This window comes from Adhaeribacter sp. (assembly GCF_057359045.1).
Window position 1 is genome coordinate 57,672 of record NZ_JBMQUD010000124.1, and the last position, 57,671, is coordinate 115,342.

Sequence of the window (57,671 nt, forward strand, 5' to 3'; positions counted from 1 at the left end):
TGTTTTATTACGCTGTTTTATAGCGACGCTCTTTAATCCGGGAAGCTTTACCAGAAAGACCTCTCAGGTAGAACAAACGCGCGCGTCTTACTTTACCACGACGTACCAGTTCAATTTTTTCGATGTTAGGAGAAAGCAGCGGGAAAATACGCTCTAAACCAATTTGGTTAGATACTTTACGCACGGTGAAAGTTTCGCCGGCGGTATTTACGTTTTTACGCTGAATTACAACGCCTTGAAACTGCTGAATTCTTTCTTTGTTACCTTCACGGATTTTAACGTGAATGTTTACCGTGTCGCCTGCCGCAAAATCAGGAATGCCGGCCCGCTGCTCACGATATTCGTTGTTTAATACATCTAAAATATTGCTCATGGCTATTGTAATTATGGCTATAGTATCTTCTTCAAAATTCGGAGTGCAAAGATATAAACTTTTTTTGTAGAAAAATAGTAGCAGTTAAATATTTTTTGTGTAGGGTATGGGTTTATGGCCGCTAGCTAGTTAAAGAAAGTTGTTTTGGCTCAGTTGTTTATCGCTAGTAACCTTTAAATGGGCGGCTCTGCCTTAAGTAACCTAGGCCAAAGTGCGGTTTAGAAAGGTTATTTAAGCAAATCTGGGCGGCGCTGGCGGGTGCGCTCTATGGCTTGTTCAAACCGCCATTGCTCTACTTTGGGCGTATCGCCGGAAAGTAATATTTCGGGTACTTTTAGGCCTTCATAATCGGCGGGCCGGGTATAAACCGGCGGGGCCAGCAAGCCGTCCTGGAAAGAATCGGTTAAAGCCGATGATTCGTCGTTGAGGACCCCAGGCAAAATCCGGATAATGGCATCGGTTAAAACAGCCGCACCCAACTCACCGCCAGATAAAACGTAATCGCCAATACTAATTTCGTGGGTAACAAATTTCTGACGGACCCGTTCGTCGACGCCTTTGTAGTGGCCGCACAAAATTATTACATTTTGAAATAAGGATAGGCGGTTTACCAAAGGCTGGCGCAGCGTTTCGCCATCGGGGGTCATGTATATAACGGCATCGTAAGTGCGCTGGGCTTGCAAAGCCGCAATGCACTTGGCAATGGGTTCTATCATCATCACCATGCCGGCCCCGCCGCCAAAAGCATAATCATCTATCTGGCCATATTTGTTTATAGCAAACTGACGCAGGTCGTGTACTTCTATTTCTACTAAACCTTTTTGCTGGGCGCGTTTAAGAATAGAATGGCTAAAAGGGCTGGTTAATAAATCGGGCTGGCAACTAATAATATCAAACCGCATCTTCTCCGTCTTCTTCGCCCCGCTCACCTTCGTCTTCCGGACCGGTAGGATGGGTGTAAATATCTACTAAACCTTCGGGTAGGTTTACATATAATTTTTTTTCGGCTTTATCGGCCCGTAAAATTAATTCGTCCTGCACCGGAATAAGTACTTCCACGTTTTGGTAATCCATGGCCATTAAATCCTGGTAAGGCATTTCGTAGATTTCCCGGATGGTACCCAGTTGGCCCAGTTGCTCATCTATTACGGTAAAACCAATTACTTCATGAAAATAAAACTGGTCTTCGTCGAGTTCGGGCAGTTGGTCGAGGGGCAGGTAAAGCGCAATATTCTTTAGCTTTTCGGCTTCCGAAATAGAATTTACGTCTTCGAATTTAATAATAATGCGGCCGTTGGGTTGGAGATCCAAGGCCTGAATAAAAAAAGGAACCAGTTTCCCGTTTAACTGCAGGAAAACTGATTCCAATTCTTCGTAATCTTCGGGGTAGTCAACATCAAAAAATGCGACTACCTGACCTTTTACGCCATGCGTCCGGACGATGTAACCTAAATGATAACAGGCGTCAATGTTCATGGCTTAAAAAGGTAAATTAAGCTTGAGCTTCTTCGGCTGGAGCAGCAGCTTCGGCATCGGCAGCACCTTCTTCGGCTGGCGCGGCAGCTTTAGCGGCTTCGTCGGCGCGTTTACGTAAGGCTTCGGCCCGGGCTTCGTTTACTTTTTGCTCAGCAGCAAAAGCCGCTTTAGCTGCATCAGAACGTTTTTGGCTCAGGGTATCGCGTTTGCCTTGGATTTTAGCTTCTTTGGCTTCTTTCCAATCGTTAAATTTAGTATCGGCTTGCTCTTGGGTTAAAGCACCTTTGGCTACGCCAATCTGCAAATGTTTTTTGTACAAAATGCCTCTGTAAGACAACATGGCTTTTACCGTGTCGGTAGGTTGGGCACCGTTCATAACCCACTCAAAAGCCTTGTTCTCATCAAAATTGATGGTAGCAGGGTTGGTGTTAGGGTTATAAATTCCTAATTTTTGAATAAAGCGGCCATCCCGTGGCGCTCTGGCATCAGCTACTACAATATCATACATAGCAGCTTTTTTGCGGCCCCGGCGGGCCAGTCTGATTTTAACAGGCATAATAAATAACGTTTTGTTAAGTGACGGAACCCGTCCGTCTTTTTTAAGGCTGCAAAATTAAGTAATTATTTTTGTATTAGGAAATTGAAGGTTTAAAATAATTAGATTAAGAATTTATTTTAGGGAGTAGTAAAAGGTATTGTTTAGACTTGGCATTCTAAAATATTTAAATACCGGTTTTTACGCTTCGGGTAAGTTTCTTTACAAAATCAGTGATAATTTTATAACGGTTGTAGTAAATAATATTATAAGCCACAGGCTCTGAACCAAAACTGCCATAAAACCGAGCTAAGCTAGGTACGGCACTACCTTCAAAATCTAGTATTTTATGAGTGCCGGCATAGGCTTTAATAATATAATCTAATAAAAAGCTGGCGGCATTATTTTTCCTGCCTTGTTCATTAGAACTAACCAATTGATAAATAATTCGGTTTTTATAAAAGTAAAATAGTGCTCCGCCGCAAATTTCATTTTCTGATAAGACATAATAAAGTTTACCCATTCCTCTAGTTGTTACAGCCGAAAATAAGGCTTGTATAGTAAGATACTCATCTTCAGAGAACTTGCCTTTAAATTTATGCGCAGTATTTTCTTTGAATAATATTAACAAAGGTTGAATATTATCAGATTCTACTATTTTTAAGTGATTTTGAGCAGCATTCCGGATATTGCGTTTTTGATTCTGGCTGTAGTTTTTAATTAAATCTGAATAAGGGCGGTTCAGGTTCAGGTAATAAGTATAAGCTTTCAGGTAAAATTGCTCTTCAGTAAAGAAAAAAGAATTTGCTACACTAAAAGCATAACTGGCAATGTAGGCAGCATTATCTTTCGCCTTTAGAATAATTGAGTGGAAATAAGTAGGTGTAACGTTTTCTTTTATTGAAATAATTCCTAATTGCTGTGTATGCCGGTTTTGCACTACATATTTCAATCCCCATTTCCGCTTTACTGGTAAAGGCATAACGGTTATATATTTCGTTGCTTCATCATCTATAACGGCATCCCATTCCTGATATACAATATCCAAATACCATGATAATAGATAAAGCGTTCCTTCTTTTGATTGATTGATACAAGCATCCCACTTAGTTTTATCTATGTTTTTATAAGAAATAAACCGAATCATGTGCCAGTAAAAGATTTAATATCTAGTAAAGTAATTATCAACTATAAATAACTATATAAAAGAAAATCATGATAGGTTTATGGAACAGACAATAAGCGTAGTTGTACAGAATCTTGAGCAATATGGCGCTGAGAAGTTAATATTTGCGCATAGGTTAGCCCAGTAAACTCGGCATGATCCAGAAATATGATTGGAGCCAATACAGTAGGTTCGGGCCAAGTTTTTATAACTGTTAGTTGCTCCAGCTTTTCAAACTTTTTAATATTGGCTACTCTATAATAACCATCGAGCAAAATATATTCATAACCTTCTTTTTTTAATTGTTTAAGCTCCTCTTCAGAAAATATTGGTGTTACCTCTATGCCTTGTGCTTGGGCAAAAGGAATTAAATTACGACCTACTGTTGTAGCTATTTTTTTTACTTTGTTTCGTTTTAAAAAAGCAGCTACTTCATCATAGGAGGTATCCGAATAAGCATAAATCTCCTGCTGAAGTTTCCAAACTTGATAACTAATAGATATAACCAAAATTAAATAAAGCCATCGGGTAGTTACAAGACGATGAAGCACCAGGTAAAAGATAAAGTAAATAGGTCCGAAAATAAAAGTTAGTCCACGTGGCGCTTTTAATAGTAAATGCATTCCTAAAAAGAATAAGTATACTACCAAAAATAGGAACTGGTATGCATTTAGACCTGTCTGAGAACTCTTAAGAAAGAGCTTGTCCTTGAAAAGAAAAGGGAACAAAATGAGTGCCGGAACTAAAAGAGGTAATTCAAAATCCAGAAAATACCTGAAATAGTAAAGAAAATCAAAATTAAACCGGCCAGTTCGTAGTGCCGGATTGGGTTTTGTCGGATTATTAATGCTCAGCACCGCTGCCGGTAAGCGGTAAAAAGGCTGATTTATAAATACAGCTACTATGCCAAATATTACGTAAGGAAGTGCCAGAATTATTCCTATGGTTATTAAAGTTCTGAAGTTGAGCAGCCCGTCTCTTTGAAATATTTCCAGCACTAGAGCTACTGGTAACACTAATAATAATTTATAGTTTATGGTTAATCCAAGGGCTAAATAGCCAGCGGCTTGCAACAAAGCTTTTCTATTCTTATGGATTAGGCGGATGTAATAGCGCTCAATCATCAGCATGGATAAGAATAAACTGATAGATTCGGTTGAAAAATTGCGTCCAGCGCTTACGGTAAATACAGATAAGCCAAAAATCAGTCCGGTTAAACAAGCCTCGGGCAGCGGTGCTGCAAAGTTTTTGTGAAAGAAGCGGATTAGTAAAAGAACTGCACCAATACTAAAAAAGGTATTTAAAAAAATAAACAGATAAGTACCTTTAAATAGAACGGCAAATATGCCAAAAAACAGAAAGAAGCCGGGGCTGGCATGATGGAAGAGGTTTTGGAAATTTCCGCCACCAATTTCTTGTACTATTTGCCAGTTTCGTACTGAATCATAATCAGTTAACCCAATGTTGAATAAGAGATGCTGGCGGGCTACCAGACAAATAATTGCAGTTAACAAATAGATAATCCAACTGTATTTTGGCTTTTGCAACATGTACGTTTTACTAAATTCAGGTAGATTAAGTACAACAGAATTTTACTAATTCACGGATACTAATCTTTAGCTGTTCTAAATCCATCGGCTAAATTTTTACCGCGCATTTCTAACCCCGGATGCGGATCTGAACTGGTGCAAGGTAAAGGTTCATTCCAACAGCGGTTATCGGCATAGGCTACTTTTGTTTTTATTTTGCCTATTTGCCTGATTTGGATTAAGGGTTTTCGGTACTTAATAGGCCAAACAAGCGCTAAGGAGCCGCGGTTAATTTGCTTGTAAATGCCATTTAATCCATACAAACCTAGTAAAATTGCCAAGCAAAACACTAGTTTGGGTCGCCATAAATTTGAATTTAGTAAAACCAAGCCAATTAATAATGTAGGAACCAGGAAAGCATAACCAAACCGGACTGCCGGGGCCGAACAAAACCAGGCAACAGTTGCCAAAAAAGTGCTTAGCCAAATTATACTTATGGTCTGGCTGGTTTTATGGCGAATTTTATTAAAAGCTTGTACCAAAAAAAAGGGCAGTAATATTCCTAAAAGGATTAAAAATATCTTATCTATGCCGTTTTGATTTACCCACCAAACCGGAAACCAGACTTTAATAGGTTTATCAATATAGTCTACATACAAGGCGGTAGGCACGCGGGCAAATGTAGAGATTCCTACTTGGTAATCCAGCACAGTTGCTTGTGGTATTTCCCAATCTAAGTTAAATACATCCAAGCCGGGTAAAGGATATAGCAGGTGGCCCGATAAAATAACATTTCTGAGTAGGAAAGGGGCTAATACAATTATCCCTTGGAGAAAAATAAGTTTTACCATTTTAGAAGTAATACTTTTCTTAAATAGTAGGAACCAGGCAAGCCCAAGGGTACTGCCCAATAAAGAAGAAAGCTTAAAACTGATTAATACTGGCAACAGGAAAAACACAAACGCAGTTTGCCAATTTAGGTCTTCTGTTTTATTAGCCGTTAATAAAAGACCAAATAAAATAAAGAAGAAGAACATAATTACCGGATCCGGGGTGGGAGAAGATATCCAATCCCGGAAAAATACAAGGCCCAGCAACAAGGAGACAAAATAATAAAGAGAAAAGGCTGGTTTAATTGGTAGCCATTTAAAACCTTCACGCAAAGCATAAGTGCTGTAAACGAAAAAAATAAAGCTGCTCCAGGCTTGGTGAAATTGGGGCAACCTTAAAAAAGGAAAACTAAAAAAGCTCATTAGTACATGCGCGTGCGAATTTAAACCTAACGGGAAATACAAATTACCTAAGCCCGGTACAATTGGATATTGCTGAAACCATTGGATAGTTTGGGCGTGGTAGAGTCCGGTATCAGGATTGATGGCTAATTGCGGCGCGTGAATTAAAATCAGAAGAAATAAAATAAATAGAATAACAAAGTAAGGTGTAACAAACTGCATAGCTACTTCCTGGTTGCGCCATATCGGGAGTATATTTTTTTTCTCAGACCATAATATTCCTAAACCACCCGCAAGTATTATCCCATGCACAGTGAGAGAAATGGGTAACCACAAATGGACTATGCTAATCAGAACCGATAAAACACCAGCACCAGCCACTAAAATTATTTCTATGGGTATAGAGGTTTTCTGATTTATACACCCTGTTCTAGCTAAAATGCCTAACCATAATAAGCCATACGGAAAAGATACTATGACTATATACAGCCAGATAATAAATATGGAAAGCATAAGTAAAGGTAATTGAAAAAGAGAGGAGTCGGAAGATGCTATTATTATAAAACAAAAAAGTCTCCCGGTTTCCGGAAGACTTTTTATGTTTTAAGCTCTTACTTTTTTCAACCGGATAATTCTTAATTTATCCAGGGTCCAGATAATGGGATAAGTGGGATCTACTTCCCACCATTTTACCCCAAAATTAACCCGGTTAGGGAGTTTATGGTGGTTATTTTGGAATAGCTCGCCACCCGTTAAAAAATCAAAAAATAAGGAATTACGCGACTTGTCGTGATTGTCGAAATTTTGGTAACCGTATTTATGGCCACTCCAGTTTACAATAGCACCGTGGATAGGTCCCATTAAAAAGTGAATCGGCAGCAACAGGTACATCCACCAGTGGGTAGCAAAGGCAATGTAAAACAACACGTAGGCGGTACCCCATAAAACGCGCGACATCCAGGTATCGCCAAAGTTTTCAATGGCCGTCCACAGCGGGTAATTGCCTTCAAAACGAGCTTCCGGCTCTACCCGGCGGTTTAATACATCGTTATAAATATCTTTTGTTTTCCACATCATGGTAAACGCATTATTCGAGAAATGCGGAGAATGGGGATCGCGCTCAGTGTCGCTGAATGCATGGTGCATGCGGTGCAATACGGCATACGCCCGCGGCGATAAAAACGAGGAACCCTGGGCCACATACGTCAGGAAGAAAAAGAAACGCTCCCAGAATTTGTTCATGGTAAACATTTTATGGGCGGCATAACGGTGCAGGTAAAATGTTTGCACAAATAAGGACAGATACCAGTGGGCAACAAAGAATATGAGAATTGGCATTAGGCGAAATTATTAATAGAAATGATATAGAAAATATTCGGGTTTGGCAACAAGGTTTAATCTAAAACAGCATTTTAACTATTTAGTTCACAAAATTACTACTTGCAAAGTTATGTAAAATATACAAGCTTTAAAAAAATCCGAAAAGTGATCAATATCATCTTTTAGTGTGCTATAATGCAGCAACAATTTTGCCGAAGGGCTGCCAGTGCGCGGCAGGGGGTAAAGCCGCTTTTATCGTAAGTTGCGTTTTCTGGATAGGATGTTCAAATACCAATTGGTAAGCATGTAACGCAATGCTCTTATCGGGTAAAGGAGCCGCCGCACCATATTTTAAGTCACCGGTAAGGGGGCAGCCCTCAGCGGCCAGTTGTACCCTTATCTGGTGGGGCCGGCCGGTAATCGGATTTACCTGCAATAAATAATATTCCTGTTCGTGGGAGAGTAAGGTGTAGCTTAACTCGGAGCGTAAGCCGCTTTTGTTTTCGCGGGCAAAGGCTTTGGTTACATTCCGGGTTTCGTCTTTTACCAACCAGTGCACCAGCCGGTTGGTGGGGCGGGGTGGGCGCCTGGCCGTTAGCGCCAAATAAGTCTTCTGAATTTTGTCGTTCCGGAAAAGCTCATTTAAGCGGCTTAGGGCTTTAGAGGTTTTTGCCAGTAAAACCAGGCCGCTTACCGGGCGGTCTAGCCGGTGGGCTACTCCCATGAATACATTGCCTGGTTTAGCGTATTTTACTTTTAAATATTCTTTGGCCAGTTCCGATAAAGGTTTGTCGCCGGTTTCATCGCCCTGTACCAATATACCTGCCGGCTTATTAATGGCCAGCAGGTGGTTATCTTCGTAAATAATATGCTGTTCCTGAAGGGTAAAGCTGTTTTTCATTTTTGTTGGCAGTTAGCAACTAGCTGTTAGCGATTAGCTTTGGGTTACTGCCGGAGCCGGAGTTAATACTTAGCAACTAACAATTAATAAGCTTCTTCGGTGCTGGGGAAATCTTTGTTTTTAACGTCTTTTACATAACTGCTAACGGCGTTGGTCATTATTTCGTGCAGGTCGGCGTAGCGGCGGAGAAAGCGGGGTTTAAATTCTTTTGTAATGCCCAGTAAATCGTGGGTTACCAGTACCTGCCCATCTACAAAGGGGCCGGCACCAATGCCAATAATGGGTATTTGCAACGAGGCGGCTACGCGCTGGGCCAGGGTAGAGGGAATTTTTTCCAGCACAATGGAAAAACAACCTAATTCCTGCAGGAGCATGGCATCATCAACAAGTTTGTTGGCTTCCTGCTCTTCTTTGGCCCGCACGGTATATGTACCAAATTTATAAATAGATTGCGGCGTAAGTCCCAAATGGCCCATTACCGGGACGCCGGCACTTAAAATCCGGATTACCGATTCTTTTATTTCTGCACCCCCTTCTAATTTAACCCCATGCGCACCCGATTCTTTCATAATCCGGATGGCCGAACGTAATGCTTCGGAGGAATTGCCCTGGTAAGAACCAAAAGGTAAATCTACAACTACAAAGGCCCGCCGTACGGCTCGTACCACCGATGAGGCATGGTAAATCATTTGATCCAGAGTAATGGGTAAAGTGGTTTCGTGGCCCGCCATTACGTTCGATGCCGAATCGCCCACCAACAATACATCCACGCCGGCGTCGTCCAGTATAGAAGCCATGGAGTAATCGTAAGCCGTAAGCATCGATATTTTCTCGCCGCGCTCTTTCATGGCTTGCAGCTGGTGGGTAGTAATAATTTTGATGTCCCGCTTTTGTACAGACATGCGTTTTAAATTTTGAATTATAAATTAGGAATTATACTAATCCGTACTAGATTAACCAAACAAGGTTTTAGCCCAGGCACTGGAATCATATATAATAAACATAAAATAAAAAGCCGTTACTTTTCTGGCTTTAACCAGTTAAATAACGGCGTAATATTAAGGCTTAATTTCTAATTTTTAATTCATAATTTCTAATTAATAATGGCCTACCGGTTATACCAGCTGCGGTTTCGGGTAAGTTTGAGGTCGCGCAGAATGGCCGAGCGCGCATTAATGTTAATGTTATACGATTGGTACTGCCCAAAAGGAATCCAGCCAATACTCATTTCCCAGCAGTGCAGGTCGCGGTGAATGTTTACACTGGTGTAAGTTAAAGACTTATTTTCAAAATCATAACCCGAGTTATAGGTTACTTTCCATTTATCGGTCAGGCTTAAAGAACCATCAAACCCCAACGATTGGGTGGTCCGGGATTCGCCGTTACCCTGCGAGAAATAACTGGCTGTATAGTTTATCCGGAAAGTCCAGGGAATGGTAAAATCTACATATTGTTCCTGTAACCGGGCATCTGTTTCGAGCGAAGGCCGGTTGGTACTGGGTGCGGCCTTGGCATCTTGCTTTTTTTTCATCGATTCCGGGTTCAGGTCAATATCCATGTTCAGGTTAGCGGTAGTAATCCGGGCAAACTGGAAGCTGTTCTGACTCATTAAAAGCCGGTCGATGCGGCGGCCGGCGGCATTTACCTGGTACGGATCTAAATTGGCGCTGGTAAAAATATTCAGGCGTTTAAATAAAACGGTTCGGAACTGCGCGTTTATGGGTTGTACGTGGAAAGAGTCGGCTGCAAAATTATACCCACTGGTTAAGCTAAAGTTATCGATTAAACTAATTTTTTCGGCGGTGTCGGCGGTATCGCTCTTGGCCTTTATTTTAGCTTCTACGTTGTTCTGGATACTGAAAAACAGGGCGCTTTGCTTGCCGGAACTGGGCGTGCCAAATAAAAAGCCATTATACCTGGATAAATATTGGTAAGGCACCATACCGGTCGTGCTGTTTACAATATTACTCAATTGTACCCGCTCGTCGTAAGTATTGGAAAGGTCGGGGGTGTAGTTATACGAAATAGAGGGGGTAATCTGGTGCCGGATGGCCTGCAGTTTTTTGTTTTCGCCAAAATTGGCAGTTCCGTAAATACGGGTAGTTAAACTAGCCCCACCACCATACGTGCCGGCCCAGCTAAATTTATTAATGGTATCGATCCGGACGGCATTGGCGCTTTCTACAAACGTATAGCGCAACTCTTTAAAGTAAGAAGTGGCGTTGTAATAAATGCTGGGCGATAAACTGAAATGTTTAAGTACCCGGATACTATTCATGGAAATAGGGAAGGAATGCTGGAAACCTAACTGTTTATTCCGCCAAATGAGCGGTATGGTATTCATGTTTAAACTTAATGCCGTATCCTGGCGCTCGCCGCCAATCAGGTTTACGCCCGGTAAAGTGTTGCTTTGTACCTGGGTAGAAATTTGGTTACGGGCCGTTAAAGAATACCCAATGGCAATATCTTTTAAAAAGTTACCCCCGGTATTCCGGTCGCGGCTAAGAAGCCGGAAAGGGTATTGGCGGTTTACGGCCAAAGTAGCTTCCGGTAAAGTAAAGTTCATTACTTTGGTGGTAACATTTTGGTTTTGCAGCAAAGAAGCCGTAAAAGTTACCGGCGAGTTGGGGTTGGCAAACTGGTACTGAACAGAAGAACTAAAAGAGGCTGATAACCGGTTGGCATCGGTGTAGGCGTTTTGGTTTTGCCGGTTGTAAAAACTGCTACCCGCCTGCACACTCGCCGAGAATTTACCGCCCGGGCGTGCAGCCGGCGAATGCGACCACCGGATAAAAAAGCTTCGTGGCTCCAGCCGCTGAAAACGTCCGGGACCAACTACCGGGTTGGCCGGTTCGTCGTTGTCGGGGTAGCGGGTAGCGCTGTAATCAAGGCCAAAATTACCCTGGTAAGCGTAGCGTTTGTTGTAGGTTGCCTGCACGTGCGCCGCCCAACTGCCGTAGGAGTAAATATCACCGAGTAAACTAACTCCAATATATTCGTTTAGGGCCAGGTAATAGCCGCCATTGCGTAAATAAAAACCTTGTTCGCGGGCTTCGCCAAAAGTAGGAATAATCACTCCCGAGTTGCCCGTGCTACGCAATTTGGTTGGGGTAGGAAAGTAGCCAAACAAAAAGCCAACGGGCGTAGGAATATCGGCAAATACCAGGTTAAAAGGGCCGGAGAATATTTTTTTGCCCGGTATAGCCTTTATTTTAGTAGCATTAATATAAAAGTGCGGGTGCGGCAAATCGCAGGTAGTATAACGGGCATGGGCACCAAATAAAGCTTCGTCGGCGGTACGTTTTACGGTTTCGGCATGTAAAAATCCTTCGCCCTGCCGCGTAACCACCCCGCTTATTTTACCTTTTCTGGTTTTAAAATTATAATCCATGTGGTGGGCCGTATACATTTCGGCGCCTTGCTTAAAAACCGGCGTACCTACGTCTTTGCCCGTAGAGTCTACGGTACCAGCCGCCGATAAAATACTCGTTTGGTAGTTAATAACCGTAGTAGCTGCTTTCAACGACAAATCACCATAGTCAATATTCGCATCGCCGTACATGTTTACCACGCGCTCGTTCACGTGAAATACAATAGAATCTTTGGCTGTATATTTGATAGTGGTGGTAATATCGCCTTTAATTGAATCTTGTTTTACCTTTAGGGTATCGGTGGGTACCGGTTGGTTCAAAGAATTTGTGGGAACAATCTGGGCGATTGCTCCAAGGCTGCAAAATAGTACCAACTGCCCTACGAGCAGCATCCTCAAAATGTATGGAGATCTTTTCAGGATTAAAGTTATTTTTATATATTTTTGCAAAGTTAATACGATTACATCTTAACAAACGAATGTTGTGAAAAATATTGTTTGCGTTTTATTTACAAGTATTTTTTTTGTGTTGAGTGGGTTTAATAAAGTAAATCGGGCCGATGGAAAAGTGCGTACAGTGGTGATAGATGCCGGGCACGGCGGCAAGGATATTGGCTGTAATGGCCGGTCGGCGCGCGAAGCTGATATTGCCTTGAAAGTTGCTTTAGAATTAGGCAAAGAAATAGAAACCAACCTGCCCGATGTAAAGGTAATTTATACCCGCAAAACCAATACGTTTGTTGAGTTAATTGACCGGGCCGGTATTGCAAATAAAAACAACGCCGACCTGTTTATTTCAATCCATTGCAACGCCGGGCCACCGGCCGCTTACGGAACTGAAACCTACACCATGGGTTTACACAAAACCGAGGGCAACCTGCAAGTAGCTAACCGCGAAAACTCTGTTATTTTAAAAGAAGAAAATTACCAGAAAAAATACGACGGCTTTGATCCGCGTTCGCCGGAGAGCCATATCTTAATGTCGTTGTACCAAAGCGCTTACATGGATAATAGTTTACGTTTTGCCCAGAAAGTGCAGCATAATTTTAAAACCAAAGTGGGCCGCGTAAGCCGTGGGGTAAAGCAAGCCGGGTTTTTGGTTCTCTGGAAATCGGCCATGCCCAGTGCCTTAATTGAAGTAGGATTTTTAACCAATCCCGAAGAAGAAAAATATCTCAACGATAAGTTGGGCCAAACGTATATTGCTTCAGGAATATATAAAGCTTTCAAGGACTACAAACAAGAACTGGAAGCGATGAATTAATTTTAACCGCGATTTTACGTGAAAATTTCTAAAGAAGTAAAAGTAGCCCTGCTTGGTGTAGTGGCAATTACTGCCTTGTTTTTTGGTTATCGTTTCCTGAAAGGAACTGATTTTTTCTCTTCCAGTAAAAAATACTATGTTATTTACCCCAATGTAGATGGTTTAACTGTTTCTAGCCCGGTAGTTGTAAACGGCATCCGGGTGGGCGTAGTACAGGACATGAAACTACAGGTAGATAACAATAACCAAATTAAAGTAGGCATTTCTGTGCAGGAAGGCGTGCAGGTTGGCGATTCTACCATTGCCAGTTTAACCAGCAGCGACTTACTCGGGGGTAAAGCCATTACTTTATTTGTGCGGCCCAATACGGTGCGGTACAACGGCGGCGAAACCCTGATTCCTTTTGTAGAGCGGAGCATTACCACCATGTTATCAGAAAAGGCCATGCCGGTACTGGGCCAGGTAGATTCTACGCTGGTGCGTTTTAACGCTTTGTTAAACGCCGATGCCAAGCGCAATATTCAGTCTATTATTGCCAATACCAACGCTACTACCGAGGCGTTCCGTACTTTAATGGTGGCCAATCAGCGCAACATAAACGCCATTACCAGCAATATGAGTGCCTTAACCAGTTCGTTGCGCGAAACCGAAAGAAAGTTTAATGCATTGGCTTCTAACCTTAACCAAATAACCGATACCCTAAAGAATGCGCCGGTAAATGATATGGTCCGGAACATGAACCAAACGGTAGGCGAGGCCCAAGCTACACTGGCTAAATTAAACCAAACTTTAAACCAAACCGACGGCACCGTAGGCCGGCTCATGAACGACGATTCGCTTTACGCCAACATGAATGCCTCTACGGCCAGTTTAGATGCCTTGCTTAAAGATTTAAAAGAGAACCCGAAGCGTTATGTGCATTTTTCTTTGCTGAGTATTGGCGGGGGCGGTAAAAATAAAAAAGCTGAAACCGCGAAGGTTAGTACCAAAACAAATAATGTGCTGGGCCAAACCGTAAACAACGCCGATAGTGCCGCCAATAAACGTTAATACACCAGCTTTCCGGTTTTAATATTATAAATTTATACTTTTATAAAATTATCTGATAAGTAAAGAATCCGCCCGTTGCGGATTTTTTGCTTTGTTGGCCAACCTGTTCTGCTATGGATAATGCCTTCCTGAAAAATAGAGAAAACCTTACACATTTGTGCACCGAGCTAAATAACAAGTTGCACCAGGTGTATGCGGGCGGCGGCGAAAAACGGCAGCAAGCCCAGCGCGAAAAAGGCAAACTCACGGCCCGGGAAAGAATTAAATATTTGCTCGATGCCGATGCCCCGCTGGTGGAAATAGGCGCCCTGGCCGGCGATGGCATGTACCCGGAACACGGGGGCTGCCCGTCGGGCGGCGTAGTAGTGGTTTTGGGCTATGTTAAAGGCCGCCAATGCGTAGTAGTAGCCAACGATGCCACCGTAAAAGCCGGCGCCTGGTTTCCGATTACCGCCAAGAAAAATCTGCGGGCCCAGGAAATTGCCCTGGAAAACCATTTACCCATTATTTACCTCGTAGATAGTGCCGGCGTTTATTTGCCCCTGCAAGACGAAATATTTCCGGACAAAGAACATTTTGGGCGTATGTTCCGGAACAATGCCGTTATGTCGGCTAAGGGCATTGTGCAGATTGCGGCCATTATGGGTAGTTGTGTGGCGGGTGGGGCTTATTTGCCCATTATGAGCGACGAAGCCTTGATTGTAGAGGGAACCGGCTCCATTTTTCTGGCGGGTTCTTACCTGGTAAAAGCCGCTATCGGCGAAACCGTTGACAACGAAACTTTAGGCGGCGCGTCTACCCATTCCGAAATATCGGGCGTTACCGATTACAAATTTAAAACCGACGAAGAATGCCTGGACCACATCCGGAATATTTTTGATAAAATGGGTGAACCGGCCCGGGCTGGTTTCAACCGCACCACTCCGGTACTACCCAAGGCCGACCCGGCACAAATGTACGGCCTGTTGCCTACCGACCGGGTAAAGCCCTACGACATGCAGGAAATTATAGATCGGTTAATCGACGATTCGGCTTTTGAACCTTACAAAGACCTGTATGGCCAAACCTTAATTTGTGGCTTAGCCCGCATAGATGGTTGGGCCGTAGGCATTGTGGCCAATCAGCGCAAAATAGTTAAAACCAAAAAAGGCGAAATGCAGATGGGCGGCGTTATTTATTCTGATTCGGCAGATAAAGCGGCCCGGTTTATCATGAACTGCAATCAGAAAAAAATACCCCTGGTTTTCTTACAGGATGTTTCAGGTTTTATGGTGGGGAGTAAAGCCGAGCACGGTGGCATTATTAAAGACGGGGCCAAAATGGTAAATGCCATGGCCAATTCGGTGGTGCCTAAATTTACTTTTATTCTGGGCAACTCGTATGGGGCCGGTAACTACGCCATGTGCGGCAAAGCCTATGACCCCCGGTTAATATTTGCCTGGCCTACGGCGCAAATTGCCGTTATGAGCGGCACATCGGCGGCCAGTACTTTGTTGCAGATTCAGGTGGCAGCCCTTAAAGCCAAAGGCGAAAATATTACCCCGGAAGCCGAACAAAATCTCCTGAACCAAATCCAGACGACTTATGATGCGCAGTTATCGCCGTATTATGCGGCTGCCCGGTTGTGGGTAGATGGCATTATCGATCCGTTGGCTACCCGGCCAATTATTTCGACGGGGATTCAGGCGGCTAACCATGCTCCCATAGAAAAGCCGTTTAATGTAGGCGTTATTCAAACCTGAAAATAAACAGAAACTAAATTTTTAATTAGAAATTAGAAATTAAAAGTCAGAAATTTGCAGGTGCAGCCATGTTTCGGGGTAACGTCAATTTCTGATAAATGAGGTTGGCCGGAAACATAAACCTACTGTAATTTTGTTTAGGTATAATCGGGATTAAGCAATAACCGCGGGGTAAGTCTTAATGGCCAGATATTAAATTCTAATTTACAAAAAAGGCGTGACAAATAAAGAGATAAAGGCGTTAATTTCCTTGTTAGAAGACGAGGATGAGCATATTGCCACCCATGTAGAAGAAAAAATTGTTTCGTTGGGTGAGTCGATGATTCCGTTTCTGGAAGAGGAATGGGAGGGAAGTATTAACCCGGACGTGCAGAAGAAAATAGAAGAACTGATTCATAAACTGCAGTACGATGCCCTCACCAATAGATTTAAAGCCTGGAAAGATAACGGGGCGGTTGATTTAATTGAGGGAATGTGGCTGGTAAACAGCTACCAGTACCCCGATGCTTCGCTGGAAAATATTAACAAAAAGTTAGACCAGATTTATTACGAAGCCTGGCTGCACGTGCGTACCGATATGCACCCCTACGACCAGATTAAAGCTTTAAACCACGTACTGTTTAAGCTGTATAAATTATCGGCCAATACCAAAAATTTTCATTCGCCGGCCAATTCTATGCTGCACCTGGCCCTGGAAACCAAGCGGGGCAATCCTTTAACCTTATGTGTAATTTACCTGACCATTGCGCAAAAGCTACAATTGCCGGTTTACGGGGTTAATTTGCCTAATTTATTTATCTTAACGTACAAGCACGCTAATTTCCAGTTTTACATAAATGTATACAACAAAGGGTTAATGCTTTCCAAAGCCGATATAGATAACTATATTCTGCAACTGAACTTGAACCCGGTAGATATTTTTTATGAGCCTTGCTCTAACCTGGATATTGTAAAACGGGCTTTGCGCAACCTGGCTTTATCGTTCGAAAAACTAAACGAAGCCGAAAAAGCGGTGGAAGTAAATAAATTGCTGGATGCCATCACCGACGAAACTTCTCCGGACACTTCAGCCGGCGGCGATGCCGAGGAAAATGAAGAGTAAAGTAAAATAAAATATTACTTGGCTAAGAAGCAAAAAGGCCGCGTAAGTACGCGGCCTTTTTGCTTCTTAGCTTTTTTATTTATTGTCGTTTTATCATACAACCTACGGCTCTTTTCTCTGGTACCGGCACGGGCCGGTTCGCTAACACCGCATCAATAGCGTTGCGCAGGTAATGCTCTTTCACCGAGGCTTCCAGTTGCGGGTTATCATCAATGGCACCTTTGTATTTAAGCACAAAATTACCGTTTACCTGCAGCAGCAGAAAAGCTTCGGGGGTTCTGGTTGCCCCAAATTGCTGACTAAATTTTAAATCATTATCGGCAATCATTTTTATATTGCCTACCGGCGTATCTTTATCGGTTTCTTTACCGGCCTCTTGTATGCTAATGGGGGCATTAACCAGAATAAAGTTTACGCCCTTTGCAGCCGCTGCTGTAGCCAGGGTATTTAACCGGCTTTCGTAAAGCCGGGAGTTGGGGCAGTTTCGGTTCATAAATATTACCGCCACTGCTTTGGTAGAACCATAGTCGGCGAGTACGGTAAAATCTTTCACGGGCTGGCCAATCTGGTAGCCGCCGGTTTGGGCATAAGCTACTCCCGAAAAAGTTAAAGCACAGGTGAGTAAAAATAAATATTTCATAGCTAAAGGTTTAAACGTCAAAAGCATAAGTCAGAATATGTTTTTCCCCGATTTCGTAGTGTAAAGCATACTCTTTATGGCAATCGGGGGTGATAATCTGAGCGGCCGTGGTACCGGCGGGCATTTTGGTAAAGGCGTTAATAAACAAGTTTTCTTTAAAAATAAGCTGTTTTTTACTGTAAAGTTTATACAAGGTTTCTTTGCCGCTCCAATAAACCAACGTTTTTTCGGTATCGCCGGCGGCATCCGTTTTTTCGGTCTCCGTCATAAATTTATCGGCAATGCGCATAACTTTTGGGCTGATAGTTTCAATATCTATGCCAACTTGAATATTATTTGAAACGATAACGGCGGCCCGGTCCTGGCAATGACTAATGGATATTTGGTAAGCACTCCCGGAAAATACGGGCTTACCATTAGCAGCGGTTTGCAGCAGTATTATTTCCGGGGTAAATTTTTGTAATACCAAATAAGCTAAAAGGCGGCTGGCCAGCCATTGACGTTGCCGCGACTGGCTGGTAAAAGCCGGTATTTCGGGTCGTGCACCCGGAAGTAAATTTTCCAGCATAGCCAGTAACTCGGCAGGGCTTTCGGTTATATGCCAGAAACCAATAAAAACGTGCGGGTATATTTTCCTGATTTGGTGAAGGGGCATGCCTGTTTAACTATCGAGTAAAGGTTTTAAGCGTTAAAACCTGCCGCAATAATATAAAAATAAGTTAGTTTGGGCTTAAACCTGTAATTTTATCCCGGAAAATAAATTTATTACTGCAGGGCAACCGGCTATTGTTTACCTGTTTAGGTAAGTTACAAGACCAGGCCCATTTATTACAGATTTACATTATTATGGCCAGTTTTATACAAGTTCAGAAAATTGCTACGCTCACCGGCCACCGCGACTGCGTTTATACCCTGGCACCCTCCGGACAGGAAAATATTTTTTATTCGTCGGGCGGCGACGGCATGGTGGTAGCCTGGGATTTAAATAATCCGGAGTTAGGCGAACTGGTAGCGCAGGTTAATACCTCGGTATACGCTTTAAAGTGGTTGCCAGAGCACCAGGTGTTGGTAGTAGGCCACAACCATAATGGTTTACAAATTATTGATGTTGTAGGTAAAAAAGTAACAAAAACAGTACCGCTGGCCGGTGGCGCTTTTTTTGATATGGCTTATTCGCCTAAACACAGCCTGCTTTATGTAGGTGCAGCCGATGGCAGTATTACCATGCTGAATACCCATGATTTTTCGGTAACAGGCCGGCAGTGGTACGCCGCCAAAAGCGTGCGGAGCATTGCAGTAAACGAAACCCGTAACGAACTGGCCGTAGGTTACTCCGATAATAACATCCGCATTCTGGATGCCGAAACGTTGGCCTTAAAATACGCCTGGGCTGCGCACGCCAATTCGGTATTTACGGTAGCCTATACCCCCTCCGGCGATTTTTTGCTGAGTGGCAGCCGCGATGCGCACCTTAAAATATGGCAACCCGCTACCGGTTACGATGAATATTCGTCGATTGTAGCCCACCTGTTTACCATTAACCACCTTACTTTTAGCCCCAACGGCCGTTATTTTGCCACCGCCAGTATGGATAAATCGGTGAAGATTTGGGATGCTCAAACGTTCCGTTTACTAAAGGTAATCGACCGGGCCCGGCACGCCGGCCACGGCACTTCGGTAAATAAATTATTTTGGCCGGCTCGGTTAAATTCGCTAGTTTCGTGTAGTGATGATCGTACTATTTCGGTTTGGGATTTAAAATTTAATTTGCGGTATGAAAATAACACCATTAGAAATCAGGCAGAAGACCTTTGAGAAAGCTTTCAGGGGATTAGATAAAGACGAAGTGAATGCTTTTTTGCTGACTTTATCGCAGCAGTGGGAAAAATTGCAGGATGAAAACAAGGAGTTACGCTTTAAATTAGAAGCAACCACGAAAGAAGTACAAAAAATGCGGGAGGTAGAGTCTACGTTGTACCGCACGCTTAAAACCGCCGAAGACACCGGCAACAGCCTGGTAGAACAAGCTACCAAAGAAGCTACTTTGCAAGTACGCGAAGCGCAGCTTAAATCAGAACAACTGTTAAACGATGCCCGCTTAAAAGCCCGCAATATTATAGAAGATGCTTACAGCCAGTCGGACAAAGCCGTAACCGAAATGCAGCAGGAAGTAAAAGCCCTGGAGCAAGAACACCAGCGCCTGGAAAGCTACCTAGACGGCTTGCTGCGCGATTTAAGCAACCTGGCTACCGATGCTTTAGAGAAAGTAGAAAAAAATAAAGCCAAACCAAGACCATCTCTTTCGAGTATACTGGCCCGGGCCGCCAATATTAAGGTTAAGCGCGAAGACCTGGAAAAAGTTTACCAGGATGTACCTTCGTCCGCAACATCCACTATAGCGGTCGAAACAGCTAAAAACGAGAAAGTAGCCATGAATATTTCCCGGGACATTAAAGCCGTGGGCGACCCTGTACAGCCTATTCAACCCATCCAGCCCATTCAGCCGGAAGTGCCCAGTACGCCTTACGAGCCGTACCAGCCTAGCCAGCCCGAAATACCGAGCCCGCAAACCCCGGTACCCGATGTACCGGCGCCCGATATTGAACGGCCCAGCCCGGATATTCCGGAAATACAACCCGACCGTGTAGAGCAACCCATTCCGGATGTGCAACCGGTTACCCCCGAAAAACCCGAAATTCAGCCGCCTACTACGCCGCACCCGGCTAACACGCAACCAGTAATGCCACGGCCGGCTTTGGTTAGAGAAAAGGCCACGGCTGGTGGTTCTTTCTTTGATGATTTTGAATAAACCAAAAGCACATGGGACGCATTGCGCTTGAAGGCATGGAGTTTTTTGCCTTTCACGGGTTTTACGACGAAGAACAGAAAATTGGAAATAAATACGGTGTAGATTTATATATCTACACCGATTTACATGCCGCTGCCGAAACCGACGATTTACACCAAACGGTAAATTACGAGGTGCTCTACCAGTTGGTGCTCGCAGAAATGTCTAAACCGGCCCGTTTGCTCGAACATTTAGGCCACCGCATCATTGATAATATTTACCACCGCTTTCCGCTGATAAAGGGGGTGAAAATTAACGTCTACAAATTTAATCCGCCCTTAGGTGGTATTTGCCGCCTGGCCAAAGTAACCCTGAAAGAAAAGCGTTGATTTAATTTGTAGCTTTTAGCTGTTGTATTATCTGTTAGCTGTACTTTAAATTGAGCTGGTTTAGGAATTTAGTCCAACCTATTATTAGCTACGCTTTCGATATTACAAATTAGTCTCAGCAGGCAGAGGATTTATATAGTATAGGAACAACTAATATTAATATAACAATTGTAAAGGCTATGAAATTTTATTAGGGTGACGCAATAGAGATGTTTATGATTTTTATTAACTATGTCAACGTTACTTGCAGTAAACCACTTTGGTGTGTTAGTTCCTATAAAAAGTTGGTTGTTGTGGCTTCGGGACTACTAAGTCCGTGCTCAAATTTGGTAACATACTTTTCATTGTCTTAATATCTTTACCCGAAGTATCTAAAAAGTACCAATTTTTGCCCTTATCAATTGAAATTGCAATCATAGTTGATTTGGTAACAAGTCGTCCATTAGGAACTTTCATTTCAATAGTTTGGGGGAGCGTGCATTGTAGTTCATTCTTTTCAGTTAAAATATTAGAAGGGTTTCCAAAGGAAACATTCATAAAGCCTGTACCCGCTGCTTCCATTTCTTTAGAGCCTCTCTCCATAGCTTCTATCATTTTCTGTTTGCCGCCTATCATTTTTATGACTGCGGGATAAGTGAATTTAGTGAACGAACTAAAGTCTTTTTTTAATAAAAGTTGTCCCATTACGTTTGCCTGTTCTTTGATTGTCTTAGAGTAATCCAAAGATTTTGTCTGAGCATTACAAGCATTGAAAAACAATAGTAGTATAATTAGTGTACCTAAATATTTCATCCTAATCTCTTTTATAATGATGTACAGCATTTAGTATGAAAATGAGTATGCTATAAAACCTTGTTTCTTTTTTCTTTAAGCCAACCCTGAACAATAAGTTTCAAACACGCCCGAAATTAAATCAGCTCACCACAGAGAAATTAGCGCTGTTGGAGTAAAGGGAATTTGTTTGTCGTTAACACATACATATAATTACTCAGCCCTACTAATTGAAAGATATCACTATAATCATCTTTCATAATTTATTTATTCTTCCAACGTGAGCTAACTTCAATACAAACACCAATATTACGTTTATATTTCCTGTATCAGCAAGTAGATTTCCAGAGGTAAGTTATAGCTAATCTTCAGCCAAAACTGCATTTATTTCGCCAGAGAGCCAGCAGATAGTGAATACCAACGGGGAGGATATGGTTTAAATTTACTAATTGTATAGGCCAGGTTAAGCCACCATTAAAGCCCGTTGGGGGGTAGATTCCATTAACTTCTCGCTGTAATACTGGGCCGTTCTAATCATGGTGCTATCGGTATGCAGCCGGTCTACCCTTAAGTTAAGAATGGTGCCGTTGTGCAGCGTAAGTTTAACCCGGGCTCTTTTAATATCTAAATCCTGAATTTCGTGCCAGGCGAAGCACTGCGTGTTAAAAAGATTTCCCCGCACCATAATGCCTTCATCGTCGATGGTTAATGCATAAACTTTTTGCAGGCTTTCTTCTATACTGCTGGTAAACATTAATAGCAAACCGGCGGTTAAAAAGGCAAGTTGCAGGTCGGTTATGCCGCTCCATAATTTGATTAGGCTGGCCACAACCAACATAAAACCAATCCGGCTAGATAGGTAAGCGGCTGTTTTGGGATGTTTGTAACGGCTTATTACTTGCTGCAGCATAAAGCCCAGTAGCGAAATACCCAGCAAGGTGTTCAGGCCAAACCAAAAGCTGGTAAGCGCTCCATCTAAAAATAAGAGATAAGCTTTCAACAGAAAACTAACTCCGGCCAACAGAAATAAAAAAGGCTCTACTTTAATTTTTGAGCGATGGAGGTAAACCTTTATATCCAGCATAAATAACAATATTTTACTAAATATAGATAGAGTTAAATATATAAACAAATAAAGAAATAGGAATTTTTTAAAATATATTATTTATTTTAATATAAATTTGTTTAGTCCTGTTTTTTATGCTTTGTACAAGTTTTTAATTGGGTTAAAAGCTCTTTTGGTAATGCCTAGTATTAATTCTAAAGGTGAATAATTTAGTGGTTTAAGTTTATATTAATATTAATATTTTAATAAATATTATACTGATTGTAAACTTTGATTAATTGTAATATAGCACCAGTGGGGCCAATTATTGAGGAAGTCTATAATTAGGTGCAGGTTTTTAGTTAAATGGCGAGTTGATAGGGGTAGTAATGGATTTATAATTGCCGCCTTTTATGTTAGAATTTCGTACCCCTCGCAATTATTTAGGTAAATCTTTGAGGTAAGCAGTTACGCTAATATTATTAATTACGGGGCTTTAAATAATTCGGCGGCGGCCTGAAACGGCGATAATAGGCCGCGTTTTACTTCGTCCTGAATTTGGGGTAAGCGGCTCTGTACAAACGGTTGGGCGTAAAACCGTTCTTCCAGGTAATTCCGGATAATGTCGTGCAGCCCTTGCAGGTTTTGTTCGGCGCGTTTTTGATTAAAATACCCGTTTTGCTGCGTTAGCGTAAGATAATGCTGGATATTTTCCCAAATAACATCGATGCCCGAACCTTGTAAGGCAGAACAGGTAGTTACGGGTGGCAAAAAGCCGGAGGCGGGTTTCGGAAATAAGTGCAAGGCTTGCCGGTATTCTGCCTGGGTTTGTTTAGCCCGGTTCAGGTTTTCGCCGTCGGCTTTGGTTATGGCTAAGCCATCGGCCATTTCCATAATGCCTTTTTTAATGCCCTGTAATTCGTCGCCGGCACCGGGTAGCAGCAGCAACAGAAAAAAATCGACGAGGCTATGCACCGCCGTTTCCGATTGCCCAACGCCTACTGTTTCTACCAGAATAACATTAAAGCCCGCGGCTTCGCACAAAATAATGGCTTCGCGGGTGTGGCGGGTTACGCCGCCTAAAGAATTGCCCGCCGGCGATGGTCGAATGTACGCATCGGGGTTGGTAGCCAGGGTAGCCATCCGGGTTTTATCGCCCAGAATACTGCCGCCGGTGCGCCGGCTGCTGGGGTCTACAGCTAAAACTGCTACTTTCTTCTGGTGGGTATTAATTAAATAATTACCAAACGCTTCAATTAAGGTACTTTTGCCTACGCCCGGAGAACCGGTTATCCCAACTCTTGCCGAGTTGCCGGTGTGAGGTAATAAGCGGTTGATTACGTTTTGGGCAAGTTCCTGGTCGGTGGTTAAGGTGCTTTCGGTTAACGTAATAGCCCGACTTAAAACTACCCGATCGCCGGCTAAAATGCGGTCTACATACTGATCAACGTAAAAGCGTTTTACCACGATATTATCCGGCTAAAATATGAACGGGCTAAAGGTAACCAGAAGCATAAATATTTTGCAAATTATTCAGGTAAACCATAACTACACCTGCCTTGGCCAAACTTACCAGAATCCCAGAAAGCTATTTTGGGAGTTACAGTTTTAAATTTGTAAAATAACTTTGTACAAAATTGGGTAAGCCTAATTTGCATTTCCGCTCGCCTAAAGATTGGCCCTGGTCTACGTAGCGGCACGACCACCCGCCGGCATTGGGTAAATGAATTACACCTAAATAGGTTTCGTCTTGGCGCGCCAGGTAAATTTTGCCATCGGGGGCCAGTTGCAAAGCCCCTATTTTATCGCTGGCCGAGGTAGCAATTAAAATGGCCGAACTGTTTACCGCCAGCTTGTTGCCGGCTTTTAAATTAAATTGCCAGAGCTGGGCATCTACGCCGGCTATGCCGTTGGTGGTACCGTATAATTTACTGCCGTCCGGCGAAAATTCCAGGCCGTACGCTTCCGGATAAGGCTCAATGGTAATTTTATTCGATAGTTTGCCGGTGGCATTATCAAAATCAAAAACCTCGAAACGGTTAAAATCGCGCCAAACAGCTACGCCAATTTTGCGGCCGTCCGGCGAGGCTTTCATGCAACCAATGGCGGCGCTGCCTTTGCCTTTGTATGTGGTACCAATATTGGTAATAACCGGATCGATGCTAACCCCTTTCTCAGAGACCAGGTAGGCCACAAAGGCATCTGAATTCCATTTATGCACAATTACCCAGTAGTCTTGGTTGTTCTGGTGCTTTACCGCAGTTATTTTTTCGGCAATCGGTGAAGTTTTAAAAATATTTTTATCCATCACATCGCCCAAACCGTTTTGCCGGTTCATATCTACCGAAGTGTACCGCAAGCCATACGCCTGGGATTGTAAGTCGGTGGTAAAAATATAGAAGAAGTTGCTGCTGCCGGGTTTAGGTACAATTATCGCCGATTGGGTAGAAGAGCGGTGCCCCATTAACTTATAGCCGTTGGGCATTAAGCGGTGGTTGCGGTTCCAGACGTTAATACCGTTGGTGTAAAACAGCAGGTTACCGTTTTCGTCGGCAATGGTGGCGCAGCCTTCGTCGGTGGTCATCATGCTGTTGGTAAGCGGTACCGGATTGCCATTGCTAAAATCCAGGCCGGCCCTTTGGCCGAAATACCAGATATTGGCTTGTTTTTGCGCCAGCGAACCCGTAATAAAAGAAAAGCAGCAACAGAATATTAAAAGATATTTTGTGTACCTCATTTTACAAATTTAAAAACCTCCCCGAAAAAATCAAGGTGCGGTGGCGGGTTTAAGTGCCAATGTGCCGTTGGTATTTTTAAATGCCGGTATTGGCAGATATACAGGAAGCCCAAAAGGCATCTAAGTACGGGGCAATATTTAGCCACAAAAAAAGCCAAAACCACGTGTAAAGGTAGTTTTGGCTTTTTATTTAGGCGTTTGGGTTTTACAAAGTATATCTCACATTTAAATAAATACCCCGGCCCCGGGTGGTATAGCCACTAATTTCGGAGTAGCGGTTGTTTAATAAATTTTCCAGGCGCAGGCCGGCCACTAAGTGTTGGGTTATGTTTAACCGGCCCGAAAGATCCAGCAAAGTATAATCAGCAATGCCTTTGGTGCCGGTAGCACCGTACGGGCCCAGGCTGCTGTCGTAAAAGCTATCGTTGCGTACGCCGGCGTAACGGGTATCCAGGCGCAAAGAAAATTTCTGCACGGGCAAATACGTCAGGCTTACGTTAGCCGTGTTGGGCCTTCTGACCAAACCTAATATTTCTACTTCCTGGTTTTTAATAAATACGCCGCTGTTGTACAGTTGTACCTGGTTGCCGCCGGTTTGGGCGTTGTTAATATCTTCTGGCTTAAACGTTAAGCGGCCGCTTACAATACTAATATTTCCTGCCACGCTAAATTTGGTGTTTAAATTGGTATTAATATCAAATTCAAAACCTTGGTTTACCTGGCGGCTTAAATTTAAAGGCCGGTCACCCCGAAAATCGGCGTAAGTAAGGGCTGTTGCCGGTTTATTGGGTGCCCAAAGATTTACAAACTCAATGCTGTTAGAAATGGTGGTTTTAAAATAAGACACCCCAAAAGTAATATTCTGCACGGTTTGCTTAACCCCAAACTCATACGATTCAGACGTTTCGGGTTTTAAATCAGGGTTGCCGCGGGTAATGCCCGAGGTGAAATTTTGATTAGGGGCAAATAAATGGAAAAGCGACGGTGCGTTGTAGCCGGTAGAAAGCGAAGCAAAAAGCAGCATGTTGCCGGTAAGCTTATAACTGGGATTAATTTCGTAGGTAGTAAAGCTGCCAAATTTGCTGTGGTTGTTGTAGCGGCTGCCCAGGGCCAAAGTAAAATTAGCTAGTTTCTCGTGGAGCAGGCCGCCATTTAATTCTACGTGCGCAAAAATATTGTGGGTAGTAGATTTTAAATGCAGGCTATCTAAATCCGAAATTGATTCGTAAACGCCAAAAGCAGAGTTAGAATAATAATAACTGCCAGAGTTCATGGTTTCGTGGTAACGGCCTACGCCCAGCACGGCATTAAACAAAGCTGTATTAAAAGTAGCTTGCAACTCGTGGGTGCCCATGCTGCCTTTACCAAAACTGCTCGAATAAGTACGGTCGCTGGTGCCGCTTTCATCTACAGCCGAGGAGTCGTCTGCTACTTCGCGGTGCATGGTAGAATACCCGCCAATGTAGCTTAATGTAAGCTTGGGGTTAAATTTGTAGCTGGCACCGTAGGTAAATAAATCGCGGTTAAAATCTAATACAGCGTTATCATCGTCGGTAAAAGCGCCTTTGTCCAGGTCGGTTTTAAAGTTGGTGTTTTTGTACGAACCATAAAGATCTATTTTATCGGTCCGGTAACCAATTTTGCCGGTTAAATCCAAACGGTTGTAATCGTCCTGGTCGCGTTTATAGTAGCCGGTTTTTGTTTTTACGGTGTCTACGGTAGCATCCAAGCCCTTAATATTCTGGTTGTTTACCTGGGCGTTGGCATAAAATCCGTTTTTAAAAGTATAATTTAAATCCAGGTTTTGGGCTAGGAGCGAGGTGCTTTTGCCAAACGTGCCGGCTTTTACTTCGGCCAACCCGTTAAAGCCGGGTTTGTTGTTTTTCTTGGTGATTATATTAATAACTCCGCCAATGGCCGAAGAACCATAAAGCGTACTATGCGAACCCCGCACAATTTCGACCCGCTCAATATTAGTTAAAGCCAGCTCCGATAAATCCAGCGCATTATTTACCGCCGATGGATCGGTTATCCGGATGCCATCTATTAAAATAACGGTTTGGTTACTGCCGGCGCCGCGCATAAAAATACTTTGGGTCATGCCCGGATTCTGACCCGTACCCACCACGTAAATACCTTCCTGCTGCGAGAGCAACTCGCCGATATTATTATAAACCGAGTTCTGGATTTGCTCCTGGGAAATAACCGTAACGCTCCGGCCAATTTCCGAAACGGGTTTGGGTGCCCGGGTGGCCGTTACCATTACTTCGCGTAATTGTTTGTTTTGCAAAGAATCGGCCTGCTGGGCAAAAGCTGGTACGCCGTAAAAGAATAAAGCACAGCCGGAAACCCAGCCGCAAAGGGTGTAAAAACCTTTTTTCATTTTTAATTAATAGGTTAAAAATTTAATTAAAAAATGCAAAGGCGTAAAAAGACGAAGGAGAATGTACTATCCGGAATGTACCTGCACCAGTCTTGCTTTTTACCCGAAAGCATTTAACTATAAGAGCAGATGGCAGGTCTCCTGGCTTTCTTCAGTTAGTTTAGCCTTCCCATTCTGGCGGGCAGAACAGTGGCATAAGCGAGAAACTAACCTTTTAAGAAGATTACAGTTGCGGGAACAGCCCAGGTATTACACCTGATTCCCTTTTAAGATTTACCTGGCGCTGGGCCCGGCAAATCACCAATCTGGCCGCAAAGGTAGAGAATGAAAATTACAGTACCAACAAATAAATAATTTGCCGCTTACCAGTTAGTATAACAAATTTACCAAATAAGTTAAAAGGGCGTTGTGGCAGCTAAAGAGAATATTTAGTTTAATTAAACCCGAATAAGAAAATTACTTTTCAGCCCCAAACCACATCAACTTATCCGGGCAAAATTTATTTTATTACTTTTAAGCCGGTATTAAAACATAATTCTAAATATTTATAGCTACAGCCAAACGGCCATTAACCGTTAGCCGCTTTTACCTGCCATGAAGTGCGTACCATTATTCAAGACTTGTTGGGTTTTTAGTTTGATTTTTTTATCTCCGGTTTTAGCTACTGCTCAAAAGCTCCATACCGATTTAAATAAAGCTTTGTTAGCCGCCAAACAGGGTGGCATTGTGTCGTTGCCCGGATTTTTGCAAAATACCCGCCCTTTTATAGCGTACCAGCAAGTTGTTTTACCCGGACCACAATACCTGATTTCGGATGACCCCGAATATATCCGGGTACCGGAGGCTGTTGCTTTTCGGGAGCCGGTGCAGCCCGGAGCGGTGCGGTTGTACGTGTACAATGTAAACGGGGTAAAAGAACCGCAATCGCTGGACCGCAAAATTACCGCCCTGATTAAAAATACTGGTAAAAGCCCCATGCACATCCGGATGCTGAAATATTCGTCGCAAAAGCCCAGTACCAATTATTATAAAATAGGCAAAGAGGGCTTAGCCGATTATTTTGCTTCGGTGCCGCAAGAAAAAATACGCACTGTAAAGCCGGGTGCCGCCCTGCCCATCGACGAGCAGTTAGAAAAAAATATTGTTAAATACGATGAGCTGGTTCACGGTTTTTATGAGTTTGTAATTGACCAGCCCGGCGAAATAAGCGTTATCCAGACCGATCCAAAAATTGCCGGTACCAAAGCCCTCACCCAAATTAAAAATATTTTGCCACCTAAAAGTCAGAGCGGCGCCGGTCGGGGCGTATTTGGTGTGAGCAATTACCAAATAATTACTGCAGGCGTTTACGATACCCAAAGCGGGCCTATAGAAATAAAAATAGCCGATGGTAAACAAGACCCCTGGGTGATAGGGCAGGAAAGCAGCCGCGGGCAGCAAGCCAAACTGGCCGGTAATTACGGGGTGCTGTACGAAATAGAAATGAAATGGAAAAGCTCCGATGGCAAAGGGCTGGCCCTGGTAACCTGGAACCCCCTGGCCGGTAATCAGTGGTGCGGCGCCATGGCCGCCAGTATGGTGGTAAGTGCCGGTAAATTTCCGGGTGGTATTGTGCAACTACCCAGCGACCACCTGGCCGTTAAACAATACCCCGAAGCCATTCTTGTTCAGGTGTTTCCGCCGGCGGCCAATGGCCAGGAGCAAACCATTCGGTTAACGTACTCACCGCCAGGGGCCTCTTGTTTGCCAACGCCGCTTATTTTTGTTCCGGTAGCTATGGAATAAAGCCTCGGCCCTAAATTAAATAAACCAGAATTAATTAAATCTAAATATTTTACGGCCCAATAATTAACCAAAACTGCTAACATGACCTCGTATTTAGTTAAAACCGGAAAAACTTTTCTCTGGCTGATTTTACTTTTAAGTTTTACGGCCGGTAAGCCTCCGCTGGTAAACCACCCTAATATTATCCCGGTAGCAGATGAGAAAACCGATTGGCATAATATTCAGAAATTAAAAATAAATGGCCAGGGCTGGACAGATTTAGAGCATCCTTACGATCGGTTGCCCGGTCGCATTAAAAACGAAGTGTCAACGGCGGTTTGGAATTTAAGCCATAATTCGGCGGGTATAAACGTGCGTTTTACTTCTAATAGCCAGAGCATCCGGGTTAAGTGGTACATCCGGTTCGATAAACATTTGCCCCACATGGCCGCTACGGGGGTAAAAGGAGTTGATTTGTACGTGAAAGGGGGCAAAGGCTGGCAATGGGCCGGCGTTGGCATGCCGTCAAAAAAGGTAAATGATGAGCTGCTGGTTTCTAATATGACGGCGGGCACCAAAGAATTTTTATTGTATTTACCGCTATACGATGGAGTTGATTCGGTGTTGGTGGGCGTAGATAAAGGCGCAACTTTTGACCCGGTACCGGCAGAAAACCAAAAGAAAATAGCTTTTTATGGTACGTCTATTACGCAGGGCGCTTGTGCTACCCGTGCCGGTATGGCTTACCCGTCTATTTTGGGCCGGAAACTAAACCGCGAAACCATTAATTTAGGCTTTTCCGGCAATGGCAAATTAGATTTACCCATTGCCCGGTTATTAGCCGAAGTAGATGCCAGTTTGTATGTGCTGGATTGCTTGCCCAATTTACAACCCGAAGATGTAACGCCTAAAACCGAAGCTTTTGTAAAAGAACTCCGCGCCCGCAAACCCCAAACCCCCATTTTGCTGGTAGAAAATATTCACTACGACCACGCCTGGATAGATACCCGGGTGGCAAAAATAGTGAAAGACAAAAATATTAATTTGCAAACGGCTTATAAAAACCTGAGAGCTGCCGGTATAAAAGATTTGTATTACCTTCAAAGTAAAAACCTGACCGGCGCTGACGGCGAGAATACCGTTGACGGGGTGCATTTAACCGATTTGGGCTTTAGCCGGTTAGCCGACGGCATGATTAAGGAAATTGTAAAGATCGAAAAGAAATATAAGTAAGCAGCACCCTAGCAAACAGGGCTTGCACCCTAAATAATATAATGCGACAAACGGCTCAACACTGTTATGCGGTAAAATATTGCCAGCAGTTAGCTGATAATATTTTTACTGAATTAGTGTGCTGAGTGGCGTTACTTTTAATATTTGAATGGGTAGGATAAAGCACAACTTAATTATTGTTTAGCCTTGCCTTCAAAAACAGCTAAATCGCCCTGGATGGTGGTGTCACCGCCCAGGAGTTAGACCAGAAATAAATTACGCTACACCAGCTCATATATTTTTATTTTCGGCGGGGGCATCCTTGCATGTGTCTCTTTATTGCCGGCCGCTGGCCGGCAAAATTCATTATCTTTTACTTACCGCATCGGCCAGAGGCCGGTAGATAGCATCACCGGCGGGATGCCGGCGATAGCAGCTATTATATAGAGTAGTTAATTATTTAGATAAGCTTAAAGCTATTCTGATCCTTAAGTATATTGACCTTTAAGGTATTAAAAGTTGCCTATTGGGCTTACCGGTATCAGGTACCGTTGCCAATAATATTATCTCAAATTCCCCAGCAATTTAGTCACTCCTTTTTCTACGGTTTTTTGCAGTTGGGCTTCTTTGCGGGGGATAATGGCTTCGGCTACGCCTTCCCAAACCATGGTATTTTTAGCGGCATCTACCAGGTCCACCGTAACGGTACCTTCGCGGTATCGGCCTACTTCTACTTCCCGGCTTTGCCAGGAGTAACGGCGTTGCCCAATGTATCGGGGCGCTTCCCGAATAGTTGTTTCGCGGGTTTGTACTTTCTCGGTAGTTACTACCCCAATATTCACGAGCAATTCCGGATTAGTAGGGGCCAGGGTTAATCCTTTGCTGGTTAACTCCTGCTGAATTGCATTTTTTAAAATATTAATACGGTTGCTATACGCTTGATCCGTTGATTCGGAATCGGATGTTATTTCGTAAAAGTTAAAGGTTTTGTAATTAGTTAAAGCAAAACCCGGACTAGCTTCCGATTTTTCTATTTTTACCGCCGGCGTGCACGCTGCCAAATACAAAAAGCAGAACAATAATATTTTAAGCTTTTCCATAGTTTACCTGTTTGTACTTTCTAAACGAGACCAAGTATAAAGTGTTTTCGTTGGGGTAAAAGCAGGTAGAATTGAGCGGGTTAACGAATAATGAATTAAAAGCCAACGTGTCAGTGCCCATCACAAGTTATTAGGCGATCCCTCCGGCAATAAGATAAAAAATCTTACTCCCATCGGCCAACGGTTAGGAGATAAACAGCACGAGCAGGGATGCGCGCAACCAATATTTCTGAGCTGATAAAAACGCTTTAACCAGAATATTGGCCGGCGATAGATTTTATATTAAGCCTTAAAGTAAGTTAAACAGCAATTTTTACCATCTCATCTATAATTATATCCCAATCCTGGTAGTGCAATTCGTGGCCTGCGCCGCTTAAGGTTACCAGCTTAGCGTTTGGGATAAATTGGTGCAAAGCCTGGCCGTGGGCATAAGGTAGTACGGGGTCTTCGGTGCCGTGAATTATTAAAGTGGGCGCGGCAATATGCCGGGCTTGCCCGTATAAGTGTTCGCCGCCTTTTAGTTGGGCGTGGTTAAACATGCTTAACAGGTTATTTGCGCGTTCTATTTCGGTTTGGGCCAGTTGCCGCGCTCTTTTTTCGTCGAAAGAATGCCGCGAACCATTTAACAAGCGCCAGCCGGCAACCAGGTAGTTCACCACAGCTGTTGAATCTTCCCAGTTTAGGGTGGCGGCCGAGGCATGATATTCCAGGATTTTAGAATCGATGGGCGGCAACTCGGGTAACTCGGCCCAAACGCTGGAGGCAATAAGGGTAAGGCTGCTTACCCGCTCTGGGTGCGTAATAGCTACCAATTGCGCCAGCATACCGCCCAACGACATACCTGCCAAATGCGCTTTCTCAATCTGGTAGGCAGCCATTATATTTAGTACATCGTTGGCCATATCCATAACCGTATAGGGCGGCTCGCCGGGCGGATAGCAAGTAGATTTGCCTACATCCCGGTGATCGAACCGGATTACATAAAAACCTTTACTTGCCAGCTTGTCGCAAAACGCACTATCCCACCAAACCATAGAGGCATTGGCGCCCATTATTAAAATAATTGCCGGATTGGCAGCTAACCCAAAACTTTCGGTACAGATAAATACTTCTTTGCTTTTAATAATTTTCTCGTTCATCTTTTGTTTACCCTTAATAACCCCAAGGCCCATACTACTTTACGGACTTATAAAATATTACAGGGCAAAGATAGGCGGCGGTTAAACGCCAAAATTGTAAGTATCCGACATTACCCGGATGTTCGGAACATAGAAAGGTCTGCGCGGAAATAGGCGCTGGGGTGCTGCCCTGAAAACTCCCGGAAATCTTTGATAAAATGCGACTGATCGTAATAGCCGCAGGCATACGCCACTTCGGTTAAAGATAAATTGCTGTTGAGGTAAGCCGATATGCTGTGCTCAAACCGGACAATCCGGGAAAATAATTTGGGGCTGAAGCCGGTATAATTTTTAAATTTTCTTTCGAACTGCCGCGTAGATAAAAAATTATCGGCCGCAAACTGCTCAATATTTATGAGTCCTTGCCGGTTAAGAATATAATGGATGGTATTTAGGGTGGGCGAGTAGCTAAGCGTTGATTGGACGAGTTGTTTTTCCAGGAAAGCCGTAATAATCTGTAGCCGTTCGGCGGTGCTTTTGGCCGTTAACATTTTTTCTTCCAGTTCTTGGCCAGGTTTGCCCAGCAAGTCGGTTAGCGAAATATGGTAGTTGGTTATGGCGCTGGCAGGAATGGAAAACAAAATAGGAATGGCCTGCGGAAAAAAATAAACGCCAAATATTCCGGCTTTCTGCTGGGTGCGCATCAGCCCCGCCTGGTTCGATTGGGCCTGAAAGCCGCAGGTAAAAGCTGCTTCGGGTAGAGTAGCCGGTTGCTGTAGGTGCATTACGCCTCTGTACTGAAAGGCCAGTTTCGGAAAAACGGAAGCCGTGTACGTGTGCTCATACGGATTGCTTTCGGTGAGGTCGGCTTCAAACACCCAAAAGAAACGGATTAAATGCCGGAGATTGGCATTGGGTTTAAGTAGCTGATAGTGCATGATGATTGACCAAAACTTCCGGTTTTCAAATACCTAAATCTAACTTATTTATCTTTCAAATACCCCGTTTGGTGCAGCGGTAAGATAAATTGCCGGTATAGCGCCAATGGCCCGAATTTATAAAGAATAAAGCGGAGCGCAAATTTTGGATATTTAGGCGCCGGTTAAATAAATACTTACCCCGTCTTTAAAAACGACGCTAGCTTGGTAATGTTGGTACTTTATTTAATCTCGTTGCTGGGCAAAAAGCCAATCGAGTACGCCGGGCGTTTTCGCGATGTGGGGCCAAACGTTATGACCTACGTTGGGGAACTCGGTGTAGCGCGGCTGGCCGCCTGCTTTTTGGATAGCCGCTACCATTTGGCGCGAGCCACTTACCGGCACGTTTCTGTCTACGCTGCCGTGAAAAGCCCACACCGGTACATCAACCATATTCGGGGCTAAATCGGGGTTGCCCGCGCCGCAAAACGGAATGGCGGCCGCAAACATTTTGGGGCGGGTGCCAATTAAATGCCACGACCCGTAACCACCGCCCGAACCACCGGCTACATAACGCCGGGTGGTATCTATCCTAAATTCTGCTTCCAGGGCTTTTATGGTTTGCATCACCAACGAATCGGCGGCCGGAATTTGGGGAATACCGCCCCAGCTTTGGCCAACCGGACATTGGGGCAAAAACAAAAAGGCCGGGTATTTTTTTCTGTTTTCGGGGGTAGCTAAAAATGGAGCCGGTTCCGGTACCTCCAGGTGCCGTTCGGCGGGTTGCACGCCCCAGGTACCACCGTGCAAACAAACAACCAACGGATATTTTTTTTCGGGCTGGTAATCCACAGGCTTCATCCATAAATAATGCAAGGTGTCGCCGTGGCTATTTACAAAGGTGCGGGCCTCATAAGCTTTGGCCAGTTGCCGGGCTTGTTCCGGGCCTTTTTTTCGCCAGTTCAAATTCCAGTAACTAGCATGGTATATATTTAATCCAAAATAAAAAACGGCCATTAAAGCTAGTATGCCGGCGGCACCCAGCCATAATTCCCAGGGGTCTTTCTGCGGCGGAAGGACTTTAGCAGCTTCTTGCCCGCTTAACCCTCTCCGGAAGTTCAGGATAAAAAACACCGGAATAAAAGTGCTGACCAATACAACCCACCGCGATAATTTATCGAGGGTAATAGCTAACGAAACATCGCGAACGAGCAGGCTACTAATAATAATGATAATTAAAGCAAAATTGGTAAAGAGCATAAGCACCCCGGCGGGCTTTAACCAGGGGCTTTTACCGGCTTGGGTAAAAACCAGGCTACCGGCAAATACAAGTGCTGCAACCAGAGCCAGCAAGGTAAAAAAGGCATTGTACGGGTATAATTCCCGGGCAACGGTTATTAAAATAACGTACATAAAAATAACCTGAGCCAGGTTAAAGAGGGCCGCCATTAACCCACTAGTAAAGGCCAGTTTAAATTTATGCGCGTGCAAATATTTTAGCAGGAAAAAAGTGCCGGCCAAGTTAACCAGATTGACGGCTAAAAACCAACTGCCAAACGATTGCAGGAAAATCATTTCGTTACCCACCCATAGATGAACAATGCTCTGGAATAAACCACAAAGCACCGCTAAACCAAAAAAGAATATGCCAAAAATATATGCGTTCTGATTCATAAATAGGGGAGTATGGGTTCGGCAATTAAATAATGGGCGGTGATAACACCACCCATGGCGCTTTAGCTGTTTTTGAAGTATACTAAACAGGTTCAGAAAAACGCTTAAGATTTAGCTCACATTTTCCTGTTTATTGGTATTTGTCCTTTTACCTAACTAGAGCAAAAGAAAAGAATAAATGAAAGAGCAGAAAGCTAACCAAGATAGTTAATAAACTTTTCATTTAAGCGTAAGTTTAAATTTAGTAGAATCAGTCAAAATCCGTCATTCCGGAAGAATCTTCTGATTAGGTAACGCATAAGATTCTTCCGGAATGACGGCGGTTAATGGGAGAAAGTAGCCATTTTATTCCGCTTTTTTAATCGTTTAATAAAATTTAAACAGGCTCTAATAACAGCGACATAAGGGGTATTCCCCTTTTGCCGCAGGGGAAAAGTTTTTAAACCGGCCTGTATATTAACTGAACCACCCCCGATTTAAATATTTTGGTATCCAGTAAATGGAGGTTAATTCGGTTTTTAATATCCTGGAACAAGGGTTTGCCCGCACCTAAAACAGTAGGGTGTACCGCCACTCTGTAAACATCAATTAAGCCCAACTGAATAAAAGTGGTAATGAGTTTGGCCCCGCCATAAAGCCAAATATCTTTGCCCGGGGTGTTTTTAATTTCTGCCACTTTTTGCGCTATATCCGCAGTAATATAAATCGCTTTATCATCATTGCCGGGCTGGCTGGAAAAAACAACTTTTTGTTTTGCGTGTACGTTGGCCCAGAGTTGCTTTTCCGTTTCGGTGGCGGTAGGTTCCGGCTGGTAATTTCCCCACATATCATAGCTTACCCGGCCGTAAAAAATGGTATCGATACCGGCCAGGAAACGATCTAATCCCATATCATCGTCCATAATACACCAATCAATTTCTCCGTTTGGTCCTTCAATAAAACCATCCAGGGTTACGGCCAGGTCTAATATTATTTTTCTCATGTTAGCTGTTGTTTTATCAGATTTGCGTAAGGTAAGCTGGTTAAAATATTAATAATATCGATATTAAATCGATAGTGCGCTTAATCCAGTGCTCTCGCCAGCGTCCCGCTGGTGAGGCTTTCTACCGGGCTCTGACCACTATTATTCTTAAAAAATAAGCAGCGGGCAAGTGTATAGCGGCCAGAGGCCAGGGAAATAAGACCCGGGTGAGGCGTGCCCGTGCCATATACCACTTGGTGCTTATTCTCTTTAAGCCCAGAACTGAAGAAATTATGGTATACATCCATAGCAGGAATTTGCAAAGTGCGGGTATGCGGCCTTTGCGGCTGTTTAGCCATTGGTTTATTATCGCTTGATAGATAAATAAATAACAGAGCCTTGGCCCGAAAGCCATTATTTTATAAATCCTTGGTTGGGCATTCGGTTTTGCCTTAAGCCGGCTTGTACTTAATATCTTTTGGCAAACTAATATAAATCTGTTTCCTTATTGGTACTTTTGGCAAAATTAAAAATATTTAAATGGCCATAAGTGAGAAACTAAATGAGCGTTGCCAGGGCGTGTGCGAACTATGCAACAGCCAGCCGGCGGTACATGAATATACGGTAAGCCCTAAAACAGAAGATGTTATTCAGAACCAGGTGGCTTTGTGCGATACTTGTGTGCAAGCCATTCCGGAAAGTAATAAAGCCGATTATTGGCGTTGCCTGGAAGGAAGCATCTGGAACCCGGAACCGAGTGTACAGGCATTAAGTTACAGATTGTTGTATGCTTATAAAGACCAGGCTTGGGCCAGTAACGTCATGAGCGCGGTCGACCTTGATGAAAATACTGTGCAGTGGGCCATGCATGCTTTTGCCGTAGCCGATGTGCATAAAGACGCTTTTGGTAATACGCTCGAAAACGGAGATAATGTTGTTTTAACCCAGGCCCTGAATGTAAAAGGTACCAATTTTACCGCATCTAAAGGCACCATTGTAAAACGCATCCGGTTAGTGCCGGGTAATTCCGAACAAATTGAAGGCAAAATAAACGAGCAAACCATTGTAATTCTAACCAAATACGTTAAAAAAGGCTAGGAAACGTATAAGTTAACGTAAGTTAGCTATAAGAAACCAAGTATAATACGCGAGTTATTCAGAAAGAATCTTCTGCTTAGAAAGTAATCAGGTAAAGCAAAGACATCTTTTTTAACCTGTGTTGCTCTTTATTCAGAAGTCTTTTCAAGCTGTTCGATACTTTTACTAATTTATCAGCCTGCCCCAAACTTATATAAATTAACCCGGACAGAACCAGCACAATCGACGACTAAAACTTTTAGCTTGGCATAGCGGTTCAGTAGGTGTGCTGCTGGCCAACGGTTTTAGTTTACCGCTGAAGCAATTTTAATTAATTCATTTTCTAGTCGGTCAAAATTTTCTTCGTTTTTGTCTACGGCAAATGCTTTTACCTTGCGGCATTCTTCGGCTGAGTTAAAAAGCATTTTAAAAACAATTTTAGTTTTGCCCTGGGTAACTTCTGCAAAGGTGGCTACTACCTGAAACAATGGTTTAGAAATACGTTGCCAGGCAATAAAGCTGGGTTTATCTATTTGTATAAATTCGCATTCGTTCTGATAATTGCCTTTGTCGGGGCCGTGCATTGTAAAACGCCATTTACCACCGGGCCGCAGGTCGAACTCGTGGAAAGTGTTCTTAAAGCCTGCGGGGCCCCACCAATTTTTTAAATGGTTTGGGTCGGTCCAGGCGGCAAACACCAGCTCTGGGGAGGCATTTACTATTCTGGAACTTACAATTTCGCAGTCGGGGGTTGTCGTGATGATTTCTGTGGCCATTTTTATAAAGTTTAAAATATACCAATCTGATTTTGTCTGGATACTTAGTAAAAGTTTAGGTTTACTCGAGCTGGCGCAAGTTTAGCGAAGCGTAACTTGCGCCTATTGATAATGGCTAGTTTTAGACTGGCAGAAAGTTAAAACTTACTTTTATAACAACACATCAGCTAAAAGCTAGCGCGATCAATCGTAAATTATTCTAAAATATTCCTTAACCGGACGGCTAAGGGGTTATCACTGCCCATCTTTTAGTTTTTTCCCCACTGCTTGCCGGTGAAAACACGCGGCAAGGGCCAATGTTAACGCCATTTGCAAAACACTAAACAGCTTTTCTATATAAATATCGCGTAAACCAAAGTAGCTGGTACTAACAAGGCGATAATTAATTTAAAAAAAAAATATCTTTCCTGTTTATCAAAAATAACCGGCAGCAATACGGTGGTAATAAATATAGCGGTTATGAACAGAAGGAAAAAGAACGTATAAGCAACCGCTTTGCCGTAACCAACGCTAGCCATTCCGGCGGAAATATATTTAGTTTGATAACTAAAGCAAAAGAGATGTAGCCCAAGCAGTACAAAAATGCAAAAGGCCGATAAAGCTATTGGGTGCTTTTTAAAAGTAGAAAGCATAAAGTCTGCTTCGTTTTGCGCTAGATTATTTTATGCCCGAAAAAGATATAGATAACCTCCTGAACCAGCTTTAAAACCAATCTGTTTTGCGCAATATTTAACCCAAACCAGGTGTGCTTACTGTTAAGCCTAAACTAAATATTAAATATGGATAAGCATTTAATTGCCCGCACAGGTAACAGTAAGCGATAGGTGAGGCGGTTGTTTGTTAAGTACACTTTACTGCTTTGTCGTTAATTTAATATTTTTGGTTATGTGCCGGTTTAATTTTAGATTTTTAAAAGCCCTGCCGGGCCAAAAAGGTTATCTTAGAATTTAATTCGGGTAGTTGTGCAATAGCTACCCGTGGTAAGCGCAGGCATAAATGTACCCCATGAAAGAAGACTTAAACACACGCAGCACCCAGTTGTTTGCGCTTGCCGGCGAAATACTTATCCTGACCGGTACGCCCGGGGCCGGCAAAACCACCACCGCGCAAGCCCTGGCCCAATTGCCCGGTTGCCCCAAAGTACACCTGCACGCCGACGACTTCTGGCATTTTATTAAACACGGGGCCATAGCGCCCTATTTACCCGAAGCGCACCAACAAAACGGCGTGGTTATGGATGTTCTTGCGCGGGCGGCCGAAGCCTATGCCCAGGGCGGCTATTTTGTTCTGCTCGACGGCATTATCGGGCCCTGGTTCTTGCCGCCGTTCCGGGCGCTTCAGGTGCCTTTGCATTACATCGTGCTGCGGCCGCCGCTGCCCGTTGCCATCCAGCGCTGCCAAAAACGGGGCGGCAATACCTTAACCGATCCTGAGCCAATCGCCGCCCTCCACCACCAACTCTCTCTGCTCGGCGACCTGGAACCGCACGTGCTCCAAACAGCCGGACAAAGCCCCACCGAAACCTTAACGGCGGTAATCGAGGCCATAAACAGCGGTGCCTTTCGCCTGCAGAGATAACCAAGCCCCAGGCGTTGCACCCGGTAAGCCATTTACTTTTTTTGTTTCCACCCGTTTTCAGCGTAACCCAATAATTTAAAAAACAACTACGCTTAAATAGTATACCCAAATAAAACGATCAATGCATATTCACTCACGCGCTCGCCAGCGTCCCGCTGGTGAAGATATCTGCCGGCCTCTGGCCGCTGGGGTAAGTATGTTCCCGCATAACTCGGCAGTTTTTAGTTAGCTTTTTGGCTAGCTTATGGCAATAACTAAATACCAGGGGTAGCAATAATAAAGCCCAGCGCTAATACCTAAAGCCAAAGAAATATAGCTGCAACAGCCAAAGCCGGCGCCAGAACTGGCGCGGTTTATAATTTAATCCGGCGAAAGAAAATACTTTTACCGCAGAGTAATTAATATTGCCAAACATATCTGCTTACTTGGGCCAATGGGAACCATCCTTATCATCGACGACGAAGACAAATTGCGCGGCTTGCTGGCCCGGATTTTAGAACTGGAAGGCTATAAAATTTTACAAGCGCGTACTGCCAAAGCCGGCTTAAAAGTGCTGGAAACAGAACCGGTGCAGGTAGTACTCAGCGATGTAAAGCTACCCGATATAAACGGCGTGGAGCTGACCGCGAAAATAAAACAAACGTACCCGCACATTGAAATAATTGTGCTCACGGCGTATGGCACCATTCCGGATGGCGTGCGGGCCATAAAAAACGGGGCTTTCGATTATATAACTAAAGGCGACGACAACGATAAAATAATACCGCTGGTAAGCCGGGCCCTGGAAAAAGCCTTATGGCAGCAACAAACGCAGCAAACCCAACCGCCCGGCGGGCAACAACACTATTTTAACAATATTATTGGCCACACGCCCGCTTTTCGGGAGGCCGTGGCCTTAGCCCAAAAAGTGGCGGCCACCGATACGGCCGTTTTGTTATTAGGCGAAACCGGTACCGGTAAAGAGGTTTTTGCCCAGGCCATTCATAACGAGAGCGCCCGCCGCCATAAAGCTTTTGTAGCCGTAAATTGCAGCGCCTTTGCCAAAGATTTATTAGAAAGCGAATTATTTGGTTACAAAGCCGGCGCTTTTACCGGGGCCGTAAAAAATAAAATTGGTTTGCTGGAAGAAGCCCACGAAGGCACTTTGTTTTTAGACGAAATGGGCGAAATGCCCCTCGATTTGCAGGCCAAATTATTACGCGTACTCGAAAACAACACATTCCTGAAAGTAGGAGATACCAAACCCACCACCGTAAACACCCGCATTATTGCCGCCACTAACCGCAACCTGCTCGCCGAGAGCGAAACCGGCCACTTCCGGCTCGATTTGTATTACCGCTTATCGGTTTTCCAGATTACCTTGCCGGCTTTGCGCGACCGCCCCAAAGATATTGATTTGCTGGCCCGCTATTTCCTGGAATATTTTGCCCGTAAAACAAATAAAAAAGTAACCAACATGCACGCCGGTTTCCTGGAGCCGCTCCACCAGCACCCCTGGAAAGGCAATATCCGGGAACTGAAAAACGTGCTGGAACGCGCCGTAATCCTGACGGACACCGATGAACTAACCGCCGACCAGTTGCCCCTCGAAATCAGATACGCTACCGCGCAACCAACCCAAACCGCCTTTGCCTTAGAAACCATCGAAAAGCAGCACATCCAGAAAGTACTGGCCTACACCCACAACAATAAAACCGAAACCGCCCGCCTCTTGAATATCGGCTTAACGACTTTGTATAGGAAAATTCAGGAGTATAAGTTGGGGGATTAGAAACGTTTTTAAGAAAAGTAAGAATGTTAAATACTATCACTCAGCTTGGAAGCTTTGTCAATTAGTTGTGATATGTACTTGAATAAATATTTTCTGACTTATGCACAAACTTATTAGATATACAGGAATGAGCGACTATTTTATTACAATCTTAATTGCTTTTTAAACATCTTTTTTACTTCTTAATGTTGGAGGCTGTTTAGTATTTCTGTTTCGAACAGAATCTAGCTCTATTTGGGTGTTATTACCACTAATGGAGCTAGATTCTGCCTGACTACTTGCTGGTGAAAAAACATATTAAGGGCAGCCGTTCTATCCATATAATAAAATTCTAAGCAGTTTCTTTGATAAACAGTTAAGTAACAGCACTTAAAAAATGACAGAAAGAATTGAATTTAAAGGTATTTGGTTTTTACCAAATAGAAGGGATGAGGAAATTGAAGGTAATTTAGTTTATGAGCCTGAAGGTAGAATTATACTTGATATAACTGGTGCTTTTGAAGATATTATTGATTCTTCTAGAAAGTTAGATATAATTTTAGGCTTTACTACTAAAGGAAAGAATATTACACTAGTTAATTGTAGTAGATTAACTAGTTCGATTGGTTTTCCAGGTATTGCAACTTCTATTTATATAGTGAGTTGCTTTTTTGAGGGATTACATTTTTTTAATTTACAAGATATTAAATTTTATAAACTAAAATCAAAAATATCAAAATTTGCAGAATGGATTAATATATATGGATTCGAGAAGCAAATAAATACAACTACTAAAGAGATAACAGCAAAATTTAATATACCAAACAATGTTGAATTTACTATTAATGAAGAATTAAAGGGAGAATTTACTTTTTCTTACAATACAAACTTGTCTCCAGGGCCAGATTTTTCAATTAATCAGATAACTGAATTTAATTTAATTTCTAAAGAAGAGAAAAGCTATTTGGAATTTTTTAAAAATTTAATTCATTTTAAATTGTTTGTAAGCCTTGGTATATTTAATGATGTGAATGTTATTGAAATGTTTTTTTTCTCAAAACTTCAAACTTCTGAATTAAGAAATGGAACAAAATACGAATTGCCAATAAAATTTTATTATTCTAATTCATCTTTTAATACAAAGATAAACAAGCTAAATGCTCATGACTTTTTGTTTAATTACAAGGATATTTCTGAAAATTTTGAATCTATCATACAAAAGTGGTTTCTTTTAAAAGAAACTGTTTCACCAGTTATGGATGTACTCTTTGAGACATTTTCAAACCAAACGCTACATTTAGAAAGCAGATTCTTACATATAGTTCAGGCACTTGAAATTTATCATAGGAGAGTAAAGGAAAATTCAGAAACTTTGAAAGTAGAATTTGATAAAGTATTAAATCCAATCCTTTTAAGATTAACTCAAGAACAGAAAGAATGGATTATTGAGAAACTTGAATATAGATATGAGCCTAATTTGAGAAAAAGATTATCTGAATTATTTAAAGAATTTAGGATAAAACCTTTATCTGAAATTGTAATATCAAAAGATGAAATTAAAAGCATAATTAATAAAACAACTATTACTAGAAACTATCTTACTCACTTTAATATTCATTTAAAAGAAAGGGCTTGTCACGGCGAAGAGCTGTTTCATTTATCTGAGAAATTAAAAGTTCTAATGATTATCGTTATCCTTAGTGAAACAGGATTTCAACCTAAAGAAATAGAAACCTTTTTTGCTAGAAATAGTTGGCGGTATTTTAATCATATTTTAAAAAGGCGTGATTAGTTTAATTTTAAATAAACCCCTCCCAGAACGACAAAACCCTTCCAAAACGGAAGGGTTTTCTTTTTCCCTGCAATCCCCTAAATATCAGCACAGCAAAATAATACACTGATATTCAATTCAATAAAAACAGCATAAAGGCCAATATTCCCCGCTGGCACAGCAATTGGCAAAGGAGGTTCATACTAAAATAAAAATTAGAATATGGACTTACTCTTAACCCCGCTTTTGCTTTTTGCCGGTCTGGCCTGTTTCGGGCTGTTTTTTAAAACCGTGTCTTATTTCGAGCACATTTAACCACGGCCCCATCATGATGACACTTTTGTTTTTCCTGGCTTTGGCCGTGTTTGGGTACCTGGTGTACGTGTTACTCCGGCCCGAAAAATTTTAACCTGCAATTCCTCAAAACATGAATACTGAACTCCTCAGCATAATTATAACCTACGGCCTTACGTTGGTACTGGCCATTCCGCTCGGCAAATACATTGCTAACGCTTTTAAAGGCGAACGCACGTTCCTGGATTTTCTGGCGCCAGTAGAGCGGGCTATTCTGCGCTTTTCCAGCATCGATGCCCGCCGCCACATGAACTGGAAACAACACCTGGTTGCGCTGCTCACCATAAATATGCTCTGGTTTGTGTACGCACTGGTAATTTTGGTAACGCAAGGCAGCCTGTTCCTGAACCCCGATGGCAACCCGTCCATGACACCCGATTTAGCGTTTAACACCGCCATTAGCTTCTTGGTAAACTGTAATTTACAGCATTATTCCGGCGAAAGCGGCCTCACGTATTTATCGCAGTTGGGCGTTATTACCTTTTTACAGTTTGTGTCGGCGGCTACGGGTATTGCGGCTTTAATTGTGGTATTTAATGCCTTACGCGAACGTACTATCCAAAACCTGGGTAACTTTTTCGATATTTTATTAAAAGCAACTACCCGTATTTTAATACCGCTCTGTTTGGTAGTAGCTACTGTTCTGGCCTTTAACGGTACGCCCACCAGTTTTGCCGGCAAAGATAGTTTGGTTACCGTGCAAGGCGATAGCGTACAGGTTGCACGGGGCCCGGCGGCCGGCATGATTGCCATTAAACACCTGGGCACCAACGGCGGCGGCTGGTTTGGCGTGAACTCAGCGCATCCTTTGGAAAATCCTAATTACCTGACCAACATGACCGAAATGGTGGCGCAGGTACTTATTCCGCTGGCTTTAATATTTGCCCTGGGCTTTTACCTGAACCGCAAAAAACTGGCCTGGGTTATTTACGGCGTCATGACGGCGGGCTTCCTGTTGTTTTTATTCCCGACCATTATTGCCGAAACCGACGGTAATCCGGCGATAGAACAAATGGGCATTGCGCAGCAAATGGGCAATATGGAAGGCAAGGAAATCCGGTTTGGCGCCACGGCCTCGGCTTACTGGAGCACCGTTACCACCATTATTTCTACGGGTTCGGTAAACAGCATGCACGATAGTTTTATGCCGGTTTCGGGCTTGATGCAACTCCTGGCCATGATGACCAACGCGTTTTACGGCGGCTGCGGCGTGGGTATTCTCAATTATTTTATTTACCTGATTATTGCCGTGTTTATCTCGGGGCTGATGGTGGGCCGCACGCCGGAGTTTCTGGGGCATAAAATAGAAGCCCGCGAAATGAAAATAGCCGTTTTAATTGCCCTGCTGCACCCGTTCCTGATTTTAGTGGGCACCGCTTTATCGGCCTGGACTTTTGTAAACTATCCGCAAGCCGCCTGGGCCGTGCAACCCGCCAATTGGTTAAATAATCCTGGTTTTCATGGCTTTTCGGAAATGCTCTACGAAAATACATCGGCGGCCGCCAATAACGGGTCTGGCTTTGAAGGTTTGGGCGATAATAATCTATTCTGGAATGTGGTTACCGGGTTTATTTTAATCCTGGGCCGTTTCCTGCCCATTATTGGTCCGGTAGCGATTGCGGGTTTACTGGCGAATAAAAAATATATTCCGGAAAGCGCCGGCACGCTGCGCACCGATACCGGCACCTTTGGCATCATGACCTTTGCCGTGATTATGATTATTGCCGCGCTGGCGTTTTTCCCGGCTTTGGTTATCGGGCCGCTCGCCGAATATTTTTCACTTTATTAACGCCCGGCTCCGTCATTCCCCGGTGGGGCCATTAAAATATTTATCTAAAATTATTCAGAAAAAATGAGTTCTCTCAATACCAATTTATTTCAAAAGGAACTAATGGGCGAAGCGCTGAAACAAGCCTTTGTAAAACTAAATCCCAAAAGTATGTTCCGCAACCCGGTTATGTTTACCGTAGAAATAGGTACGTTTATTATGTTGCTGGTCAGCATCGGCGTATTGATTAACCCCGATAAAACTCAGGGCACGTTCGGGTATAATTTTACGGTATTCCTGGTTTTATTTTTAACCTTGCTGTTTGCCAATTTTGCCGAAGCCATTGCCGAAGCGCGGGGCAAAGCCCAGGCCAACAGCTTGCGCAAAACCCGCGAAGAAACACCGGCCCTGGTAATATTGCCCGATGGTTCGCAAAAAAATATTTCGTCTTCACAGCTCAAAAAAGGCGATATATTTTTGGTGAAAGCCGGTGAATTAATCCCGACGGACGGCGAAATTATTGCCGGCTTAGCCACCATTGATGAAAGCGCCATAACCGGCGAAAGCGCCCCGGTAATCCGGGAAGCGGGCGGCGATAAATCGAGCGTAACGGGTGGTACCAAAGTTTTATCCGATAGCATAAAAGTAGCCGTAACCACCCAGCCCGGCGAAAGTTTTTTAGATAAAATGATTGCCCTGGTAGAAGGCGCCAGTCGCCAGAAAACACCCAACGAAATTGCCTTAACTATTTTGCTGGCCGGTTTTACGCTGGTGTTCGTGATTGTGTGCGTTACCCTAAAACCTTTCGCCGATTACGCCCAAACGCCCATTACCATTGCTGCCCTTATTTCACTTTTTGTGTGTTTAATCCCGACTACTATTGGCGGTTTATTATCAGCCATTGGTATTGCGGGCATGGACCGGGCACTGCGGGCCAACGTGATTACCAAATCGGGGAAAGCCGTAGAAACCGCCGGCGATATTGACGTGCTGCTCCTGGATAAAACCGGCACCATTACCATTGGTAACCGCAAAGCCACTAATTTTTACGTCCGTCAGGGCCACGACGAAGCCTATTTTATTCGCACCAGCTTTTTAAGTTCTTTAGCCGATAACACGCCCGAAGGAAAATCGATTGTGGAACTGGCCGGGATGCGCACTAATTTGAGTTCGGTAAACAAAACCCAACTCCCCGAAACTGCCTTTGTGCCTTTTACCGCCGAAACCCGGAGCAGCGGCGTGAATTTGCCCGACGGTACCCGCATCCGGAAAGGCGCGTTTGATGCCATGCGAAATTTATCGGAAAAAGCCGGCAACCCATTTCCCGAAGATATTGCAACTAAAGTAAAAGAAATATCGAGCAATGGCGGCACGCCGCTGGTGGTAACCGAAAACGAAAACGTGCTGGGCGTAATTGAATTACAGGATATTATTAAAACCGGTATTTCGGAACGATTTGAGCGCTTGCGCAAGATGGGCGTAAAAACCGTAATGGTAACCGGCGATAACCCCTTAACTGCCAAATTTATTGCCGAAAAAGCGGGCGTAGACGATTTTATTGCCGAAGCCAAACCCGAAGATAAAATGAATTACATTAAAGCCGAACAAGCGCAAGGCAAACTGGTGGCCATGATGGGCGACGGCACCAACGATGCGCCCGCTTTGGCCCAGGCCGATGTAGGCGTAGCCATGAACAGCGGCACCCAGGCCGCCAAAGAAGCCGGCAACATGGTAGATTTAGACAACGACCCGACTAAACTGATTGAAATTGTAGAAATCGGGAAACAGTTGCTCATGACCCGCGGCACGCTCATTACTTTCTCTATCGCCAACGACGTAGCCAAATATTTTGCCATTGTTCCGGCTTTGTTTATTGCGGCTATTCCGGCTTTGCAAGGTTTAAATATTATGCGCCTGAGCAGCCCCGAAAGTGCTATTTTATCGGCCGTAATTTTTAACGCGATTATTATACCTTTTTTAATTCCGCTGGCTTTAAAAGGCGTGGCTTACAAACCCATCGGGGCCAGTGCTTTGCTGCGCCGCAACCTGTTGTATTATGGTTTGGGCGGGGTTATTATTCCCTTCCTCGGGATAAAAATAATTGATATGGCAGTTTCCTTATTTATATAAAATTATGAAGTTATTAAGAAAACTGGCGCGAGCGTCCTCGCTCGTGTCTTTTATGCCGCTGGCCTCCGGCCACTATAATAAACTAGTAAATATTAAATATTCGTAGCGGCCAGAGGCCGGACGATAATCATCACGAGCGAAGACGCTCGCGATAGAGTTAAGTTCTTTGGGGCAGCTTTGTTAAGTACTGTGAAAACTCTCCCTTGAGGGGAGATTAAGAGGGGTGTTATTAATATTAAATAATAAAGAACACCCCTGTAGTCCCCTCAAGGGGACAGTTTCTGACATTTATTACATCTAAAAAATCCTCCTTTGGAGGAAGTTAGCGGGAGGCGAAATCATTCTTCCGCGTCTAAAAATTTAAAAATATATACAACATGAAAACTTATTTATTGCCCGCTTTAAAATTATCCCTGGTTCTGCTGCTTATGTGCAGTGTGCTGTACCCGCTGGTGGTGGCAGGCATTGGCAAACTTAGTCCCGGCCAGGGCAACGGCGTCACCATTTCCCGGAACGGAAAAGTAATCGGCTACGAAAATATTGGTCAGCACTTTACAAAACCCGAATATTTTCAGGGCCGCCCGAGTGCCGTAACGTATAATGCCGCTGGCTCGGGTGGTTCTAACAAAGGCCCCGCCAACCCCGAATATTTAGCCCTGGTAAAAGCCCGCATCGATACCTTTTTATTGCAAAACCCAACGGTAAAACGCGAAGAAGTACCCAGCGAATTGGTAACGGCTTCGGGCAGCGGCCTGGACCCGCATTTATCGGTGGCGGCCGCTACGGTGCAAATAAACCGCATTGCTGCCGCCCGGAATATACCCGCTACTCAGGTAAAAGAACTCGTGCAAAAACATACCGAAGCGCCTTTACTGGGTTTCCTGGGCACCGAAAAAATCAACGTACTAAAACTAAATATCGCTTTGGATGAAGCCGCACCCCTGGCAAAAAAGTAAATATTCTTTCGCAAGCGTCCTCGCTCGTGAATATTATTTTCCGGCCTCTGGCCGCTGTGAATATTTAATAAATATTTGTCATTTCGAGCCTGTCGAGAAATACCGAACATGGCGATAAGACTTAAATCCTTCGATAAGCTCAGGATGATGCTGTAATATTTATACAGGCCAGAGGCCTGCTTAATAGGCAGACACGAGCGAGGACGCTCGAGCCAGAAATGTAAAAAATCAACTATAAAATAATCTGGCTAATGCTTACTTCAGCCGCCATTGGTGGTGTTATCACCGCCAATTTATTACCTATAACCAGATTACTTGCCGGTGAAAACAACCGGCAAGGGCAGCCTTTCTAATATTTTAAACGCTAAACAAATCCAGTAACCAACAACTATTTCTACCTCAATCAAAGATGAAAACACTTTATATATTCCTGTTATCCTTTATTTCCATTACAAGCTTCGCCCAGACCGATTCTGTGGGTACTCAAAAAAATATTACCCTCAGTGGCTTTGCCGATATTTATTACACCTATGATTTTAATAAACCAACCAATCACGAACGTCCCGGCTTTTTATACAACCACAATCGGCATCATGAATTTAATGTAAATTTAGCTTTTTTGAAAGCGGCTTACAGTTCCGAAAATATTCGCGGCAATTTGGCTTTAATGGCTGGTACCTACGCCCAATATAATTTAGCCGCCGAACAGGATTTGCTTAAGAATATTTTTGAAGCCAATGCCGGGGTTAAATTAGCGCCTAATTTGTGGCTGGATGCCGGTATTTTTGGTTCGCATATTGGCCTGGAAAGCGCCGTATCAAAAGATAATTTTACCTTAACCCGCAGCTTAAGTGCCGAAAACACGCCTTATTACGAAAGCGGGGCCAAACTAACCTACGAAGCGGGTACCAAATGGCTATTTACAGCCCTGGTTTTAAATGGCTGGCAAAATATTCGCGAACCCGAAGGCAATAACAATAAAGCTTTGGGCACGCAAATTCAGTTTAAACCAACTTCTACCATCTTATTAAACTGGAGCACTTTTTTCGGTAACGAGAAACCCGATAATGCTAAACAACGGCGCTATTTCCACGATATTTACGGCACCTTTCAACTAAGCGATAACTTTAAACTGGCTACCGGCTTTGATATTGGCTGGGAAGAAAAACTAAACTCCGCTTCTTATAATATCTGGTATAACCCTACTTTATTGCTGCATTATAACTTTACCCAGAAACTAGGTTTAGGCGCCCGCGCCGAATATTACCACGACCCCAAAGGTGTCATTATTGCCACCAATACGGCCAACGGATTTAAAACCAGCGGTTACTCCCTTAACCTCGATTATGCCCCGGCCACCAATGTTTTGCTACGCCTGGAAGGTCGGTTATTAGATAGTAAAGAGGCAATATTTACGCGCCAGAATAACCTGGTAAACGAAAATACCGCCATTACCACCGGCCTGGCCATTTCTTTCTAAAGGGACTAAACAAGTGGAAAAAGAGCAATCGGCGCAATATTTCCTGGATTTAATAAAGCAATCGCGGCGCGGGAAATTTAAAATATACCTGGGCATGAGCGCCGGCGTGGGCAAAACGTACCGCATGTTGCAGGAAGCCCACGCCCTGCTGCGCAACCACATTAACGTGCAAATTGGTTATATAGAAACCCACCGCCGTCCCGAAACCCACGCTTTACTAGCCGGATTGCCCGAAATTGCCCGCCGCCAGCTTTTTTACCGGGGCAAAGAAATGGCGGAAATGGATTTGCAGGCCATTTTAAATATGCGTCCCGAAGTAGTGCTGGTAGATGAACTGGCGCATACCAACCTGGCCGGTTCTAAAAACGAAAAGCGCTGGCAAGATGTGCTCGAAATATTAGAAGCCGGTATATCGGTTATCAGTGCCGTAAATATTCAGCACATCGAGAGCCTGAACGAAGAAGTGGAAGCCATTACCGGCATTGAAGTAAAAGAACGGGTGCCCGACCGGGTGCTGCAACTGGCCGATGAAGTGGTAAATATTGACCTGACCGCCGATGAACTGATAACCCGGCTGCGCGAAGGCAACATTTACGACCAAAGCAAAGTAGAAACCGCGCTGCAAAACTTCTTTAAACCTGAAAAAATATTGCAGCTCCGCGAAATGGCTTTAAAAGAGGTGGCGCACCAGGTAGAACGCAAAATAGAAGCCGAAGTGCCGGTGGCGAGCCAATTGCGCAACGAAAAATTTATGGCCTGCATCAGCACCAACGAGAAAACTACTAAAATGATTATCCGGAAAACTGCGCGGCTAGCAGCTTATTACCGGTCGCAGTGGGTGGTTTTATACGTGCAAACAACCGCCGAAGCCGGCGATACCATTGGTTTAGCGGCGCAGCGCCATTTAATTAATAATTTAAAACTGGCCACGCAACTGGGCGCCGAAGTAATTAAAATAAAAAGTAATAATATTGCCGAAGCTATTGTGGAAATGACCACGCAAAATAAAATAACCACCGTCTGCCTGGGCAAGCCGCATTTTAGCTTTTGGCAGCACCTGCTGGGCCGGAATTTATTTAACCGCTTATTACAAAATTTACCTCCTGAAACCGATATTATTATTCTGGCCTGATGAAAATTAAAACTAAACTTGCCCTCGGGTTAAGCTTTTTATTTGCGATTATTATATTGCTGGCTGGTTTAGGCGCTTATTTTGCCCAACGGTTAGCCGCCGAATCAAAAGCTATTTTGCAGGATAATTACGAAAGCCTGGAGTACAGTAAAAATATGCTGCAAGCCCTGGATTTAATTTCCAGTCCTGATACTTTAAACCAGCCCCAGGCGCTAACTGATTTCCAAAAATATTTAAGTTTACAGGAAGCCAATATTACCGAAGTAGGAGAAAAGGAAGCCACCGGCACTATCCGAAAGCAATTTTATTCGCTACAAAAAAATATATTGGCAAGATACCCAATGGCCAATAAATCGCCCGAAACAAATCAAATCCGGCAATATTTATACCGGCTTACCGAAGTAAACATGCAGGCCATAATCCGGAAAAGCACCGCCGCCCAGGAAGCCTCGCAGCGGGTAGTTACGTTTCTGATAATTACCGGCACCATTAGCGTACTGATTACCTTAACTTTTATTTTAAATTTTCCGGGCTATATTGCTAATCCCATTCGCGAACTAAGCCACAGCATTCAGGAAATTGCGAATAAAAATTATACCCAACGCCTGCACTTCCCCAACCAGGATGAATTTGGCGAACTAGCCGACGCCTTTAACCAGATGGCCCGCAAACTAGACGAATACGAGCATAGTAACCTGGCCCGGATTATGTTTGAAAAGCGCCGCATCGAAACCATTATTAACAACATGAGCGATGCCATTATCGGGTTAGATGAAAAGCAGGTTATTTTATTTGCCAACCACGAAGCCGTGCAGCTATTAGGGTTATCCCACCCCGATTTAGTGGGGAAATATGCCCCGGATGTATCGTTGCAAAACGATTTATTGCGCACCTTACTCACCGGCAACGCCACCGCACCGCTTAAAATATTTAATACCGGCAAAGAAAGTTATTTCACCAAAGAAAATATCGGCATAAAGTTACCCGCCTCGGAAAACGAACCTGAAAAACCAATCGGGCAGGTACTTATCCTTAAAAATATTACCCCCTTCCGCGAACTCGATTTAGCCAAAACCAATTTTATTGCCACCATTTCGCACGAGCTTAAAACCCCGCTGGCGGCCATTAAAATGAGCGTGAAATTATTGCAGGATGCCCGCATTGGCCAGGTAAACCCCGAGCAGCAAAGCTTACTCCAGCATATTACCGACGATAGTAACCGGCTGCTGCGCATTACCGGCGAACTGTTAGACTTGGCCCAGGTAGAAACCGGCAATATTCAATTGCATTTCCGGCCCGTTGCTCCCTGGGATATGATTCAGTATGCCGCCCAGGCCATGCAGGTTCAGTTAGAGCAAAAGAAATTAACCCTGGAAATGGCCGTGCACGCTAATTTGCCCCAGGTAAACGCCGATTTGGAAAAAACCACCTGGGTGTTAATTAATTTTATATCCAACGCCATCCGGTACTCGCCGGAAGGTGGCAGCATTACCATCCGCGCCGATTATTACCGTAGCCCCGCCAGCGGCTTTATCCAATTTTCGGTGCAGGATTTTGGCCGGGGCATTGAAAAACAATATTTAGAACGCATTTTCGATAAATTCTTCCAGGTACCAAACGCCGACACCCCCAAAAGCGGCACCGGTTTAGGGCTGGCCATTTCCAAAGAATTTATTAATGCCCAGGGCGGTGCTATTTGGGTTGAAAGTGAAGCTGGGGAAGGGGCCGTATTTAGTTTTAGTTTGCCTGTCGCTAGTTAAAAATCATGAATTTGGCTTACTAATACCAGAAAGTAAGAGTAAGTTTAAATTTAGTAAAATCAGTCCAAATCCGTCATTCTGAAAGAATCGTACGGGTTACCTAATCAGAAGATTCTTTCAGAATGACCGGTCTAGGTTTTTTTGCCGCAGCAACGTTGTAAAAAAATATTTATAAGTATCTGTCTGCTTCGTTTATTTCAACATCATTTATGCTGGCGTATCTTTTTTGCATTAAACCGTTTTCGTCGAACTCCCAATTTTCATTGCCATAGGCTCTAAACCATTTTTCAGCTTTGTTTTTATATTCGTATTCAAACCTTACTGCAATCCGGTTTTCTGAGTGGGCCCAATATTGTTTTTTAAGTTTATAGCATAATTCATTTTCCCACTTCTGCGTTAAAAACTGGATAATTTCAGTTCTGCCGTTAATAAACAAATTCCGGTTTCGCCATTCACTGTCAAGGGTGTAAGCCAATGCCACTTTTTCTGGGTTCCGGGAATTCCAGGCGTCTTCGGCCAGCTGAATTTTTTGTATGGCGGTTTCTAAAGTAAACGGCGGCAACGGATGTCTTTTTTCCATAAAGTAAAGATTAAATCAGGTTATTAATTATTTCTTTTGATTTCAGGATGAGCTCGTTAGATTTAAATAGCTGGCTTTCTATTATGGAACTTTCAAAGAGAAGATATATGTGCGCAGCTAACAGGGGATCGCTAATTTCTTTGCTAAAAAACAACCTTAAATCTGTTTTATGGTTTTGAATAACCAGCAGAATATTTTCCTGGTCTTTTGCTATCTCCGATAAAATATTTAAAAAGCTACAACCCCGGTAATCTTCTTTGTTATTCATAAAGATTAAAAAATCAAACGTATACAATATTCTTTCTTTGGGGCTGCGGGCTTTGATTATAAACTTTTGCAATTCGCTAAACCAGTACTGGTGCCGGGTGTTTAGAAATGCAATGCATAAATCGTCTTTAGATTTAAAATGCTGGTAGAAACTTGCTTTAGCTACTTTGGCCTCATTGATAATTTGGTTAATACCCGTGCTGTTATAGCCTTGCTGATGAAATAAAACCGAAGCAATGTCTAGTATTCTTTCCCGGGGAGCGCTCATACCTTTTTTGTTTTCTTTGCAAAGGTACCTTTTTATTATATACAGACAAGTCTGTCTATAATAATTTATTTGTCAATGGCACTTGTATTGGCGGTAAAACACTACATACCATTATATCGCAGTTAAGCCCTTCTAAATAATACTTGATAAGGATCTGACTTTTGAGATGTTTATTTTAACGCGCTGTTTAAAAGTTATGGTTGGTTGTAGCTATTTTACCTTTTGCAAGCCGTTCTGCAAATTGTTCATTCTTTAACACTTGCATAAATTCGGCATAATTAGCATTGGTCTGGATGGCGACAGCCTTATTGTTACGCTGAGTAAGCTTTATTTTATTATTGTACAAGGTTGTGTTGTAGGTTGATAAACTGGGACTTGTTAGTGTATCGGACATAAAAAAGTCGGTGGCAGAAGGGTCTGATTCATTTTCCCAGTTATACTTCCTGGAAACACATAAGCCGCTAAAGCTAAGCGTAAGCGTGTTTTTATCTATAATATATTTCCCAGTGGTTAAAGTTTTATCTCCCGTGCAGTACTTAATAACATAGAAAGTACTATCGTGGTTAAAAACCAAGTTCCCGGCACAACAATCACAGGCAAAGTTAAATGAACAGGTATCGGTAAAGTGCGTTATACTACCCAGTTCAAAAACTTTCTCGTTTAAATCTGAATAACCTAAATCATTCTTTCTATTAGCACCGGCTTTGTCTTGGTTAGCGGCAGATGTTGGTTTTGCATTTAAATGCGGCTGGTTATTAATTCCCGCAACCGGAACCGTTTGGGTTTGACCACAGGCAGTAAATAGGAGCAGAATAGAAATGAAGTAAATTTTTTGCATATATAGATTAATTGTTCTTAACCCAACTTAGAAGCTATTTATTATGGATGGGCGGCATTCAATGTTTTCCTTCAAATTGTATAATTTCGGTCAGGAAAGCCTCGGTACTTTTTAATTTTTGCTCATTTTCTTTATAGCTTTTTCGACTGAAAGCTACTACGAGCGTAAGCACAACAACAGAAATCAGGCAAAAGATAGATAGTCCTTTCAAATCGCGGTATATTGGTATATCTAAAAAATATCTTAACCAAATTGGCAGAAAAGTTAATATCCACATGACCGTGATTACTATGTCGTATTTAAAGGTAGCCGCCGTATGAATCCGAAACTGGCAAATTGCTTTCTGCAATTGCAACAACGAGGCCCTGTAATCTGGTTTCTCTATAGATAGATGCGATACAAAAGACCCCAACATAGCCAAACTACCCACAATAGCCGGTATGCTATAGGCAATTTCTTCCAGCATTAATATAGCCAGCGCCATCGAAACAAGGCAATAAATTAAAGCCAAGTTCCGGCCTAACAAAGACATACTAATAATTTTATTAAGCTCTCCGGTCGTGTTTTCTAAATTCATTTTTAGCAGCAGGTTTTCATTCAGGTTAATTTTATGGTCTAAATGCTTGTCTTCTGCTTGCCAGTTATGCTTCAAATCATCAAGTTCCATGTAATTAATTATTTACGGTAGAAATACTTTCTTTCAATTTCTTTTTGATGCGGTTTATTTTGGTGCCGACATTGGTTTCTGTAAGCCCTATAATGTCGGCTATTTCTTTGTAAGGTTTATCCTCCAGGTAAAGAATAATCAGGGCTTTGTCTAATTTATTTAACCTGTTAATAAACTTATACAGAATTTCCATTTTCCGGATGTGTTCTTCGGCTGAGTCTTCTTCTTCGGCTATCTGGAAGATGCTGCCGCTATACGGGGTATTGGTTTTACTTCGTTTAGAATCTTTCCGGTAATGGGAGATGGCTACATTTAAAGCTATCTTGTAAATCCAGGTAGATAATTTAAAATCTTGCTTAAAGGATTTAAGCGATTGCCATAGCTGGATTATAATTTCCTGTTCCAGATCTTTTCTGTCTTCGGGGCTGCGGCAATAAGCATAAATTACCTTATACAGGATTTTCTTATTCTCCTTTAATATTCGGATAAACCATTCTTTTTCTGCTCCCGGATTCACTTTAGGATTTAGGTTTATTACATTATTCGCAGGAACTTAAGGAAAATCACAAAAAAGAAGCTATTTATTTTATAGTGGGGCGTAGGTCAATGTTGCAGTTGAGATAATGTGCCTGTTGCACAACTGTATGTTATAGATTAAATTAAATATTCTATTAGAAAATATTTTAAAAAGATATATCTCGGGCAATTTTAAGTTTAATTTTAGAACGTTTAGGTTGTAAGTCGCTCTTTTTTATACCATAAACCAGGTTTAAATGCCTGTTAAGGGCGGGGCAGATAAGCCCCGCCGTAAGCAAATGCAATTTTTGGTAGGTTTTTGGTTTAATATTCTGGTTTTAAACAGTAGTCAGTAAACGGTTGCGTACCAGCAGGCAGGCACCAATTACCCCGGCGCGTTCTTTTAACTTCGACATTTTTAGCTGGGTTGAATTATTGAGCAAACTCAAGGAATATTTATTGATAGCACTCCGGATGGGGAGCCGGATGTAATCTTCGGTAGCAGCCAGGCTGCCGCCTAATATTACCAGCTCGGGATTAAATAAATTTATTAATAAGGCCAGGCCGCGGCCCAGTTTTTCGCCAATTTTGCCAATGAGTTCGATGGCCATTACATCGTCGTTGTTGGCGGCGTTAATAATATCTTCGAGTTGTACGTCTTCGGGGTGCGTTTTTTTACGGCTGATTACCGTAGAGGAGCCTTCCATTATTTTTTCGCGCATCATGCGGGTAAGCGCAGCACCCGATGCTTCGGTTTCTAAGCAGCCTTTTTTGCCGCAATGGCAAATTATTTCGTTATCGAAAAGTGGTATATGCCCAAACTCGCCGGAAAACCCCGATTTGCCGTAATAGAGCTGTCCGTTAATTAAAATACCCAGACCAATGCCGTGGTCCATGTTCAGGAACAAAACATCTTTTTCGCCGGATAGATTGCCCGAATTAAACTCGCCGTAAGCCATGGCCCGCGAGTCGTTTTCCAGGAATACCCGGATTCCAACTTTCGATTCTATTATTTTGCTCAGGGGCTCTTCGTTAAAATAAAAGTAACTATAACTATAGCCGGTGGCATAATTAATCCGGCCGCTCAGGTTTAAGCCTAAACCTAATATTTTATCGCGGGTTACCGGTAACTCATCTATAAAAGCATTAATTAAGTGGCAAAGCTCTTCCAGCGACTCGCGGTTGTTGTTGAGTTTATAAGCAATTTTATCGGTATATTTTATAAGCTCTTTCTGTAAGTTTGATACGCCCATATTCAGGTGGTATTTTTTTACATCAACGCCAATAAAAAAGCCCGATTCGGGAGCTAAACCGTATAAATTAGCCCGCCGGCCACCGGTAGAATCTACTTTGCCGTGGTCTTGTACCAGGCCATCGCTTATTAAATCGTTTAGCAAACTGGTTACCTTGGGTGGGCTTAGGTTAAGTTCTTTGCTCAGGTCGGC

51 protein-coding genes and 1 riboswitch (1 of these 52 only partly in view) are annotated in these 57,671 nt (G+C 43.2%); of the genes, 20 read left to right on the plus strand and 31 right to left on the minus strand.

The window, feature by feature from the left end:
• Positions 1–7 precede the first annotated feature (7 nt).
• The 11 genes from rplS to ACO1R6_RS19185 all read right to left on the minus strand — a co-directional run bounded on the left by rplS (position 8) and on the right by ACO1R6_RS19185 (position 12,222).
• The gene (rplS, locus tag ACO1R6_RS19135) at positions 8–373 is read right to left on the minus strand and encodes a 50S ribosomal protein L19 (protein ID WP_486266686.1); all 366 of its coding nucleotides are present in this window, start codon (positions 371–373) and stop codon (positions 8–10) included.
• A gap of 227 nt (positions 374–600) precedes the next feature.
• A complete protein-coding gene (trmD, locus tag ACO1R6_RS19140; RefSeq protein ID WP_486266687.1) occupies positions 601–1,275 on the minus strand; it encodes a tRNA (guanosine(37)-N1)-methyltransferase TrmD in 675 nt (224 codons plus the stop codon).
• On the minus strand, positions 1,265–1,849 hold the full coding sequence (gene rimM, locus ACO1R6_RS19145) for a ribosome maturation factor RimM (RefSeq protein ID WP_486266688.1): 585 nt from the start codon (positions 1,847–1,849) through the stop codon (positions 1,265–1,267). The genes trmD and rimM overlap by 11 nt, the downstream gene beginning before the upstream one ends.
• A gap of 16 nt (positions 1,850–1,865) precedes the next feature.
• Positions 1,866–2,405 carry a 30S ribosomal protein S16 gene (locus ACO1R6_RS19150; protein ID WP_486266689.1) on the minus strand — a complete coding sequence of 180 codons (540 nt, stop codon included), beginning with the start codon at positions 2,403–2,405 and terminating at the stop codon, positions 1,866–1,868.
• 166 nt (positions 2,406–2,571) lie between these two features.
• A complete protein-coding gene (locus ACO1R6_RS19155; RefSeq protein ID WP_486266690.1) occupies positions 2,572–3,531 on the minus strand; it encodes a GNAT family N-acetyltransferase in 960 nt (319 codons plus the stop codon).
• A gap of 77 nt (positions 3,532–3,608) precedes the next feature.
• Complete coding sequence (locus ACO1R6_RS19160) at positions 3,609–5,099, minus strand: hypothetical protein (RefSeq protein ID WP_486266692.1); 1,491 nt, start codon at positions 5,097–5,099, stop codon at positions 3,609–3,611.
• 59 nt (positions 5,100–5,158) lie between these two features.
• Positions 5,159–6,823, minus strand: a complete 1,665-nt coding sequence (locus ACO1R6_RS19165) for a DUF8201 family protein (RefSeq protein WP_486266693.1) — start codon at positions 6,821–6,823, stop codon at positions 5,159–5,161.
• A gap of 90 nt (positions 6,824–6,913) precedes the next feature.
• Complete coding sequence (locus ACO1R6_RS19170; protein ID WP_486266694.1) at positions 6,914–7,648, minus strand: acyl-CoA desaturase; 735 nt, start codon at positions 7,646–7,648, stop codon at positions 6,914–6,916.
• A gap of 172 nt (positions 7,649–7,820) precedes the next feature.
• Positions 7,821–8,531, minus strand: coding sequence for an RluA family pseudouridine synthase (locus ACO1R6_RS19175; RefSeq protein WP_486266696.1), 711 nt, complete (start codon positions 8,529–8,531; stop codon positions 7,821–7,823).
• A gap of 83 nt (positions 8,532–8,614) precedes the next feature.
• Positions 8,615–9,433, minus strand: a complete 819-nt coding sequence (panB, locus tag ACO1R6_RS19180) for a 3-methyl-2-oxobutanoate hydroxymethyltransferase (protein WP_486266697.1) — start codon at positions 9,431–9,433, stop codon at positions 8,615–8,617.
• Positions 9,434–9,639: 206 nt separating this feature from the next.
• Complete coding sequence (locus ACO1R6_RS19185; protein WP_486266698.1) at positions 9,640–12,222, minus strand: putative LPS assembly protein LptD; 2,583 nt, start codon at positions 12,220–12,222, stop codon at positions 9,640–9,642.
• A gap of 163 nt (positions 12,223–12,385) precedes the next feature.
• On the opposite strand from ACO1R6_RS19185, the gene ACO1R6_RS19190 reads away from it, so the two are divergent.
• The 4 genes from ACO1R6_RS19190 to ACO1R6_RS19205 all read left to right on the plus strand — a co-directional run bounded on the left by ACO1R6_RS19190 (position 12,386) and on the right by ACO1R6_RS19205 (position 17,059).
• A complete protein-coding gene (locus ACO1R6_RS19190) occupies positions 12,386–13,165 on the plus strand; it encodes an N-acetylmuramoyl-L-alanine amidase family protein (RefSeq protein ID WP_486266700.1) in 780 nt (259 codons plus the stop codon).
• Between the two features lie 18 nt (positions 13,166–13,183).
• A complete protein-coding gene (locus ACO1R6_RS19195) occupies positions 13,184–14,215 on the plus strand; it encodes an MlaD family protein (RefSeq protein ID WP_486266701.1) in 1,032 nt (343 codons plus the stop codon).
• A gap of 113 nt (positions 14,216–14,328) precedes the next feature.
• Positions 14,329–15,957 (plus strand): acyl-CoA carboxylase subunit beta, encoded by a 1,629-nt coding sequence (locus ACO1R6_RS19200; protein ID WP_486266702.1) that lies wholly within the window; start codon positions 14,329–14,331, stop codon positions 15,955–15,957.
• A 217-nt stretch (positions 15,958–16,174) separates the two neighbouring features.
• On the plus strand, positions 16,175–17,059 hold the full coding sequence (locus ACO1R6_RS19205) for a transglutaminase-like domain-containing protein (protein ID WP_486266704.1): 885 nt from the start codon (positions 16,175–16,177) through the stop codon (positions 17,057–17,059).
• A 79-nt stretch (positions 17,060–17,138) separates the two neighbouring features.
• Here ACO1R6_RS19205 and ACO1R6_RS19210 read toward each other — a convergent pair whose 3' ends face one another.
• Complete coding sequence (locus ACO1R6_RS19210; RefSeq protein WP_486266705.1) at positions 17,139–17,699, minus strand: thioredoxin domain-containing protein; 561 nt, start codon at positions 17,697–17,699, stop codon at positions 17,139–17,141.
• Between the two features lie 10 nt (positions 17,700–17,709).
• A complete protein-coding gene (locus ACO1R6_RS19215; protein WP_486266707.1) occupies positions 17,710–18,354 on the minus strand; it encodes a 4'-phosphopantetheinyl transferase family protein in 645 nt (214 codons plus the stop codon).
• A 191-nt stretch (positions 18,355–18,545) separates the two neighbouring features.
• Between ACO1R6_RS19215 and ACO1R6_RS19220 the strand changes: the two genes are divergently transcribed.
• The 3 genes from ACO1R6_RS19220 to folB are packed head-to-tail and all read left to right on the plus strand — an operon-like array spanning position 18,546 to position 20,876.
• Positions 18,546–19,514, plus strand: a complete 969-nt coding sequence (locus ACO1R6_RS19220) for a WD40 repeat domain-containing protein (RefSeq protein WP_486266709.1) — start codon at positions 18,546–18,548, stop codon at positions 19,512–19,514.
• Positions 19,474–20,508 (plus strand): DivIVA domain-containing protein, encoded by a 1,035-nt coding sequence (locus tag ACO1R6_RS19225; protein WP_486266710.1) that lies wholly within the window; start codon positions 19,474–19,476, stop codon positions 20,506–20,508. The genes ACO1R6_RS19220 and ACO1R6_RS19225 overlap by 41 nt, the downstream gene beginning before the upstream one ends.
• Positions 20,509–20,519: 11 nt before the next feature.
• On the plus strand, positions 20,520–20,876 hold the full coding sequence (gene folB / locus ACO1R6_RS19230) for a dihydroneopterin aldolase (protein ID WP_486266711.1): 357 nt from the start codon (positions 20,520–20,522) through the stop codon (positions 20,874–20,876).
• 267 nt (positions 20,877–21,143) lie between these two features.
• Here the strand turns inward: folB and ACO1R6_RS19235 are convergent, their stop codons facing one another.
• The 5 genes from ACO1R6_RS19235 to ACO1R6_RS19255 form a co-directional block, all read right to left on the minus strand.
• The gene (locus ACO1R6_RS19235) at positions 21,144–21,668 is read right to left on the minus strand and encodes a hypothetical protein (protein ID WP_486266713.1); all 525 of its coding nucleotides are present in this window, start codon (positions 21,666–21,668) and stop codon (positions 21,144–21,146) included.
• A gap of 442 nt (positions 21,669–22,110) precedes the next feature.
• Positions 22,111–22,731: a PH domain-containing protein gene (locus tag ACO1R6_RS19240; protein ID WP_486266714.1), complete on the minus strand. Its 621-nt coding sequence runs from the start codon at positions 22,729–22,731 to the stop codon at positions 22,111–22,113.
• Positions 22,732–23,178: 447 nt separating this feature from the next.
• Positions 23,179–24,159 (minus strand): methylmalonyl Co-A mutase-associated GTPase MeaB, encoded by a 981-nt coding sequence (gene meaB, locus ACO1R6_RS19245; protein WP_486266715.1) that lies wholly within the window; start codon positions 24,157–24,159, stop codon positions 23,179–23,181.
• 133 nt (positions 24,160–24,292) lie between these two features.
• Entirely contained in the window at positions 24,293–25,429 is a 1,137-nt protein-coding gene (locus ACO1R6_RS19250) for a hypothetical protein (RefSeq protein WP_486266717.1), read from the minus strand.
• 205 nt (positions 25,430–25,634) lie between these two features.
• A complete protein-coding gene (locus tag ACO1R6_RS19255; RefSeq protein WP_486266718.1) occupies positions 25,635–27,812 on the minus strand; it encodes a TonB-dependent receptor plug domain-containing protein in 2,178 nt (725 codons plus the stop codon).
• A gap of 114 nt (positions 27,813–27,926) precedes the next feature.
• Positions 27,927–28,132, minus strand: a riboswitch (cobalamin riboswitch).
• 316 nt (positions 28,133–28,448) lie between these two features.
• Here ACO1R6_RS19255 and ACO1R6_RS19260 point away from each other — a divergent pair.
• Together ACO1R6_RS19260 and ACO1R6_RS19265 are read left to right on the plus strand one after the other, a co-directional pair.
• Entirely contained in the window at positions 28,449–29,597 is a 1,149-nt protein-coding gene (locus tag ACO1R6_RS19260; RefSeq protein ID WP_486266719.1) for a hypothetical protein, read from the plus strand.
• Positions 29,598–29,678: 81 nt separating this feature from the next.
• Positions 29,679–30,809 (plus strand): SGNH/GDSL hydrolase family protein, encoded by a 1,131-nt coding sequence (locus ACO1R6_RS19265; RefSeq protein WP_486266720.1) that lies wholly within the window; start codon positions 29,679–29,681, stop codon positions 30,807–30,809.
• A 542-nt stretch (positions 30,810–31,351) separates the two neighbouring features.
• Here the strand turns inward: ACO1R6_RS19265 and ACO1R6_RS19270 are convergent.
• From ACO1R6_RS19270 to ACO1R6_RS19295, 6 genes are all read right to left on the minus strand, one after another.
• The gene (locus ACO1R6_RS19270) at positions 31,352–31,888 is read right to left on the minus strand and encodes a DUF4136 domain-containing protein (RefSeq protein WP_486266721.1); all 537 of its coding nucleotides are present in this window, start codon (positions 31,886–31,888) and stop codon (positions 31,352–31,354) included.
• 299 nt (positions 31,889–32,187) lie between these two features.
• On the minus strand, positions 32,188–33,027 hold the full coding sequence (gene mle / locus ACO1R6_RS19275; RefSeq protein WP_486266722.1) for an alpha/beta fold macrolide esterase: 840 nt from the start codon (positions 33,025–33,027) through the stop codon (positions 32,188–32,190).
• 110 nt (positions 33,028–33,137) lie between these two features.
• Positions 33,138–33,944, minus strand: a complete 807-nt coding sequence (locus ACO1R6_RS19280; RefSeq protein WP_486266723.1) for a helix-turn-helix domain-containing protein — start codon at positions 33,942–33,944, stop codon at positions 33,138–33,140.
• A gap of 225 nt (positions 33,945–34,169) precedes the next feature.
• The gene (locus ACO1R6_RS19285; RefSeq protein ID WP_486266724.1) at positions 34,170–35,597 is read right to left on the minus strand and encodes a carboxylesterase family protein; all 1,428 of its coding nucleotides are present in this window, start codon (positions 35,595–35,597) and stop codon (positions 34,170–34,172) included.
• Positions 35,598–36,036: 439 nt separating this feature from the next.
• The gene (locus tag ACO1R6_RS19290; protein ID WP_486266725.1) at positions 36,037–36,579 is read right to left on the minus strand and encodes a dihydrofolate reductase family protein; all 543 of its coding nucleotides are present in this window, start codon (positions 36,577–36,579) and stop codon (positions 36,037–36,039) included.
• 80 nt (positions 36,580–36,659) lie between these two features.
• Entirely contained in the window at positions 36,660–36,917 is a 258-nt protein-coding gene (locus tag ACO1R6_RS19295; protein WP_486266726.1) for a hypothetical protein, read from the minus strand.
• 181 nt (positions 36,918–37,098) lie between these two features.
• Between ACO1R6_RS19295 and ACO1R6_RS19300 the strand changes: the two genes are divergently transcribed.
• The gene (locus ACO1R6_RS19300; protein WP_486266727.1) at positions 37,099–37,656 is read left to right on the plus strand and encodes a PhnA domain-containing protein; all 558 of its coding nucleotides are present in this window, start codon (positions 37,099–37,101) and stop codon (positions 37,654–37,656) included.
• A gap of 284 nt (positions 37,657–37,940) precedes the next feature.
• On the opposite strand, the gene ACO1R6_RS19305 is transcribed toward ACO1R6_RS19300, so the two are convergent.
• Positions 37,941–38,411, minus strand: a complete 471-nt coding sequence (locus tag ACO1R6_RS19305; protein WP_486266728.1) for an SRPBCC family protein — start codon at positions 38,409–38,411, stop codon at positions 37,941–37,943.
• Between the two features lie 1,005 nt (positions 38,412–39,416).
• On the opposite strand from ACO1R6_RS19305, the gene ACO1R6_RS19310 reads away from it, so the two are divergent.
• The 10 genes from ACO1R6_RS19310 to ACO1R6_RS19355 all read left to right on the plus strand — a co-directional run bounded on the left by ACO1R6_RS19310 (position 39,417) and on the right by ACO1R6_RS19355 (position 53,090).
• Positions 39,417–39,989, plus strand: coding sequence for an ATP-binding protein (locus tag ACO1R6_RS19310; RefSeq protein WP_486266729.1), 573 nt, complete (start codon positions 39,417–39,419; stop codon positions 39,987–39,989).
• A gap of 433 nt (positions 39,990–40,422) precedes the next feature.
• Entirely contained in the window at positions 40,423–41,760 is a 1,338-nt protein-coding gene (locus ACO1R6_RS19315) for a sigma-54-dependent transcriptional regulator (RefSeq protein ID WP_486266730.1), read from the plus strand.
• A gap of 376 nt (positions 41,761–42,136) precedes the next feature.
• Complete coding sequence (locus ACO1R6_RS19320; protein WP_486266732.1) at positions 42,137–43,531, plus strand: ApeA N-terminal domain 1-containing protein; 1,395 nt, start codon at positions 42,137–42,139, stop codon at positions 43,529–43,531.
• Positions 43,532–43,763: 232 nt separating this feature from the next.
• Complete coding sequence (locus ACO1R6_RS19325) at positions 43,764–43,919, plus strand: potassium-transporting ATPase subunit F (RefSeq protein ID WP_228466631.1); 156 nt, start codon at positions 43,764–43,766, stop codon at positions 43,917–43,919.
• A gap of 18 nt (positions 43,920–43,937) precedes the next feature.
• Entirely contained in the window at positions 43,938–45,653 is a 1,716-nt protein-coding gene (kdpA, locus tag ACO1R6_RS19330) for a potassium-transporting ATPase subunit KdpA (protein ID WP_486266734.1), read from the plus strand.
• Positions 45,654–45,716: 63 nt separating this feature from the next.
• Positions 45,717–47,762, plus strand: coding sequence for a potassium-transporting ATPase subunit KdpB (gene kdpB / locus ACO1R6_RS19335; RefSeq protein ID WP_486266735.1), 2,046 nt, complete (start codon positions 45,717–45,719; stop codon positions 47,760–47,762).
• A gap of 377 nt (positions 47,763–48,139) precedes the next feature.
• A complete protein-coding gene (locus tag ACO1R6_RS19340; protein WP_486266736.1) occupies positions 48,140–48,718 on the plus strand; it encodes a K(+)-transporting ATPase subunit C in 579 nt (192 codons plus the stop codon).
• Between the two features lie 409 nt (positions 48,719–49,127).
• Complete coding sequence (locus ACO1R6_RS19345; protein WP_486266737.1) at positions 49,128–50,198, plus strand: porin; 1,071 nt, start codon at positions 49,128–49,130, stop codon at positions 50,196–50,198.
• 13 nt (positions 50,199–50,211) lie between these two features.
• Entirely contained in the window at positions 50,212–51,330 is a 1,119-nt protein-coding gene (locus ACO1R6_RS19350) for a sensor protein KdpD (protein ID WP_486266738.1), read from the plus strand.
• Complete coding sequence (locus ACO1R6_RS19355) at positions 51,330–53,090, plus strand: HAMP domain-containing sensor histidine kinase (RefSeq protein ID WP_486266740.1); 1,761 nt, start codon at positions 51,330–51,332, stop codon at positions 53,088–53,090. Before ACO1R6_RS19350 ends, ACO1R6_RS19355 begins: the two co-directional genes overlap by 1 nt.
• A 169-nt stretch (positions 53,091–53,259) precedes the next feature.
• On the opposite strand, the gene ACO1R6_RS19360 is transcribed toward ACO1R6_RS19355, so the two are convergent.
• The 6 genes from ACO1R6_RS19360 to ACO1R6_RS19385 all read right to left on the minus strand — a co-directional run.
• Entirely contained in the window at positions 53,260–53,670 is a 411-nt protein-coding gene (locus ACO1R6_RS19360; RefSeq protein WP_486266741.1) for a DUF1348 family protein, read from the minus strand.
• A gap of 10 nt (positions 53,671–53,680) precedes the next feature.
• Complete coding sequence (locus ACO1R6_RS19365; RefSeq protein WP_486266742.1) at positions 53,681–54,205, minus strand: TetR/AcrR family transcriptional regulator; 525 nt, start codon at positions 54,203–54,205, stop codon at positions 53,681–53,683.
• 187 nt (positions 54,206–54,392) lie between these two features.
• Positions 54,393–55,043 (minus strand): hypothetical protein, encoded by a 651-nt coding sequence (locus ACO1R6_RS19370; protein ID WP_486266743.1) that lies wholly within the window; start codon positions 55,041–55,043, stop codon positions 54,393–54,395.
• 58 nt (positions 55,044–55,101) lie between these two features.
• On the minus strand, positions 55,102–55,710 hold the full coding sequence (locus tag ACO1R6_RS19375; RefSeq protein ID WP_486266744.1) for a hypothetical protein: 609 nt from the start codon (positions 55,708–55,710) through the stop codon (positions 55,102–55,104).
• A gap of 4 nt (positions 55,711–55,714) precedes the next feature.
• A complete protein-coding gene (locus tag ACO1R6_RS19380; protein WP_486266745.1) occupies positions 55,715–56,227 on the minus strand; it encodes an RNA polymerase sigma factor in 513 nt (170 codons plus the stop codon).
• 337 nt (positions 56,228–56,564) lie between these two features.
• A protein-coding gene (locus tag ACO1R6_RS19385; RefSeq protein ID WP_486266747.1) for an ROK family transcriptional regulator crosses the window boundary here: on the minus strand, positions 56,565–57,671 show its 3' portion. It continues 120 nt past the right edge of the window; only the last 1,107 of its 1,227 coding nucleotides appear in the window; its start codon lies off the right edge, out of view — the gene reads right to left on this strand; it ends in the stop codon at positions 56,565–56,567.

Bases quoted from the DNA above. Each gene is read 5' to 3' on its own strand.
- rplS (WP_486266686.1), bottom strand. From the start codon at position 373: ATGAGCAATATTTTAGATGTATTAAACAACGAATATCGTGAGCAGCGG.
- trmD (WP_486266687.1), bottom strand. From the start codon at position 1,275: ATGCGGTTTGATATTATTAGTTGCCAGCCCGATTTATTAACCAGCCCT.
- rimM (WP_486266688.1), bottom strand. From the start codon at position 1,849: ATGAACATTGACGCCTGTTATCATTTAGGTTACATCGTCCGGACGCAT.
- ACO1R6_RS19150 (WP_486266689.1), bottom strand. From the start codon at position 2,405: ATGCCTGTTAAAATCAGACTGGCCCGCCGGGGCCGCAAAAAAGCTGCT.
- ACO1R6_RS19155 (WP_486266690.1), bottom strand. From the start codon at position 3,531: ATGATTCGGTTTATTTCTTATAAAAACATAGATAAAACTAAGTGGGAT.
- ACO1R6_RS19160 (WP_486266692.1), bottom strand. From the start codon at position 5,099: ATGTTGCAAAAGCCAAAATACAGTTGGATTATCTATTTGTTAACTGCA.
- ACO1R6_RS19165 (WP_486266693.1), bottom strand. From the start codon at position 6,823: ATGCTTTCCATATTTATTATCTGGCTGTATATAGTCATAGTATCTTTT.
- ACO1R6_RS19170 (WP_486266694.1), bottom strand. From the start codon at position 7,648: ATGCCAATTCTCATATTCTTTGTTGCCCACTGGTATCTGTCCTTATTT.
- ACO1R6_RS19175 (WP_486266696.1), bottom strand. From the start codon at position 8,531: ATGAAAAACAGCTTTACCCTTCAGGAACAGCATATTATTTACGAAGAT.
- panB (WP_486266697.1), bottom strand. From the start codon at position 9,433: ATGTCTGTACAAAAGCGGGACATCAAAATTATTACTACCCACCAGCTG.
- ACO1R6_RS19200 (WP_486266702.1), top strand. From the start codon at position 14,329: ATGGATAATGCCTTCCTGAAAAATAGAGAAAACCTTACACATTTGTGC.
- ACO1R6_RS19210 (WP_486266705.1), bottom strand. From the start codon at position 17,699: ATGAAATATTTATTTTTACTCACCTGTGCTTTAACTTTTTCGGGAGTA.
- ACO1R6_RS19215 (WP_486266707.1), bottom strand. From the start codon at position 18,354: ATGCCCCTTCACCAAATCAGGAAAATATACCCGCACGTTTTTATTGGT.
- ACO1R6_RS19220 (WP_486266709.1), top strand. From the start codon at position 18,546: ATGGCCAGTTTTATACAAGTTCAGAAAATTGCTACGCTCACCGGCCAC.
- ACO1R6_RS19225 (WP_486266710.1), top strand. From the start codon at position 19,474: ATGAAAATAACACCATTAGAAATCAGGCAGAAGACCTTTGAGAAAGCT.
- folB (WP_486266711.1), top strand. From the start codon at position 20,520: ATGGGACGCATTGCGCTTGAAGGCATGGAGTTTTTTGCCTTTCACGGG.
- ACO1R6_RS19235 (WP_486266713.1), bottom strand. From the start codon at position 21,668: ATGAAATATTTAGGTACACTAATTATACTACTATTGTTTTTCAATGCT.
- ACO1R6_RS19240 (WP_486266714.1), bottom strand. From the start codon at position 22,731: ATGCTGGATATAAAGGTTTACCTCCATCGCTCAAAAATTAAAGTAGAG.
- ACO1R6_RS19250 (WP_486266717.1), bottom strand. From the start codon at position 25,429: ATGAGGTACACAAAATATCTTTTAATATTCTGTTGCTGCTTTTCTTTT.
- ACO1R6_RS19255 (WP_486266718.1), bottom strand. From the start codon at position 27,812: ATGAAAAAAGGTTTTTACACCCTTTGCGGCTGGGTTTCCGGCTGTGCT.
- ACO1R6_RS19265 (WP_486266720.1), top strand. From the start codon at position 29,679: ATGACCTCGTATTTAGTTAAAACCGGAAAAACTTTTCTCTGGCTGATT.
- ACO1R6_RS19270 (WP_486266721.1), bottom strand. From the start codon at position 31,888: ATGGAAAAGCTTAAAATATTATTGTTCTGCTTTTTGTATTTGGCAGCG.
- mle (WP_486266722.1), bottom strand. From the start codon at position 33,027: ATGAACGAGAAAATTATTAAAAGCAAAGAAGTATTTATCTGTACCGAA.
- ACO1R6_RS19280 (WP_486266723.1), bottom strand. From the start codon at position 33,944: ATGCACTATCAGCTACTTAAACCCAATGCCAATCTCCGGCATTTAATC.
- ACO1R6_RS19285 (WP_486266724.1), bottom strand. From the start codon at position 35,597: ATGAATCAGAACGCATATATTTTTGGCATATTCTTTTTTGGTTTAGCG.
- ACO1R6_RS19290 (WP_486266725.1), bottom strand. From the start codon at position 36,579: ATGAGAAAAATAATATTAGACCTGGCCGTAACCCTGGATGGTTTTATT.
- ACO1R6_RS19295 (WP_486266726.1), bottom strand. From the start codon at position 36,917: ATGGCTAAACAGCCGCAAAGGCCGCATACCCGCACTTTGCAAATTCCT.
- ACO1R6_RS19300 (WP_486266727.1), top strand. From the start codon at position 37,099: ATGGCCATAAGTGAGAAACTAAATGAGCGTTGCCAGGGCGTGTGCGAA.
- ACO1R6_RS19305 (WP_486266728.1), bottom strand. From the start codon at position 38,411: ATGGCCACAGAAATCATCACGACAACCCCCGACTGCGAAATTGTAAGT.
- ACO1R6_RS19310 (WP_486266729.1), top strand. From the start codon at position 39,417: ATGAAAGAAGACTTAAACACACGCAGCACCCAGTTGTTTGCGCTTGCC.
- ACO1R6_RS19315 (WP_486266730.1), top strand. From the start codon at position 40,423: ATGGGAACCATCCTTATCATCGACGACGAAGACAAATTGCGCGGCTTG.
- ACO1R6_RS19320 (WP_486266732.1), top strand. From the start codon at position 42,137: ATGACAGAAAGAATTGAATTTAAAGGTATTTGGTTTTTACCAAATAGA.
- kdpA (WP_486266734.1), top strand. From the start codon at position 43,938: ATGAATACTGAACTCCTCAGCATAATTATAACCTACGGCCTTACGTTG.
- kdpB (WP_486266735.1), top strand. From the start codon at position 45,717: ATGAGTTCTCTCAATACCAATTTATTTCAAAAGGAACTAATGGGCGAA.
- ACO1R6_RS19340 (WP_486266736.1), top strand. From the start codon at position 48,140: ATGAAAACTTATTTATTGCCCGCTTTAAAATTATCCCTGGTTCTGCTG.
- ACO1R6_RS19345 (WP_486266737.1), top strand. From the start codon at position 49,128: ATGAAAACACTTTATATATTCCTGTTATCCTTTATTTCCATTACAAGC.
- ACO1R6_RS19355 (WP_486266740.1), top strand. From the start codon at position 51,330: ATGAAAATTAAAACTAAACTTGCCCTCGGGTTAAGCTTTTTATTTGCG.
- ACO1R6_RS19360 (WP_486266741.1), bottom strand. From the start codon at position 53,670: ATGGAAAAAAGACATCCGTTGCCGCCGTTTACTTTAGAAACCGCCATA.
- ACO1R6_RS19365 (WP_486266742.1), bottom strand. From the start codon at position 54,205: ATGAGCGCTCCCCGGGAAAGAATACTAGACATTGCTTCGGTTTTATTT.
- ACO1R6_RS19370 (WP_486266743.1), bottom strand. From the start codon at position 55,043: ATGCAAAAAATTTACTTCATTTCTATTCTGCTCCTATTTACTGCCTGT.
- ACO1R6_RS19375 (WP_486266744.1), bottom strand. From the start codon at position 55,710: ATGGAACTTGATGATTTGAAGCATAACTGGCAAGCAGAAGACAAGCAT.